Origin of the sequence: Pseudomonas sp. PSE14, assembly GCF_029203285.1 — a bacterium.
Classification (GTDB): Bacteria; Pseudomonadota; Gammaproteobacteria; order Pseudomonadales; family Pseudomonadaceae; genus Pseudomonas.
Genome location: NZ_CP115669.1, coordinates 4588929 through 4645367, shown reverse-complemented (window position 1 = coordinate 4645367; position 56439 = coordinate 4588929). Strand labels below are relative to the sequence as shown.

Sequence of the window (56439 nt, the reverse complement as noted above, 5' to 3'; positions counted from 1 at the left end):
GGACCTCGGCCGCGCCGAGCAGCAGATGCAGCAGGCCAGCGAGAAGGAGGCCGGCGCCCGCCAGTCGCTCGACGCGGCGCAGCCGGACCTGCAACGCCTGGCCGCCAGCGAGCCCGCCGCGCGTTTGCAGCCGCTGCACCAGGCCTGGCGCGCCAATCATGACAGTCTGGCGCAGGACCGCGCCGCGCTGGAGGACAATCGCGCCGAACAGGCTGCCGGCCGCGAGCGGATCGCCGAGGCACTGTGGAGCGCCAGCCAGTTCGCCCGACAGGTCAGCGATGCTCGTGGCGCGGAACTGAACGCTGTGGCTGAGCAGCGTACGGCGCTGGAAGCTCGTCTTGCCCAGCAACCGCAACGGGCCCGGCTGGGAGAATTGCTCGGGGGCTGGCGCGCGCAGTTCGCCCAACGTGCTCGTCTGGTGTCGGCCTGTGCCGATAGCCAGCGTCAGTTCGATCTCGCGGAGCAGGCGTTCCGCGACGCCGGCACCCGTCGAGAGGTGCTGCAAGGCGCCGTCAGTCATGCCGAGCAGAAGCTGGGCGAGGCTCGCCAGAACGAGTCCACCGCCCGGCAGCAACTGGATGCGTTGCTGGCCGGTGCGACCGAGGCGCAACTGCGCGAACGTGCGCAGCAGTCGCAGGCGCTTGGCCGTGGATTCGACCGCCTGGAGCAGATCGCCCAGGCACGGGCCCAGGCCGCCGCGCAGCTCGCCCGCTGGCAACCGGAACTGCTCGCGCTGCGCCAACGCAAGGGCGAGCGCGACGGCGCCATCGTTACCCTGCGCGAGCGCTACAAGGCGATGCAGCAGCAGGTTGCCGACCGGGAAAAGCTCCTGCAGCAGGAGCAGCGCATCCACCAGCTCGAACACTGGCGCGCGCAATTGCAGCCGGGCGAAGCCTGCCCGCTCTGCGGCTCCCAGCAGCACCCGGCGGTGGACGCCTACCAGGCACTGGATGTGTCGGCGACCCAGACCGCGCTGGAAGAGAGCAAGCGGGCGCTGGCTGAACTGGAGAGCCAGGGCATTGCCCTGCGTGGCGAGCTGGCCGAGCTGGAGGCGCAGATACAGCAAGGGCAACGTCAGCTCGACGAAGCCGACGCGGCGCTCCGGCAACAGCACGAAGCCTGGCAACAGCAGTGCGCTACCCAGGGATTGCAGCTGGAGGATGAGCAGGCGCTGGCGAGCGAGCGCCAGCGTCACGAAACGGCGCTGGCTGATCTGCAACAGCAGTTGACGGCGCTGGAAGAGCACAAGGCTCGCCTGCAGGAGAGCGTACAGGCGCGCGTCGATGCCGAGCGGGCGCACAGCGAGGCGGCGCAGCAGCTGGCGCTCTTCGAGGGCGAGCAGCAGTTCGCCCGGCAGCGCCAGGAGGAGCGCACGCAACAGATCGCCGGCCTGCGTGCCGAGTTGCAACAGCAGGAAGACGCCTTGGCTGTCGCGCTGGCGGAGCTGGGTTACGGTCTGCCGGACGACGGCGAGCAGTGGCTAGTCGAACGAAGCGAGGAATGGCAAGACTGGCAACGGGACCAGCAGTTGGCTCAGCAACTGGCCGCCGCCGAGCGTGATGTGGCGCAGGCCGCTACCTCGGCGCGGCAGGTCTCGCAGCAGTGGCAGCAGCGCTGGCAGGATTCGGCGTTCGAATCACGGCCAGAATTGCCGAAGGTGGATGATCCGCAGCAGGCACTGGCCGAATCCGAAGCCCTCCTGAGTGCCAGCCAGCGCCAGGCCGATGCGCTGCAAGGTCGCGAACAGACGCTGCTGGAGCGCCTGGAGCAGGATCAGGTTCGTCTGACCCAGAGCCAGGCGGCTTGGCTGCACGCCCTGGAGCAGAGTCCGTTCGCCGACGAGTCCGCGTATCTCGCGGCGCTGCTGGACGATGTCCAGCGCGCCGAGCTCAGCGCCCTCAAGCAGAAACTGGAAATGGCCATTACCGAGGCCGTTGCCTTGCGCGCGGCGGCGTTGCGGGACGTCGAGCGCCTGAAGGCCGAGCCGCATGGCGATCTGTCGCTGGACGAGCTGAACCAGCAACTGCTCACCCTCAACGCCGAGCTGCGCGAACTGGGTCAGCGCCAGGGCGAAATCCGCGCACAGTTGCAGGGCGACGATGCGCGACGCGCCAGCCAGCAAAGCCTGTTCGAGGAGATTCGCCGGCAGGAGGAAGAGCACGATCTCTGGCAGCGTCTGAACAGCCTGATCGGTTCGGCCGACGGTGCGCGTTACCGGCGCTTCGCCCAGGGCCTGACCCTCGACCACCTGGTGCACCTCGCCAACCGCCAGCTGCAACGTCTGCACGGCCGCTATCAGTTGGCGCGGCGTAGTGACGGCGAGCTGGAGCTGGAGGTGATCGACACCTGGCAGGGCGACACCGCGCGCGACTGCAAGACGCTGTCCGGCGGCGAGAGCTTCCTGGTCAGCCTGGCGCTGGCGTTGGCCCTGTCCGACCTGGTCAGCCACAAGACCAGCATCGACTCGCTGTTCCTCGACGAAGGCTTCGGCACCCTCGACGGCGAGACGCTGGAAGTGGCGCTGGATGCCCTCGACAGCCTCAACGCAACGGGCAAGACCATTGGCGTGATCAGCCACGTCGAAGCGCTCAAGGAACGCATCCCGGTGCAGCTCAAGGTGCACAAGGGCGTCGGCATGGGCTACAGCCAGCTCGACGCGTGTTTCCGCTTCACGCCGGAGAAAGGTTGAGGAGGTGGTTGCACGATTGATCTGCATTCATGGGGAACGCATCGCTGCCGGCGGCTGTCGACTTGCAAACAACGCTGAGCGAGATAGGCTCAAAACCGCGTAAGTCAGCCACGCCCCGAATGGGAAGGCATCCACAGGTATCGTGATCTTTCGTAGAGGTGATTTGTGATGAAGAAATCCGCATCGGCTCCGAAGAAACCTGCGGCGGCAAAACCCGCCGCTACGAAGCCGGCAGCGAAAGCGGCCGCCAAACCTGCAGCCAAGCCGGCCACCAAGGCCGCCGCCAGCAAGCCTGCTGCCAGCAAACCCGCCGCCAAGCCGGCCGCCGCCAAGCCCGCGGTGCGCCGCGCACCGGCCCTGGCCACGCCTTCGGACCTGAGCAAGAACGCCACCCGCGATCTTTCCGCCGCGCTCAACCGTCTGCTCGCCGACGTCTTCGCCCTCTATCTGAAGACCAAGAACTTCCACTGGCACGTCAGCGGTCCGCACTTCCGCGACTACCACCTGCTGCTGGACGACCATGCCACCGAGATCTTCGCGATGACCGACGCCATCGCCGAGCGCACCCGCAAGATCGGTGGCAACACCATCCGCTCCATCGGCCACATCGCCCGCGACAAGCGCATTCTCGACAACGATGCGGAGTTCGTGCAGCCGCTGGACATGCTGGCCGAGCTGCAGGGGGACAACAAGGCGCTGACCTCCTACATGCGTGAAGTGCATGACCTGTGCGACGAGTACCATGACATCGCCACGGCCAGCCTGATCGAGAACTGGATCGACGAAACCGAGCAGCGCACCTGGTTCCTCTTCGAGACCAGCCGCCGCGGTGATGGCACCGGCCACTGATTCTCCGGCGCATGAAAAAAGCCGTTTCTCCCGAGGGAGAAACGGCTTTTTTATTGGCGGCGTGAGCTTACTCGCCCGGCTTCTTCAGCTTCGGGTTGGGGAAGAACTGCACGCTCTGCACCTTCGGGTCGGCGGGCTTCTTCAGGCCGCTGACGTTGACCCGCGTGGTCAGCTCCTTCGGCACCGACTGGCCCTGGGCGTTGAGGGTGTCGGCATAGCCGCAGGCCACGCATTCGCGGTGCGGCACGCCGTCTTCGTCCCACATGACGATCTTGTCCTGCTCGCTGCACGCCGGGCAGACCGCCCCGGCGATGAAGCGCTTCTTCACTTCGGCCATCACGCAGCCTCCTCGGAAAGGCCGGAGTGGCGCAGCAGGGCGTCGATGGACGGCTCGCGGCCACGGAAGGCGACGAACAGCTCCATCGGCTCCTGGGAGCCACCCTTGGCCAGGATCGCGTCGCGGAACGCCGCGCCGGTCGCCGGGTTGAGCACGCCTTCTTCCTCGAAGCGGGAGAAGGCGTCGGCGGACAGTACTTCGGCCCACTTGTAGCTGTAGTAACCAGCCGCGTAACCGCCGGCGAAGATGTGCGCGAAGCTGTTGGCGAAGCGGTTGTAGGCCGGCGGGCGCATCACCGCGACTTCGTTGCGCACGGTTTCCAGCACGTCGAGCACGCTGCGGCCGTCGCCGTGGGTGGCGTGCAGTTCGAAGTCGAACAGGGAGAACTCCAGCTGGCGGACCATCATCAGGCCGGACTGGAAGTTCTTCGCGGCCAGCATCTTCTCCAGCAGGTCCTGGGGCAGCGCGGCACCAGTCTCATAGTGGCCGGAGATCAGCGCCAAGCCCTCGGGCTCCCAGCACCAGTTCTCCATGAACTGGCTCGGCAGCTCCACCGCGTCCCAGGCCACGCCGTTGATGCCCGAGGCACCGGCGTGTTCAACGCGGGTCAGCAGGTGGTGCAGGCCGTGGCCGAACTCGTGGAACAGGGTGGTGACTTCATCGTGGGTCAGCAGCGCCGGCTTGCCATTCACCGCCGGGGTGAAGTTGCACACCAGGTAGGCCACCGGCGATTGCAGCTCGCCGCCGGCGGTGCGGCGACGGTCGCGGGCGCCGTCCATCCAGGCGCCGCCACGCTTGTTGGCGCGGGCGTAGAGGTCGAAGTAGAAGCGGCCGACGTGCTGGCCGTTTTCCTCGATCTCGAACAGGCGCACGTCCGGGTGCCAGCGCTCGAAGTCGTTCAGCTCGCGGATCTGGATGCCATAGAGCTTCTGCACGATGGCGAACAGGCCGGAGAGCACCTTGTCGATCGGGAAGTAGGCGCGCAGGGCTTCCTGGGACACGCTGTAGCGCGCTTCACGCAGTTTCTCGCCGAAGTAGCTGGCGTCCCAGCTTTGCAGGTTCGGGCAGCCCTGTTCGGCGGCGTAGGCCTTGAGCTGCGCAAGATCCTGGGCGGCAAAGGGCTTGCTGCGCACGGCCAGGTCGCGGAGGAAGTGCAGGACCTGCTCGGGCGTCTCGGCCATCTTGGTGGCCAGGGACAGCTCGGCGAAGTTCGCAAAGCCCAGCAGGCGCGACAGCTCCTGGCGCAGGTCGAGGATTTCCTGCATCACCGGGCCGTTGTCGTTCTGCCCGGCATTCGGGCCCTGATCGGAGGCACGGGTGCAGTAGGCGGCGTAGACCTCTTCACGCAGGGCGCGGTCTTCGGCATAGGTCATCACCGCAAAGTAGCTGGGGAACTCCAGGCTGATCAGCCAGCCGTCCAGCTCCTTGGCCTGGGCGGCGGCCTGCATCTGCGCCTTGGCCGAGTCGGTCAGGCCGGCGAGGGCCGCTTCGTCGGTGATGTGCTTGGTCCAGGCCTGGGTGGCATCCAGCAGCTGGTTGGAGAAGCGGCTGCCCAACTCGGACAGGCGCGTCTGGATTTCGGCGTAGCGCTGCTGCTGGTCGGCCGGCAGGTCGATACCCGACAGGCGGAAGTCGCGCAGGGCGTGTTCGAGGATGGTCTTCTGGGCGACGTCGAAGTCCTTGGACTCGGCGCCGGCGGCCAGCGCCTCGTAGGCCTTGAACAGCTCGCGGTTCTGGCCCAGCTCGGTCCAGTAGGCGGACAGCAGCGGCAGGCAGCCTTCGTAGGCCTCGCGCAGTTCGGCACTGTTGCACACCGCGTTGAGGTGGCTGACCGGGCTCCAGGCCTTGCCCAGGCGGTCATGCAGTTCGTCCATGGCCAGCACCAGGCCGGCCCAGGTCGGGGTGCCGTTCTGCTCGGCGAGAATGCGCGCGATGGCCGCGCGGTTGTCGGCGAGGATCTGCTCGATGGCCGGCTTCACGTGCTCCGGACGGATGGACGAGAAGGGCGGCAGGTCGTAGCTCTGCAGAAGGGGATTCGCGCTCACGGTGGCACCTTGGTTGAAGAAACACTCGGCCATCTTAAATACAATCGGGCCCTTACGCAGCTTGAGGAAGCTTATCGTGACGATTAGAACCTATCAGGGCAAAACGCCAGCGCTGGGCGAGCGTGTGTTCGTCGACGCCAGCGCCGTGGTCATCGGCGACGTGGAGATCGGCGCGGACAGCTCGGTGTGGCCGCTGGTCACCATCCGCGGCGACATGCACCGCATCCGCATCGGCGCGCGCACCAGCGTGCAGGATGGCAGCGTGCTGCACATCACCCACGCCGGGCCCTTCAATCCGGACGGCTTCCCGCTGACCATCGGTGACGAAGTGACAGTCGGCCACAAGGTGCTGCTGCACGGCTGCACCATCGGCAGCCGCATCCTGGTGGGCATGGGCTCCATCGTGATGGACGGCGCGGTGATCGAGGACGAGGTGATCCTCGGCGCCGGCAGCCTGGTACCGCCGGGCAAGGTGCTGGAAAGCGGTTACCTCTACGTGGGCAGCCCGGTGAAGAAAGCCCGTCCGCTGACCGACAAGGAGCGCGCCTTCTTCAGCTACAGCGCCGGAAACTATGTGAAGCTCAAGGACCAGCATATCGCCGAGGGCTATGCCGGCTGAGCGCCCGGCCAGCCCATGACATCCACGCCCCGTCAGAGGAGAGCCCGCCATGCTGTTACGCGCCCAGACGTCCACCCTGTTGATCATCGATATCCAGGAACGCCTGTTCCCGGCCATTCATGAAGCCGAGTCGTTGCTCGAACATACAGCCTGGCTGCTGGCGGTCGCGCAGCGCCTGGGCGTACCGGTGCTGGCCACCGAGCAGTATCCGAAGGGCCTGGGGCCGACCCTGCCCGCACTGCGCGATGCGCTGCCGGCCGAGGCGCTGCTGGAGAAGATCGCCTTCTCCGCCGTGACCGATCCCGGCCTGTTGCAGATGCCCGGCGGGGAGCGCCGGCAGTTCGTGGTCTGCGGCACCGAGGCGCATGTCTGCGTGCTGCAGACGGTGCTGGGCCTGCTGGCCGAGGACCGCGAGGTATTCGTGGTGGACGAGGCGATCGGCTCGCGCCGCCCGCGGGACAAAGCGCTGGCGCTGGAGCGCATGCGTCAGGCCGGGGCGATGATCGTCTCGCGGGAGATGGTCGCTTTCGAGTGGCTGGAGCGCGCCGGCACGGAAGTGTTCCGGGAGATCAGCAAGCAGTTCATCCGCTGAGCGTCATTGCCACTGTGCGCGCCATGTCGCGCGCTGCTCGGGTTCGAGGAAGGTCCAGGCGACGAAGCGGCTCTGCTTCTGGCCCTGGGCCATGTCCACGGTGCGGATGCTGATGGCGCCGGCCTTCTTCAGTGCCCGGCGGAAATCGTCGAGATTGCCGGCCTTGGACACCAGCGAACTGAACCACAGCACCTGCTTGCCGACTCCCGCGCTTTCCGCCGCCAGCTTGCGCAGGAAGGCGATCTCACCGCCTTCGCACCACAGCTCGTTGCTCTGCCCGCCAAAGTTCAGCTTCGGTAGCTGGCGCGACGGGTCGAGCTTGCCGAGGTTCTTCCATTTGCGCCGGCTGCCGCTGCTGGCTTCCTCGGGCGATGCGTGGAAGGGTGGGTTGCAGAGGGTCGCGTCGAAGCGTTCATCGGCACCCAGCAGGCCACGGAAGATGTGCTTGGGGTCGTGCTGCTGGCGCAGTTCGATGGCTTCGTTGAGGCCGGGGTTGCCGTTCAGGATGGCGTGGGCCGAGGCGAGGGCGGCGGGCTCGATGTCCGAGCCGAGGAAGCGCCAGCCGTAGTCGCGGTGGCCGATCAGCGGGTAGATGCAGTTGGCGCCGACGCCGATGTCCAGCACGCGCACCTCCGGCCCACGTGGAACCCGGCCGGCGTTCTCCTCGCCGAGCAGGTCGGCCAGGTAGTGCACGTAGTCGGCGCGGCCCGGAATCGGTGGGCAGAGGAAGCCGGCCGGGATGTCCCACTGCGCGATGCCGTACTGCGCCTTGAGCAGCGCGCGGTTGAACACGCGCACGGCCTCGGGATTGGCGAAGTCGATGCTCGGCTTGCCGTAGGGATTGGTGATGACGAAGCGGCCCAGCGCTGGACAGCCCTCGATCAGCGCCGGGAAGTCGTAATGCCCCTTGTGCCGGTTGCGCGGGTGCAGCAGGTTCGGCCGCTTGGCGGCGGGGTCGCGCAGGCCCTGAGCGGGCGTGGCGGGGCGTTTCGGTGGTTTCGGCGATTTCGACATGAGGGCGCGCTGGGCAGGTAAGCGGTGGGGGATTTTCCCACAGATGGGCGCCTCAGCCGAGCAGCGCGTTGCCCAGGTGGTCGAACAGCAGACAGCACAGCAGAAGCGGAATGGGCAGGCCGAGCAGGGTGCCGAGCATGTAGGACGAAAAGCCCACGCCGGACAAGGCGAGGCTGTAGTTCAGCGTGGGGGCGGTGATGAACGCCAGGCGCAGGAGAAACACGCTGCCGGCCGGGCGCTGGTCGAGGTGACTGAATACCGCGCGGGTGAACCGGTTGTTCAGCAGGCGCAGCCCGTCGCCGCCCACCGCGCGTATCACCAGAAAGGTAGAGCCGCAGGAGAACACCGCCGCGCCGTAGGTGATCAGTCCGCCCCACAGCTTGCCCAGCGCCAGCACGGCGGCGGCGAGGAACAGCAGGCCGGGGATGTGCAGCAGGTTGCCCAGGGCGAACAGCCCGACAAACAGCAGGAGGCCGCGCACGCGGTTGTCCTGCAGCTCGCTGCGCAGGTAGTCGAGGCTGAAATCCTCGTGCAGGCCGCTGGCGCGGTAGAGCGCGAACAGCACCAGGGCGAAGGCGAGCAGCAGGATCAGTCGGCGAAAACGCCAGACGACGGGCGGGACGGCAAGCATGTGGGTGGGCTCAGGGGTACTGCAGCACGCCCTTGATCTGCGCCAGGTGCTGGGCGATCCAGCGCGGATCGATGGCGCCCCAGTTGCGGATGCGGTAGTGCCCGGCGTTGTTGCGCTCGCCGTCGTGCTGCTCGAAGGTGCAGTCGATGTCCAGGTCGGCCAGCGCGGCCAGGGTGTCCTGGGCGGTGCGCCGGGGCATGCCGGTGGCCTCCATCAGCGCGGGAACGCTGGTGGCCGTGCCGCTGTCGATCAGCCAGGCGACATAGAGGCGGCGGTAGAAACTGCTTTTCGTCTTGCTTACTTCCATCGAGACGTTTCCTTGTTGGCCTTGTGGGTCCACTACAGCGGCAGCAGCCAGGGTACCAGCAGAACGCTGACGATCATCACCAGAATCGTGAAGGGTACGCCAACCTTGACGAAATCTCCGAAGCGGTAGCGTCCGGGGCCGAGCACCAGGGTGTTTACCGGCGAGGAGATCGGCGTCATGAAGGCGGCCGAGGCGGCCAGCGCGACGATCATCGCGAAGGCCTGGGGCGAAGCGCCGAGGGCTTTGGCGGTGGCGATGGCGACGGGCGCCATGAGCACTGCGGTGGCGGTGTTGGAGATGAACAGGCCGATCAACGCGGTGAGCACGAACAGGCTGGCGAGGATCGCGTAGGGCCCTGCGCCGCCGAGGGCGCCGACCAGGCCGTTGACCGCCAGGGTGATGCCGCCGGTCTTCTGCAGGGCGAGGGCGAAGGGCAGCATGCCGACGATCAGCAGCAGGCTCTGCCAGTGGATGGCGCGGTAGGCGCTGTCCATGTCGATGCAGCGGAAGGCGCCCATCAGCAGGCAGGCGATCAGCGCGGCCATGACGTTGGGCACCAGGCCGCTGACCATCAGGATCACCATTATCGCCAGGCTGAACAGCGCATGGGGCGCCTGGCTGGCGGCGGGGGCGGCCTCGTCCACCTCGGCCGGCAGGCTGAGCACCAGGAAGTCGCGCCCGCGCGCCTGCAACTGGCGGATGTCCTTCCAGGCGCCGATCACCAGCAGGGTGTCGCCGACTTTCAGCTTGGCTTCCAGCAGGCCTTCCACCAGCGCCTCGCGGTTGCGCCGCAGGCCTACCACGTTGAGCCCATACTGGCTGCGGAAGCCCAGCTCCAGCACGCTCTTGCCCTGCAGGGCGGACTCCGGCGGCAGGGTCACTTCGGCCATGCCCACTTCGTGGGCGCGTTCGGTGAAGTAGTCGCCCTGCAGGCTCAGCGGCTCCAGGCCGTATTCGTGGTACAGGCCCAGCAGGTCGCCGCGCTCGCCGTAGATGTCCACCAGCAGCACGTCGCCGGCCTGCAGGACGATGCTGGCGCTGGGGCCGAGAATCTTCAGGCGGAAGTGCACCATGCGTTCGATGGCGACCACGTTGGTGCCGGCGCGGGCGCGCAGCTCCACGTCGCCCAGGCTCGCGCCCACCAGCTGCGAGTCGGCGCGGATGCGCAGGCGGCGTTCGCGGCCGGCCAGCTGGTAATCGCGGATCAGGTCGCCCAGGGTGCGGCGCTTGAGGCTTTGCTTGTCGTCGCCATCGTCGTCGCCCAGCCAGCGCCGTGCCACCAGCATGTAGCCGATGCCCAGGGCGAGAATGACCAGGCCGAAGGGGGTGAAGCTGAAGAAGCCGAACCCGGCCGAGCCTTCGCGCACCAGCTCGCTGTGCACCACCACGTTGGGCGCGGTGGCGACCAGGGTGAGCATGCCGCTGATCAGCCCGGCGAAGCTCAGCGGCATCATCAGCCGGCGCGGCGAAACATGCAGACGCGCAGCGATGCTCAGCACCACGGGAATGAAAATGGCGACCACGCCGGTGGAACTCATCACCGAACCCAGTCCGGCCACGGCCAGCATCAGCAGCACCAGCAGGCGCGTCTCGCTGGCGCCAGCGCGGCGCGTCAGCCATTCGCCGATGCGGTAGGCCACGCCGGTACGCACCAGGCCTTCGCCGATGACAAAGAGTGCGGCGATGAGGATGACGTTGGGATCGGCGAATCCGGCCAGCGACTCCTGCACGCTGAGGATGCCGGAGAGGGGCAGGGCGACCATCACCAGCAGGGCGACCACGTCCATCCGTGGCCGGTTGATGACGAACAGCCCGACAGCGGTGGCGAGCAGGGCGAGGACCCAGATCAGTGGCAGACTCATGCGCTTCCCTAGCGAGTATTCGGCGCCATTGTGCCCGCCGAGGCGGGCGCAATGTCTTGATCCGGTGCAGCTTAGCGAAGCCTGTGGTCCTGCGTGGCGGCGAATCGAAGCGTTACGGCAGGCGTGCGATGGGCGTGATCTGTCTGGGATCGGTGCGCAGCTCGATCAACGCCGGCTTGCCGCTGGCCTGGGCGCGCTGGAAGGCGGCGGCGAAGTCCTCGGTGCGCTCGACGAGTTCGCCGTGGGCGCCAAAGGCCTTGGCGAGGGCGACGAAGTCGGGGTTGCGCAACTCGGTCGCGCTGACGCGGCCCGGATACTCGCGCTCCTGGTGCATGCGGATGGTACCGAGCATGCCGTTGTTGACCACGATGACGATCAGCGCGGCGCCGTACTGCACGGCGGTGGCCAGCTCCTGCGGATACATCATGAAGCAGCCGTCGCCAGCGAAGCACACCACGCTGCGCTGCGGGTCACGCAGTTTGGCGGCAATGGCGGCGGGGAAGCCGTAACCCATGGCGCCGTTGGTGGGCGCGAGCTGGCTGCGCGCGGAGCGATAGCGGTAGAAGCGGTGCACCCAGACGGCGTAGTTGCCGGCGCCGTTGCTGATTGCCGCATCCTCGGGCAGGGTCTCGCTGAGGTAGCTGACGACCTCGGCCAAATCCATGCCTTGCGGACGCTCGGCGTTCTGCGGCGGGGTGGAGTAGGCGAGGTAGTCGGCGCGAGCCGCGGCGGTCCAGTCGGCCCAGGGGCGTTCATTCAGGGGCGCAAGGGTGTCGAGGGCCGCTGCGATGGCTGGCATGCTGGCCTGTATGGGGAGATCGGCCTGGTAGACCCGGCCCAGTTCGCTGGCGTCCGGGTGGATGTGGATCAGCGTCTGAACGGGATTCGGGCTCTGCACCAGGGTGTAGCCGGCGCTGGGCGTTTCGCTCAGGCGCGAGCCGAGCACCAGCAGCAGGTCGGACTCCTGCACCCGGGCGGTGAGTTTGGGCGAAGCGCCGAAACCGAGCTGGCCGACATACTGGGCGTCGCGGTTGTCGTAGAGGTCCTGGCGGCGGAACGAGGCCACCACCGGCAGGTCGTTGGCCTTGGCGAAACGCTGCAGGGCATGGCGTGCGGCGTCGTCCCAGCCCGTGCCGCCGATCACCAGCAGCGGTTTGCGGGCGCGGGCCAGCAGGCCGCGCAGTTCTTCCAGCGCAGCCGGCGGCGGAGCGACCTGTGCAATGCGCGGCGCGGGGACGTCCGCTACCGGTGCTGAGCCGAATAGCACTTCCTCCGGCAGCGCCACCACCACCGGGCCGGGACGTCCGGACTGGGCCACGGCGAAGGCCTGGGCGACCACTTCCGGGATGCGCTGGATGTCGTCGATCTCCGTAGCCCACTTGGCCAGGCCGCCGAACATCTGCCGGTAGTCCACTTCCTGGAAGGCTTCGCGGCCCTTGAAGGCGTTTTCCACCTGGCCGACGAAGAGAATCATCGGCGTCGAATCCTGTTTGGCCGTGTGTACGCCATTGGCCGCATGGGTCGCGCCCGGTCCACGGGTAACGAAGCAGATTCCCGGGCGCCCGGTGAGCTTGCCGTAGGCATCCGCCATGTTCGAGGCGGCGCCTTCGTGGCGGGTGACGACGGTGCGGATCGAGTGGGCGTCGTGCAGGGCATCGAGCACCGGCAGGTAGCTCTCGCCGGGGATGCAGTAGACGGTGTCGACCGCATTGCGCAGCAGGGCTTCGACGAGGATCTGGCCGCCATTGCGGACGGGGAGGTCGGACATGGGCTTCGGGCTCCTTGGGCTGATACCGGGGCCGCTCCTGGAAGAGCGCCGACGAACCCCTGGAGCGGCCCGGCGTTGCGATCTTCGGCGCAAAGCGCGGCGGGCGCCAAGTGACCATTCTTCGTGAGGTTATTCCGTAGGGGAATGACGTAATGCGTCTGCTGGAAGGGCTCTTCATGTAGGAGCGAGCTTGCTCGCGAACAGAGTTCCCCGGTTGCATTGGTGTTGGGTAGTTCGCGAGCAAGCTCGCTCCTACAAGGAGGGCACGCCGCGTACGGGGGATTGCTCCCCCGGAAAAGCACAAGGCCCGCATTTGCGGGCCTTGTGGATGACGCTTACAGGCTGGCGATCTTCTCGCGCTGCTGGATCAGGTTGGTTACGGCCTGTTCCGCTTCGGCCAGTTTGGCGCGTTCCTTCTCGATCACATCCGCCGGGGCCTTGGCGACGAAGCCTTCGTTGGCGAGCTTGCCGCCGACGCGTTTGACTTCGCCTTCCAGACGCTGGATTTCCTTGTCCAGGCGGGCCATTTCGGCGGCCTTGTCGATCAGGCCGGCCATCGGTACCAGCACTTGCAGGTCGCCGACCAGCGCGGTGGCGGACATCGGCGGCTCTTCGCCTTCGCCCAGCACGCGGATGGTCTCGAGCTTGGCCAGCTTCATCAGCAGCGGCTCGTTGTCGGCCAGGCGGCGATGGTCTTCGGGCGATGCGTTGTTCAGCACCAGGTCGATGCGCTTGGCCATGGAGATGTTCATCTCGCCACGGATCTGGCGGATGCCCAGCATCAGGGCCTTGACCCACTCGATGTCGCCTTCGGCGGCGGCGTCGATCTTCGACTCGTCGGCGACCGGCCAGGGTTGCAGCATCAGGGTGTCACCGGATTTCGCTGCTGCGCCCTTGATGCGCTGCCAGATTTCCTCGGTGATGAACGGCATGAACGGGTGCGCCAGGCGCAGTGCGGTTTCCAGCACGCGCGCCAGGGTACGGCGGGTGCCGCGCTGGCGTTCGATGGGCGCGTTCTCGTCCCACAGGACCGGCTTGACCAGTTCCAGGTACCAGGCGCAGTACTCGTCCCAGATGAACTCGTAGAGGGCCTGGGTGGCCAGGTCGAAGCGGAAGGCGTCCAGCTGGCGCGCGACTTCGATCTCGGTGCGCTGCAGGGCGGAGATGATCCAGCGGTCCACCGACGACAGCTCGACCGGCTCGCCATTCACGCCGGTGTCCTTGCCATCGGTGTTCTCGATGACGAAGTTGGCGGCGTTCCACAGCTTGTTGCAGAAGTTGCGGTAACCCTCGACGCGGCCCATGTCGAACTTGATGTCGCGGCCGGTGGAGGCCAGCGAGCAGAAGGTGAAGCGCAGGGCGTCGGTGCCGTAGCTGGCGATACCTTCGGGGAACTCGGCGCGGGTCTGCTTGGCGATCTTCTCGGCGAGCTTGGGCTGCATCATGCCGCTGGTGCGTTTCTCCAGCAGCTCGTCGAGGGTGATGCCATCGACGATGTCCAGCGGGTCGAGGACGTTGCCCTTGGACTTGGACATCTTCTGGCCCTGGCCGTCGCGCACCAGACCATGGACGTAGACGGTCTTGAACGGGATCTGCGCGGTGCCATCGCCATTCTTGATCAGGTGCATGGTCAGCATGATCATGCGCGCAACCCAGAAGAAGATGATGTCGAAGCCGGTCACCAGCACGTCGGTGGGGTGGAAGGTCTTCAGGTATTCGGTCTGTTCCGGCCAGCCGAGGGTGGAGAAGGTCCACAGGCCCGAGCTGAACCAGGTGTCGAGGACGTCTTCGTCCTGGCGCAGGTTGGCGTCGCCCAGATTGTGCTTGGCGCGTACCTCGGCCTCGTTGCGGCCGACGTAGACGTTGCCGGCCTCGTCGTACCAGGCCGGAATGCGGTGGCCCCACCACAGCTGACGGCTGATGCACCAGTCCTGGATATCGCGCATCCAGCTGAAGTACATGTTTTCGTACTGCTTGGGCACGAACTGGATGCGGCCGTCTTCCACGGCGGCGATGGCGGGTTCGGCCAGCGGCTTGGTGGAGACGTACCACTGGTCGGTCAGCCAGGGCTCGATGACGGTGCCGGAGCGGTCGCCCTTGGGCACTTTCAGCGCGTGGTCGTCGATCTTCTCGAGCAGGCCGGCGGCTTCGATGTCGGCGACGATCTGCTTGCGCGCGACGAAGCGGTCCATGCCGGCATAGGCGGCGGGCAGGCTGGCGTCCAGTTCGACATTGACGCTGCCGTCGAGCTTGAACACCTGGGCGGTGCCGAGGATGGCGGCGTTCTTGTCGAAGATGTTGATCAGCGGCAGGTCGTGGCGCTTGCCGACTTCATAGTCGTTGAAGTCGTGGGCCGGGGTGATCTTCACGCAGCCGGTGCCGAACTCGCGGTCGACGTAGTCGTCGGCGATGATCGGGATGCGGCGGCCCACCAGCGGCAGGTCGACGAAGGTGCCGATCAGGGCGGCGTAACGCTCGTCTTCCGGATGAACGGCGACCGCGCTGTCACCGAGCAGGGTTTCCGGACGGGTGGTGGCGACGACCAGGTGGTCCTTGCCGTCGGCGGTCTTGTGACCGTCGGCCAGCGGGTAGCGCAGGTGCCAGAGGTGGCCCTTCTCGTCGTGGTTCTCCACTTCCAGGTCGGAAATGGCGGTGTGGAACTTGGTGTCCCAGTTGACCAGGCGCTTGCCGCGGTAGATCAGGCCGTCCTCGTGCAGGCGCACGAAGGCTTCCTTCACGGCGTTGGACAGGCCGTCGTCCATGGTGAAGCGCTCGCGCGACCAGTCCACGGAGGAGCCCAGGCGGCGAATCTGGCGGGTGATGGTGCCGCCGGACTGGTCCTTCCATTCCCAGACCTTCTCCAGGAACTTCTCGCGGCCCAGGTCATGACGGGCGATGCCTTGGGCAGCCAGCTGGCGCTCCACCACCATCTGGGTGGCGATGCCGGCGTGGTCGGTGCCCGGTTGCCACAGGGTGTTGCGGCCCTGCATGCGGCGGTAGCGGATCAGCGCGTCCATGATGGCGTTGTTGAAGCCGTGACCCATGTGCAGGCTGCCGGTGACGTTCGGCGGCGGGATCATGATGGTGTACGGCTCGCCGGAACCTTGCGGGGCGAAGTAGTTCTCTTTCTCCCACAGGGGGTACCAGTGGGATTCGATGGCGTGGGGCTGGTAGGTCTTGTCCATGAGCGCGGCGGGACCCTGATAAGGCTAGACGGAAAACCGCTGAGTATAACGGGAGGCGGGGCTTTCCGGCCACCGGCGCGGCAAGGGAGGCAATTGTAGGAGCGAGCTTGCTCGCGAACCGTTACCACTGCGAGCTTGCAGAGGAGCGTTCGCGAGCAAGCTCGCTCCTACAAGTAAAGGGGGCGCTGCGGTCAGCTCTTGCGCTGGGCCAGCAGTCGCTGCATCCGCGCTTCCAGACGGCGCTGCAGCTCGGCTTCGATCTGCGGCGCGAAGTCGTCGATCACGTCCTGCAGGATCAACTGGGCGGCGGCGCGCAGCTCCAGGTCCAGGCGATTGAGTTCGCTGGCCTGGGGCGAGACTTTCGGCTCGGCAGGCTCGGCAGGCTCGGCAGGCTCGGCAGCGGGCGGCTCCGGCGTACGTGGCGCCGGAGCGATGACGTCGGACAGCAGTGGGATGTTGTCCGGCTCGAAGGATTCGGTGAGCAGCGGCGGTTCGGCACCTGGCTCGTCCAGCAGTTCCTGGATCGATTTCAGGTCTTCCAGCAGGTGATCGGGGTCGTGCGGGGGCTTACGGCTGTCCATGGTCTTGGCTGATGCGTTCTCAAGGGCGCGGCAGGCGATGGTCCTGCAAAGGATAGCCCTGCTCGCGGTAGCGGCGGAAATTCTCCCGCGCGGCCTGACGAATCGCCGGTTCTTCGATCACCAGTTCGGCGACCCGGTTGAAATGGTCGACGAAGGGGGGAATGGCCAAGGTCAGGTTGATCAGCAGGTCCCGGTGGCTCTCCGGCGGCTCACCCAGGGCGAGCACCACCGGCGAGTCGGCGTCTTCTTCCACCGCGTTGTGTGGGATGAAGGTTTCGCCCCGGAAGTTCCACAAGCGTGCATCCAGCGCTTCGCGCTGGGCCTCGTCGGCACACAGCACGAAGATGCGCATGCCTTGCCGCCAGGCCTTTTCGGCCAGGCGGCAGGCGATGGTCAGGCGTGCGTCGGGATCGGCGCTGGGGATGACGTAGAAGTCCACCCGGGTCATGCGTTCGATCCCATTGGCAGGTTGCACTGTGCCATTACTTAACGCGGTCCAGCAGGTACTGGGTCAGCAGCGGAACCGGGCGGCCAGTGGCGCCCTTGTCCTTGCCGCCGCTGATCCAGGCGGTGCCGGCGATGTCCAGGTGCGCCCAGTGGTACTTCTTCGCAAAGCGCGACAGGAAGCAGCCGGCGGTGATGGTGCCGGCCTTCGGCCCGCCGATGTTGGCGATGTCGGCGAAGGGGCTGTCCAGTTGCTCCTGGTATTCGTCGAACAGCGGCAGCTGCCAGGCGCGGTCGTCGGCGACTTCACCGGCTTTCAGCAACTGCTTGATCAGCGCGTCGTTGTTGCCCATCAGGCCCGAGGTGTTGGAGCCCAGGGCGACGATGCAGGCGCCGGTGAGGGTGGCGATGTCCACCACCGACTGGGGCTTGAAGCGTTCGACGTAGGTCAGCGCGTCGCACAGCACCAGGCGGCCTTCGGCGTCGGTGTTGAGGATTTCGACGGTCTGGCCGCTCATGGTGGTGACGATGTCGCCCGGACGGGTAGCGCCGCCGCTGGGCATGTTCTCGGCGCAGGCCATCACGCCCACCAGGTTGATCGGCAGCTGCAGCTCCAGCACGGCGCGGAAGGTACCGAACACGGAAGCGGCGCCGCACATGTCGAACTTCATCTCGTCCATGCCCAGGCCGGGCTTGAGGCTGATGCCGCCAGTATCGAAGGTGATGCCCTTGCCGACCAGGACGTGGGGAGCTTCGTCCTTCTTGCCACCGTTGTACTGCAGGACGATCAGGCGCGGCGGCTGGTCGCTGCCCTGGGCGACGGCGAGGAAGGAGCCCATGCCCAGCTCGCGCAGTTTCTTCTCGTCCAGCACTTCGACCTTCAGGCCCTTGTGCTCCTTGGCCAGTGCCTTGGCCTGCTCGCCGAGGAAGGTCGGGTGGCAGAGGTTCGGCGGCAGGTTGCCCAGGTCGCGGGTCAGGGCCATGCCGTTGGCGATGGCCTGGGCTTCCTTGGCGCCCTGCTCGACGGCGGCGGCATCGGCCTTGTCGACCAGCAGGGTGATCTTCTTCAGCTTCGGCGCTTCGGCTTTCTGGCTCTTGAATCGGTCGAAGACGTAGGTGCCGTCGGCCAGGGTCTCCACCTGCAGGCGGGCCTTGCCGTGGGCGTTGCGGCCTTTCACAGCGAGATCGCCCAGGGCCAGCACGGCGTCGCCGCCGCCCAGGTTCTTCAGGGTGGCGAGGACCGAGGAAACCAGTTTGCGGTAGGCGCGGTCGGAGAGGTCGCGTTCCTTGCCGGCGCCGACCAGCAGCACGCGCTCGGCCTTAATATTGGGTAAATCCTGCAGGAGTAGCGTTTGCCCGACCTTGCCCGCCAGATCGCCACGCTTGAGCAGGGTGCCGATGGCGCCGCCGGTGACGTCGTCAACGGCCTTTGCGGTGGCGCCAAGCTTGCGGCCTTCGCCGACGGCGATGACCAGGGTGGCGGTTTTCAGGGTTTCCGGGCGTACGCTTTTTACAAGGAATTCCATGGCTTGGTGTCCCCAGGACAAAAGGCTCACGATGGCAAGGTGGTCCGCGAGGCTCAGGCAGACTGCGCAGTGACAGGCCTGGCGAATCGCAGGATAATGCCGGCTATTTTCGCTGGATCGCGCTCGCGCGGGCCGGCAAACGCTTCACGACGGCTAGTTTGAGCGTAGCCGCCCGAGCGTGACAACCCTGGAGTGTCCGGTTTGATTGTCTTCCGTTATCTGTCCCGCGAAGTGCTGATCACCATGAGCGCAGTGAGCGCCGTGCTACTGGTCATCATCATGAGCGGCCGTTTCATCAAGTACCTGGCGCAGGCCGCCCAAGGCATGCTCGATCCGGGCTCGCTGTTCATGATCATGGGTACGCGCCTGCCGGGCTTCCTCCAGCTGATCCTGCCGCTAGGGCTGTTCCTGGGGATCCTGCTGGCTTACGGGCGGCTGTACCTGGACAGCGAGATGACGGTGCTGACCGCTACCGGCATGAGCCAGCAGCGGCTGACGGCCTATACCCTGGCGCCGGCGCTCCTGGTGGCGCTGATCGTGGCCTGGCTGAGCCTGTGGGCGGCACCGCAGGGCATCGCGCAGATGCAGCTGCTGCTGAACAAGCAGGACGCGATGACCGAGTTCGACACCCTGGCGCCGGGACGTTTCCAGTCGATGCGCGACGGCTCGCGGGTGACCTATACCGAGACCCTGGCCAATGAACGCACGCAACTGGGCGGCGTGTTCATTGCCGACAAGAATCCGCCGCGCAATGGCAAGGCGGGCAGCGCCTCGGTGCTGGTGGCGAACAGCGGCGAACAGCAGATCCATGCCGACGGCAGCCGTTACCTGATCCTCAAGGACGGCTATCGCTACGATGGCCTGCCGGGGCAGGCCGATTACCGGGCGATCAAGTACGACACCTATGGCGTCTTGCTGCCCAAGCCGGAAGTCAGCAGCGAGATCGACGACCGCGACGCCATTCCCACCAGCGAGCTGATCGGCAGCGATGAAGTACGCATGAAGTCCGAGCTGCAATGGCGCCTTTCCATTCCGCTGCTGGTCTTCGTGGTCACCATACTGGCGGTGCCGCTCTCGCGGGTGAATCCGCGTCAGGGTCGCTTCCTCAAGCTGCTGCCGGCGGTATTGCTCTACATGGCTTACCTGGCGCTGCTGATCGCCGGTCGGGGCATGCTCGACAAGGGCAAGATCCCGCTCGCCCTGGGCCTGTGGTGGATCCACGGGCTGTTCCTGGCGATCGGGTTGCTGCTTCTGTATTGGGAGCCGCTGAGGCTCAAGCTGGCCGCCGCACGGGCGAATTCTGGGCGGGAGCCGAAGCATGCGTAAGTTGGATCGTTACATCGGCATCACCGTTTTCATCTCCATCCTCGCCGTGCTCGGGGTGATTCTCGGTCTGGCCGAGCTGTTCGCCTTCGTCGACCAGTTGGGGCAGATCACCGAGACCTACACCCTCGTCGATGCGCTCAAGTTCGTGCTCCTCACCGCACCCAGCCGCGCCTACGATATGTTGCCGATGGCTGCGCTGATCGGTTGCCTGGTGGGCCTCGGCAGCCTGGCCAGCAGCAGCGAGCTGACCATCATGCGTGCCGCTGGCGTGTCGCTGCAGCGCATCGTCTGGGCGGTGATGAAGCCGATGCTGGTACTGATGTTCGCCGGTATCCTGCTCGGCGAATACGTGGTGCCCTACACCGAGACCCAGGCCCAGAATGATCGCGCCATGGCCCAGAGCGACGGCGGGGTGCTGAGTTCGCGGAACGGCCTGTGGCACCGTCAGGGCCACGAATTCATCCAGATCAACGTAGTGCGCTCGGACGGGATGCTGCTGGGTGTGACCCGCTACAACTTCGATGATGCGCGCCGTCTGCAGACCGCCAGTTTCGCCAAGCAGGCAACCTTCCAGAATAACCAGTGGGTACTGGAAAACGTGACCACCACGGTTCTGCACATGGATGAGAAACGCAGCGAAGTGGTGAACAAGCCCAGCGAAGTGTGGAACATCCAGCTCACCCCGCAACTGCTGAACACCGTCGTTACGGAGCCTGAGGCCCTGTCGATCAGTGGGCTGTGGAGCTATATCCATTACCTGCAGGAGCAGGGGCTGAGCGCCAACCGCTATTGGCTGGCGTTCTGGACCAAGATCCTGCAGCCGGCGGTCACCGCGGCGCTGGTGCTGATGGCGATTTCCTTCATCTTCGGCCCGCTGCGCAGCGTGACGCTGGGGCAACGTGTCTTCACCGGCGTGCTGGTGGGCTTCAGCTTCCGTATCGCACAGGATCTGCTTGGTCCATCCAGCCAGGTGTTCAACTTCCCGCCGCTGCTGGCGGTGCTGGTGCCCGCGGCGATCTGCGCCTTCCTCGGCATGCTGTTGCTGCGAAGGGCGGGGTGATCTCGCTCCTGCAAAGGACGCTACAAACGAAAAAGCCCGCCAATCGGCGGGCTTTTTCATGGGCGAATGGGGCTTAGCGCCGCCCCTGAGTCGCCTTGCGTACGTCCTTGGGAATCTGGATCACCACGCTTTCCGAGTAGCGATCCTGCCAGGTGCGCTTGTCCTTGTCCCAGAGCATCCACAGGAAGCCCAGCCCCAGGCAGGCCCAGGAGCCGATGGAGATGATGAAGCGCAGCAGCGCCTGGAGCAGGCTGATGCGCGAGCCGTTGGCGTTCTGCACGCGAATGCCCCAGACCTGCATGCCGAGGGTCTGGCCGTTGTGGGTCCAGAACTTGGCGAAGAAGGCGAACACGCTGATGAACAGCAGGCTGGAGAGCAACGGATCGCCGATCAATCCGCCTTGATCGGCCAGTTGCTTGAGCTTCTCGCCGCCATAGATGAGCCGCAGGACGCCCTGCTGATAGACCAGGGTCACGACCATCATCAGCGCTACGCAGAGCAGGAAGTCATAGAACATGGCGGCGAAGCGGCGGATGAGCGTGGCGGGCGGGAAGTTTCCCGCGGGCTGGAGCTGCGGTATGGACATGGCGCCTTCTGGAAAGAATCGTGGATCGGCAGGGCACTGCCCCGGATGAATGGGGCGGGATTATACGGTTTCTGGCCTGGTTCGGCCTTTATCGGGTTGGCCCTGTTCTAAGCTGCACTCATACCGTTTCCCTGGAAACGAACGGTCGTATAGCAAGGAACAAGGATGCCTTTACGCAACTATGCTCGACGCCGGCTGGTGCCGCGATTGGTGTTTGCCCTGTCGATGGCGGTTCTCCCCCTGGCGCTGGGCAGCTCCATTATCTATTGGCAGGCCCTGCAGACTCTATCCGCCGAGGCGCGCACGGCGTCCAATGAGGCACTGCACCTGTTCGATATCATGCTCGGAAATGCCGAGGGGGCTGCCCGGGTGGCGCTCTCGCAGAAGGGGAGACCCTGCAGCGACTCGACCTTGGTGCTGCGCGAGCAGGTGGCGGTGGTGCCTTTCGTGCGCACGGTCAACCTTACGCGGGGCGATGCTATCTATTGCACTTCCCTGTTCGGTGACTTCAAAGCGCCGTTGTACGGCTCCGACTACGTGGATGGGCGTCTGCGCCTGATGGCGGGCAACCCGGTGACGCCCCATGTCGCGGTGTTGATCCTGCGCCGGGTCGAGGGGGAGTACGGCGCGCTGGCCTCCATTGATGGGCGTTATCTGAGCAATACCCTGCAACTGGTCGATCAACGCAGCGACCTGCAGTTGCAAGTCGGTGGGGTGTGGATGGATGAAGACGGCCATGTGCATGCCGGGACGCCCGATCCATTGCCGATCGGCCATATACGCCTTGTTTCCGAGCGCTACCCGTATGCAGTGATAGGGGGATTTCCCGCAGGCGCTGCGTGGCTCCATATTCGCCAGGAGGCGCTACCGCTGGCCGTCTTGTTACTGACGCTGGGGGCTGTCTCCGGGCTGGCCTGCTACTGGTTGTGGGGGCGTTCCGCAACTCCGAGCCTGGAACTCGAGCGGGCGCTGATGGCTGGAGAATTCATCCCCTACCTGCAGCCATTGGTGGATGCGCGCGATGGGCGTTGGGTCGGTGCGGAGGTGTTGATGCGCTGGCGGCACCCGCGCGAGGGAATGGTTGGACCGGACCTGTTCATCCCGATGGCCGAACGTTCCGGCCTGATCGTGCCAATGACGCGCGAGCTGATGCGCCAGGTTGGGGAGGGATTGGCTCCCCATGGCGAGCTGCTGGGAGAGGACTTCCACCTGGGCTTCAACATCAGCGCCGTACATTGCACGGAGACGAGGTTGCTCGATGATTGCCTGAGCCTGCAGGCGAATTTCCTGCCGAACCGGCCGACCCTGGTGCTGGAACTGACCGAGCGGGAACTTATCGCTGCCAATGACGCCACCGATCAGTTGTTCGACCGTCTGGATGCACTGGGCATTCTGTTGGCCCTCGACGATTTCGGCACAGGCAACTCGAGTCTGGCGTACCTGCACCGTTTCAAGGTGGATGCGCTGAAGATCGACAAGAGTTTCGTCGCGATGATCGGCGTGGAAGCACTTTCAGTATGCATCCTCGACAGCATCGTCGAGCTATGCGGCAAGCTGGACCTGATGATCATCGCCGAAGGGGTGGAAACCGAGGAACAGCGGCGCTACCTGGCCGAGCGCGGGGTGGATGTGTTGCAGGGGTACTTGTTCGGTAAGCCGATGTCGCTGGATGCTTTTGTGCAGGCGATGCGTGAGCGTCGGAGCTGACGATGTCCGGGTAAAGGCGAGAACGCTCCATTGGATATTCCGAAGTGCCCTATTTCTGTATGGGGCAGCCATCAGCACTTGAAATAGCTTGAAGCACTTGCTTGAGGTGGGCTACGCGGTGAAGCATCCGAATGCCCCGAGCACGTCTCTTCAGGCGAAGAGCAGTAGGGGCTAGGGCTAGCCATGCATGAAACACGTCTCGGACGTTGTTCCATGCCGCCGATTGGTTCGTACTCGTTGGGGGAGGGGAAATCAGTAGGCATCGACAACCCCCTGGAGCTATCGCTCCAGGGGGCTGAACCGACTCAGTCGATAGCTTTGGACCAGTATTTCTTCTGCCGAGCGTCCAGGTTGACCTTGGGTGGCTGCATGCAATGAGGACCGAAGCAGACTGTGGAGCCGAGGTCGGTGATGACGGAGGTCGGTGAGGGCGGCAGGCCGCCACCGACACCTTCGACGGAACGATCGTTCCCCGTCAAGCCATCGAGGTTGGTCACCGGAGCGCCATTTTCGTAGTTCACGACATAGAAGCGGGCAGTCCCCAGGTTGTTCGCGCAACTGTTTGGATCGGATACGGGTTTCGGCTGGTTGGTCGCGAAGAATACGCTGCCGCCGTCCGTTGCCGCGTTGCCCACGACCTTTTCGTTATCGGCCAGGTTGAAATACCAGCCGCTGGCCGCCAGCAAACTCGCACGTGCATCGGCCTGTACGGTAGCGTCAGACGACTGGATGAGGTTTGCAGTGGCGTCATACAGCTGTGCCAGCGTGATGGTGGACGCTCCGGCACCGCTGTTGCCGACGTTGCGGTCCTTGAGCATGAAGAACTGGTTATCCACCACGGTCTCGAAAGGATGTTCGCGGTCGCCGGATCCCAGCAGGACTGCATCATAAGGTCCGTTGCTATCCTTGCCGACCACCACGTCCGGGCCATAGAGGAACTTGCGCGCGTTCGTCCCGCTGCCGCCAAGGGAAGCAAAGTGATTGACCGTCCAGTTGTTGACATTCTGGTCGCCGATGTCGACGCGCCAGACATTCGCTCCGGTATCCACCGCATAGAGGCGATCGGCCAATCCATCAAGATCACGATCGATGACTGAGATGTCGGCGGGAATGCTGTGGGTCATGTCCGAGACGGTCACGTTTTTGCCAGCGCCCGTGGGTGCCGGCCCGGCCTGCCAGATCACATTCCCCGTCACGGCGTTGATCACTAGGATGCCGCGGCCCATGGTATTCGTCCCGACGACGGGCTCGATATCATCCACCGCCGGGTCATAACCCGCGCCCATGATGAGAACGGGCGTGACGGTGCCGCCAATGTTGACATTGGCCGTCTTGGCTTCCGACCAGGTTTGCCCCAGCTCCTCATAGCCGCTGTCGCAGGTCACAGTGGCTGGAGTCGCCGAACTGTTGACGAAGCAGCCATGCTTCCACAGAAACTTCGGATTCGCCGGATCTGAAACATCCAGGGCATAGATGAAGCGGCCACCCCGGCGCATGGTGGCGTACAGGTAGACTTTGTCGGCTCCCTCCAGGCGCCCATCGCCATTGACGTCCTGGGTCAGAATGCTGATGTTGCCATCCACCGCGTAGGGTTTGTTATTGCCGATATTGGGATCCGAACCGGCCACGGAAGGCACATTGATGGACGGAGAATTGTCACGCAGGCGCTTCAACTGGCCGAAAAACTCCGGCGCCAGAAAACCCCACAGTTCGGTGCCACCACCGGTAACTGTCTTGCCGCCCTTGACGGCGCGCAACACTCCATCGTTCGCTCCGTAGAACGCCACGATGTCGGTATCACTGCTGCCTGTGCGGTTGTAGTTCACGACCGCTGGCCGCGAATGCACTACGTCACCATGCAGCGACGGCCTGACCTCGGCCGCATTGCGCTCCGCAGCAGGGGTATTGTCCGCTCCGCGAACCCAACTGATCAGGGCTGCGCGTTTGGAACCATCGGTATCATTGGTAATACCAAGACTGTCAGCGGTGATCGCAGTATTGGTGGTTGCGAAGGGGGTGTTGCTCAACTGCGTGTTGGTGGCACAGCCAGTAGTACAGGTGTACAGCTTGCGGGTCGCGAGCTGCGTCGAGGTCAGATAGGCGGTGCGCTGTTGCTGCGCGGCGCCCCCTTTCTCGACGATGTCGCCGTCCGGGCTGTCCGATGCCGTATAGTCTTTGTTGAAACTCCAGTAGGTCGATCCGGTGGTCCAGAAGCTGACGGCCTTGCTGTCGATGAAGCCGGTGGTCGGGCTCTGCGCGGGCCGCGAGTTGGAGTCGGCGAGGTAAAGGTCACCTGTGGCTGCGTTCTTGGCGAGTTGGTACAGCTTCAGGTTGCCGACCCAGCGGGGATTGGCATTGGCATCGGGCCTGAATATGCCCATGTAGACCTCATTCAGGTAGGTGCCACGCACGTTCACGCTGACCGGCAGGGCGGTGGAGGCGAATACGCTGTTGACGTCCTGAATCTGCTTGAATGTGTTGTCCAGTATGTTCTTGAGTTCTTCCGCGTTGAATACCGCGTTGTAACCGCCACCGCCCTTCTGGGCCATGCTGCTGAGCAACGCGGAGTTATCCGGCCCTTTCCCGGTGGTCAGGGGGCCGACGTCGACGGTATAGGTCCTGATCTGCTTGCCATTCATGAATCGCGCAAATTCATCGGAATAGTTAGCCTGGAGCCCACTGGGGTTCAGTGGTATCTGGGTGGTGTCGCCGCCCCAGCCTGCGAGCATTTGCCCGGCCTTGGTGTTTTCACCATTGTCCGGAGCGCCATTGCTGATGAAGATGATGTAGTTGGACGCACAAGGGCCCGTAGTGGGTTTGGCATATGTGGGTTTGACGGAAAAGGCTGCCGGATCGGTCTTGATCTTGACGCCGGAGCGGGCATCCAGGCCCTGGAAGTAGCGGTACGCCTCGTCCATGGATTTGGCATATTCAGCACCACTGCCTTTGTCGCCATTTTGGTCCAGGCCAGTGATCAGTGTCTGCAGGGCAGTCTTGTTGGTAGCCGTCATCAGGCGGATCGCTGAGCGCACATAACCACCGCTGACCTGAGCGTTGCCATCTCCGCTTTCGGAAAAGAGCATGAGGCCAACATTGAAGGCGTTTTCGTCCAGCCCCGCCACTACAGCGGCCAAGGCCTGCCGCTCGATATCGAATTTGCTGCCTCCAACCGCCGACGCGGACCAGTTGGCGGTGTTATCCAGGATGATCAGCACGTTCGGGGGCGGACCTTTTACCGTATTGGTCATGAACAGGTCGGTGTCCTGCGCACTGGCTCCTCCGGCTATGACGAGGAGTCCCCAGGCGAGCAGCCGCGAGCGCAAACCAAGACATTTCATTTTGTGTCTCCTGTTCCTACAGAGGAGGGCATGAGCCGGACGGCATGACGATGGAAACGCCTTGACGTAGCACTACTTTGCTGCTGGTGGTCTGGTCGTCGACTGTTGCCGAGAGCTCCCAGTTCGTGTCTTCTGGGGGGAACTTCGTAGTAAGGGAATAGCCTGACCTGACCTGAGTGCCGATACATACGGGGGCGCTCACGTTCACTGTCAGCCCTGTAACCGTCAACGTTTGGGAAGTCGGTACCCTGAATGCGTCGATGGAGCTGATCGCTTGTTCGATGCCATCCTGGGCCGCCGCCTCCGCTGCCTGTTGGGTTTGAGCGTTGAAAATGATGCCCTGGTTGACGGTGCTTGAATTGATGGCCGAGATACCCAGCAGCGTCATCACCACCAGCATCAACAGGGCTACCACCAGCGCCGTACCCGCTTGCCTGTCCGGGCCCTTCATCATATTTATATTTCCTTCCTGCTGCTCAGGTTGGTTGCACGAACCACCGCGTTGAACGCATGGCGCTTGAAGCTCCCGCCCGGCGTGACCGTTACATCGCCGAGGACGTAGCTTTTGGAGTCGGTAAAGCCGGTCGTGGGCTCCGTCGCTCGCACCAGGATATTGACCTCAACGGCCACGACGCTGGCCCACTGGGCCGTTGAACTCGGCAATGCGACATAGCGGTCGGGGGCGCCGTCGCCGGTATCGTCCAGGCCATAGCGCAGTTGCAGGTTCTCTACCCCTTCGGCTATGGGAACGGGCGTCAGGGCGCCGCCGTTCAGTTCGAGCCGCCACAACGACGGAATGCCATCTCCCGAACCTGAGCAATCACTGCAACTGCGGAGGTAATAGATATGCGTCACGTACTTGCGGATATCGGCGGAAGAGCCATCTCTCTTTGTCAGGGGGAAGCTGCCGGAGCCCTGGTTCACCGTCACCTCCGAGGGACGCGACTGGATGTAGTAATCCTCGTCGCTGAGACTGCCTGTGGCTACGACGGTGGATGCCCGGCGAATAACCAGTACATCCCCTCCTGCGTATCCCGACAGGCAACCGGGGATGGATGCGGCGGCAGCGTAACCCTGCACCGGAGCATCGATGGCATCTCCCAGGGCGGTGATGCTCACCGTACAGGGATTGGGCATGCTTGGCGGCACCGTCAGCTCCCCATACTCGCCATAAAATCCCGCATGCAGGATATCGTCGCGCATCACCTGCATGGCGTAGCGCCCATTCTCCAGTTGCTGGCTGCTTCGCGTCATTTCCCTATAGCTTTGGCTCGAACTGATGATGATGTTGGAGACCCCCAGCAGCAGCACCAGGCTGATGGTCAGGGCTACCATCATTTCGATGAGGGAAAAGCCGTATTGTGTTCTGCCCACCCGGGTTCTCTCCTGTTCTCTCGTGCCCATCATTCAGGCAGCCCGCTCACTTGAGCTTGGCAAAGTGGACAGTCCGGGACACCACCCGGCGCTGTGCATCATTGCCATACAGGTTTTGTCCGCACGTATTGGTCGGCGCCGCGCTCTCGGACAGACCTTGCCACGCCACGGACACTACATAGCTCTCATTGGCGCCCGTGATGCAGCCACGCGCACCTATCATCGCCCCAACCGAAGACCCACCTTGGGTCTCAGCCGCACCTTTCAACAATGAGTCCCACGCGGCTAGATCATCACTGGCCTGCGCATTGCAGCCAGACCCGGAGAAGCTGCTGCCAGCCCCAAGCGGGCTGGTCTGCGGATAGCAATTTCGCGCCGGGCGGTTGGCAGTCATCCTGGCTGCAATATCATCCAGCAGGACCAGCGCTTGAGCGCGTTGGTACGACTCCATCTCCGCCTGGTGCGATCGCACCAGCATGCCGGCCATCCCCAAGAGCCCCACCGAGAGGACCAGCAGGGCGATCAGAACCTCCAGAAGGCCCACTCCGGCCTGCGCTTTGCGCAGAATCGACTTATCCACTGCATGCTCCCGAACGCTTGAGGCTGACCAGACCGCTCATGTCGACATTCACGGTTCGCTTCGTGGCTTCGCTCTTGCACACTGCAAGCGAGCCGCCGACATTGCCACTGATGCGGCCATTGGCCAGAAAGGCGAAGCTGGTCGGAGTGCCGTCGAAGCTGACACTGTTCGGCGCATCCCATTCCTTCAGAACCACTTGCGCGCCACCGACAGTCGCGGTTGCTTTCCAGCCTTCGGACCAGGCTCCGTTGACCGCCTGAAGCGTCACGGCACTGTTGCGTTTGATCGCCTCGCTACGCGCGTAATTGAGCGCCACAAGCAGGTCATTGGCAGTTGTCCTGACTTGTTGGTCGGCGATGAAGGCCCTGAAACTGGGGGCTGCCAATGCCGCCAGAATGGCGATGAGTGCTACCGTCACCACCAACTCGACCAATGTAAAGCCGCGGTTCGGAGCTTTGCTCATCGCCAAGTCCCCGTCTTCGCGCCGGTGTTGGAGAGCGTTTGAGTTCCATCCCCGGCTTGCATCGAGCCCGACTTCGGAGTTGCAGTGATCAGATACGACGGGGGGGTTGCACCGTTATTCACCCCGGGGTCGATGTCATAGTTCTTCGCAACGGTGGCTGGCACGGTAAGCCCCAGTTGGGTCAGCGTGCCATAACTTCGGGCATCCATGAGGTACTGCTGTTGGCGGCTGGCAATATCCAGCATGAACTGCTGGGCCTCGGAGCGGTTGGCCCGCACCACATACTGTTTATAAGAGGGGTACGCGATCGCAGCCAGAATGCTGATTACCACGACCACGATCATGAGTTCCAGGAGAGTAAAACCACCCTGCTTCGTTCTGCCCACTGAATCAGCCTCTTGGTTTGACAACTGGAGAAATGCCTGACTCGACTTCATGATTTCAATCCCGGCTGGAAATCCCTCAGTTACGGCCATTGCTCTTCCTCCGACTACTGTTTGTAGCTCCTTGCGACTTCCACCTCTGTCGCTTCGCACGCTTGCCGCCTGGCGACCACAATGCCTGCCTGAGCCTTAGAGCGTGCCCTGCTGAGTGAGCCTGCACAGGATGCGGTATCCCTGTGCGACGCAGGGTGATCTGCTGCCAATTTTGGGAAATTTCTTTACTCATTTCAGGATCAAGCAAGCTTAAAAAAGCTTGCTTTTTCCAGAAGCTTAAGTGTGGTTCGTGAATCAGTCCCTTTTAGCTGCGACGGGCGGACAAAAGCCAAGGACGATAGGCAAGTGCCATTGAGCATTTGAAAGAAACAAGGTGGGATTGCCCAGTCCAGGTGCCATTTTTCGCCCTCTTGTGCCATTTTTTGCAGTGCACTGAGGGGGGGACTTATGCCGAGCCGCTTAGGCTAGGCATCGCCTGGCACTACTTTCAGACTTGGGACTCAATCAAAGCGCCGAGCAAATCGTGGGCAACAAAAAACCGGCTCGAAGGCCGGTTTCTTGGGTGGGGCTTTGATAGGAAGTCCCGAGAATATTGTGTGGTGCCCCGGGAGAGACTCGAACTCTCACTCTGTCGCCAGAAACGGATTTTGAATCCGCCGCGTCTACCGATTCCGCCACCGAGGCAATGGCGGCGGAGTATAGGGAGACGCTCTGCATCGGTCAATCCGCTCGATTGGTCAGAATTTGGCAATTCCAGTAATATATCCGGCCCTTCGAGATAGCTCCCTCCATGCGTGTCGCTGACTTTCATTTCGATCTGCCCGAGGCGCTGATCGCCCGCCATCCGCTCGCAGAGCGCCGCGCCAGCCGTCTGCTGGTGCTGGACGGCCCGAGCGGTGAGCTCAGCCATCGGCAATTCGCTGACATCCTCGGCTTCCTTCAGCCGGGTGACCTGATGGTGTTCAACAACACCCGGGTGATTCCTGCCCGCCTGTTCGGCCAGAAGGCCTCCGGCGGCAAGCTGGAAATCCTCGTGGAGCGCGTATTGGACAGCCATCGTGTGCTGGCTCATGTGCGTTCCAGCAAATCACCCAAGCCGGGTTCGAAGATTCTCATCGATGGCGGTGGCGAGGCGGAAATGCTGCAGCGCCACGATGCACTGTTCGAGCTGGGTTTCAGCGAGGACGTGCTACCGCTGCTGGAACGCGTCGGCCACATGCCGCTGCCGCCCTACATCGACCGCCCGGACGAGGATTCGGACCGCGAGCGCTACCAGACCGTGTACGCCGAGCGTGCCGGTGCCGTGGCTGCACCGACCGCCGGCCTGCACTTCGACGAGGCACTGCTGGAGTCGATCCGCGCCAAGGGCGTGGAAACTGCCTTCGTTACCTTGCACGTAGGCGCTGGCACCTTCCAGCCGGTGCGGGTCGAGCGCATCGAGGATCACCACATGCACCACGAATGGCTGGAAGTCAGCCAGGACGTGGTCGACGCCGTTGCCGCCTGCAAGGCGCGTGGTGGTCGGGTGGTCGCCGTGGGCACCACCAGCGTGCGTTCCCTGGAGAGCGCCGCCCGCGATGGCGTGCTCAAGCCTTTCAGCGGCGACACCGACATCTTTATTTTCCCGGGCCGCCCCTTCCACGTGGTCGACGCCCTGGTCACCAATTTCCATCTGCCCGAATCCACACTGCTGATGCTGGTTTCGGCCTTCGCCGGCTACCCGGAAACCATGGCCGCCTATGCGGCCGCGGTGGAGCAGGGCTATCGCTTCTTCAGCTATGGCGACGCGATGTTCATCACCCGCAATCCGGCACCGCGCGGCCCCGAGGACTGATCCATGAGTTTCATGAAATTCGAACTGCTGGCCACCGAGGGCAAGGCCCGTCGCGGCCGCCTGACCTTCCCCCGTGGTGTGGTGGAAACCCCGGCATTCATGCCGGTGGGCACCTACGGCACCGTGAAGGGCATGCTGCCGCATGACATCGAAGGCATCGGCGCGCAGATCATTCTCGGCAACACCTTCCACCTGTGGCTGCGCCCGGGCACCGAGGTGATCCAGAAACACGGCGACCTGCATGACTTCATGCAGTGGAAGGGGCCGATCCTCACCGACTCCGGCGGCTTCCAGGTGTTCAGCCTGGGTGCGCTGCGCAAGATCAAGGAGGAGGGCGTGTATTTCGCTTCCCCGGTGGACGGCGCCAAGGTCTTCATGGGCCCGGAAGAATCCATGGCCGTGCAACGCGCGCTGGGCTCGGACATCGTGATGATCTTCGACGAGTGCACCCCGTACCCGGCGGAGTTCGATGTTGCCAAGCGTTCCATGGAGCTGTCGCTGCGCTGGGCCAAACGCTCGAAGATCGCCCACGGTGATAGTCCGTCCGCGCTGTTCGGTATCGTCCAGGGTGGCATGCATGAAGAACTGCGCATGCGCTCGCTGGAAGGCTTGCAGGAGATCGGCTTCGACGGCCTGGCCATCGGCGGCCTGTCGGTGGGCGAGCCCAAGGAAGAAATGATCCGTGTACTGGACTTCCTGCCGCCGCACATGCCCGCTGACAAACCTCGTTACCTGATGGGTGTGGGCAAACCCGAGGACCTCGTGGAAGGTGTGCGCCGGGGCGTCGACATGTTCGACTGCGTCATGCCCACCCGCAATGCGCGCAATGGTCACCTTTTCGTTGACACCGGGGTGATCAAGATCCGTAACGCGGTTCACAAACATGACGAATCGCCGCTGGACCCGACCTGCGATTGCTACACCTGCAAGCACTTCTCCCGCGCCTATCTCTACCACCTGGACAAGTGCGGCGAAATGCTCGGCAGCATGCTCAATACCATCCATAACTTGCGGCATTATCAGCGGCTTATGGCTGGTTTGCGCGAGGCAATCCAACAGGGTACATTGGCGAACTTTGTCGACGCCTTCTACGCCAAGCGCGGCCTTCCCACGCCGCCGCTGGCGGACTGACCTTTCATCGAAAAAGCTTTGTGACAGGAGTTTCCAATGAGCTTTCTAATTCCCGCTGCCTTCGCTGACGCTGCAGCCCCCGCCGCCGCTGCCGGCCCGGCTGGCACCGGCTTCGAGTGGGTGTTCCTGGTCGGTTTCCTGGTCATCTTCTATCTGATGATCTGGCGTCCCCAGGCCAAGCGTTCCAAGGAGCACAAGAACCTGATCGCCGGCTTGCAGAAGGGTGATGAAGTCGTCACTTCCGCGGGCATCGCCGGCAAGGTGACCAAGGTTGCTGACGATTTCGTCGTGGTCGAAGTCTCCGACAGCGTCGAGCTGAAGTTCCAGAAGGGCGCGATTGCCGCGACCCTGCCGAAAGGCACGCTGAAGGCCATCTGAGCCAACCAACAGAAACCCAATCGACGGGGCGCATGATGCGCCCCGCGTCATAACGGGCGGTGTCATGCTCAACAAGTATCCCCTGTGGAAGTATCTGCTGATCCTGGCGGTCCTGGCCGTCGGTTTCATCTATTCCGCACCCAACCTCTATCCGGATGACCCGGCCGTGCAGATCAGTGGTGCGAGCACCGCGCTGCAGGTGTCGCAGGCCGACCTGGACAAGGCCAGCAAGGCGCTGACCGACGCGGGTATCGCCGTCAAGGCGGGCTCCCTCGGCAAGAACAGCGGCCTGATCCGCCTGGCCAAGCAGGAAGACCAGCTGCCGGCCAAGGACATCGTCCGCCGCGCCCTGGGTGACGACTACGTGGTCGCCCTGAACCTGGCGCAGACCACCCCGAACTGGCTGCGCTCGATCGCTGCGCACCCGATGAAGCTGGGTCTGGACCTGTCCGGTGGTGTGCACTTCCTGCTGGAAGTGGACATGGACAAGGCGGTCGACGCCCGCATGAAGGTCTACGAAAGCGAAATCAAGAGCGCCCTGCGCAAGGAGCGCGTGCGCTACCGCAGCCTGCCGGCGCAGGACAGTGGCATCCAGCTGGGCTTCACCGAAGAAGCCGACCTGGACAAGGCCAAGTCCATCATCGCCAAGGACTACCGCGATTTCGAAGTTACCCAGAGCGAGCGCACCGGCATGCAGGTGCTGCGTCTGGGCATGACCCCGGCGAAGCTGGCGGAAATCCGCGAGTATTCGATCAAGCAGAACCTCACCACCGTCCGCAACCGCGTGAACGAGCTGGGCGTCTCCGAGCCGCTGGTACAGCGCCAGGGCGCCAATCGCATCGTGGTCGAGCTGCCGGGTGTGCAGGACACCGCCGAAGCCAAGCGTATCCTCGGCAAGACCGCCAACCTGGAATTCCGTCTGGCCGCCGAGCCGGATGCGATCAAGTCCGCCACCGAAACCTTCGAGTTCCGTGAGCCGCGCCGGCCGCCGGCGACCCTGGAGCGTGGCGTGATCATCACCGGTGACCAGGTCACCGACGCCAGCGCCAGCTTCGACGAGAACGGCCGCCCGCAGGTGAACATCCGCCTGGATGGCCACGGCGGCGAGCTGATGAACCGTGCGACCCGCAACAACGTCGGCCGCAGCATGGCGGTGGTGTTCATCGAGCAGAAGCCGATCACCCGCTATGCCAAGCAGGTGGTCGACGGCGTCGAGCAGGAAGTCGCTGTTCCGGCGTTCAAGGAAGAGAAGAAGATCATCAGCCTGGCGACCATCCAGTCGCCGCTGGGCAACCAGTTCCGCATCACCGGTCTGGACGCTCCGGGCGAGTCCTCGGAACTGGCCCTGCTGCTGCGCGCCGGTGGCCTGGCCGCGCCGATGTACTTCGCCGAAGAACGCACCATCGGCCCGAGCCTGGGTGCGGACAACATCGCCAAGGGTATCGATGCCTCCCTCTGGGGTATGGTCTTCGTGTCCCTGTTCATCATCGTGATCTACCGCTTCTTTGGCGTGATCGCCACCGTCGCCCTGGCCTTCAACATGGTCATGCTGGTGGCGCTGATGTCGATCCTCGGCGCGACCCTGACCCTGCCGGGTATCGCGGGTATCGTGTTGACCATGGGTATGGCGGTGGACGCCAACGTGCTGATCTTCTCGCGGATACGTGAGGAGCTGGCGGCCGGCATGTCCGTGCAGCGGGCGATCCATGAGGGCTTCAACCGTGCCTTCACCGCGATCCTCGACGCCAACCTGACCTCGCTGCTGGTCGGCGGCATCCTCTACGCCATGGGCACCGGCCCGGTGAAGGGCTTCGCCGTGACCATGTCCCTCGGCATTATCACCTCGATGTTCACGGCCATTCTGGTCACCCGTGCGATGGTCAACCTGATCTTCGGCGGCCGCGACTTCAAGAAGCTGTGGATCTAAGGGGCCTGAGATGAACATCAAGATCGGTACTATCAACTTCATGGGCGTTCGCAACATTGCGTTCGCCGGCACCCTGATCCTGACCCTGATCGCCCTCGGCAGCTGGTTCGTCAAGGGCATCAACTTCGGCCTCGACTTCACTGGCGGTACGTCGATCAAGCTGGCCTACGAGCAGCCTGCGGACCTTGCCAAGGTGCGTGAGCAACTGGTCGCCGCCGGTTTCGGCGAGGCGGTGGTGCAGAGCTTCGGCGACACCCGGGATGTGCTGGTACGCATGCCCAGCGAAGACCCGGAACTGGGCAAGAAGGTCGCCGCTGCGCTGCAGAAGGCCGATGCTTCCAACCCGGCGAAAGTGAATGGCGTCGAATACGTCGGCCCGCAGGTGGGTGAAGAGCTGCGCGACCAGGGCGGCCTCGGCATGCTCCTGGCGCTGGGCGGCATCCTGCTGTACGTCGGCTTCCGCTTCCAGTGGAAGTTCGCTCTGGGTGCGATCCTGTCGCTGATCCACGACGCCATCATCGTGATGGGCGTGCTGTCGTTCTTCCAGATCACCTTCGACCTGACCGTGCTGGCCGCGGTGCTGGCGGTGGTGGGCTACTCGCTGAACGACACCATCGTGATCTTCGACCGGGTGCGCGAGAACTTCCGCGTACTGCGCAAGGCTAGCCTGATCGAGAACATCAACATCTCGACCAGCCAGACCCTGCTGCGGACCATCGCCACCTCGGTGTCGACTCTGCTGGCGATCTCTGCGCTGCTGTTCTTCGGTGGCGACAACCTGTTCGGCTTCTCCATCGCCCTGTTCGTCGGTGTGTTGGCGGGTACCTACTCGTCGATCTACATCGCCAACGTGGTGCTGATCTGGCTGAACCTGTCCAGCGAGGACCTGATTCCGCCGCCGAGCAAGGAAGCCGACGAGCGCCCGTAGTAGAGCGCTTCCAGGCCCCTCCAGAAAACTCCCGCTACGGCGGGAGTTTTCGTTTGTCGGCTGTGCACTACGAACTTGCTGGAACTTTCTTACAATTCACGCGCTCCAAGGCAAGGTGAAGGGCTGAGCCCGAACAAGACGAGAGACCAGGAGGTTTATGTGAACAAGTCGTTGCTCATCGGTACCGTGCTGGGCGCTGTAGGCGTGACTGCCGGTGGCGCCGTGGCCACTTATAATCTGGTGGATCGCGGGCCTCAATATGCCGAAGTGCTCGCTGTCCAGCCGGTCAAGGAAACCATCAAGACTCCTCGCCAGGTTTGCAAGGACGTCGCAGTGACTCATCAGCGTCCTGTGAAGGACACCCATCAGATCGCCGGTACGGCGATCGGCGCCATCGCTGGCGGCCTGCTGGGTAACCAGATCGGTAGCGGCAATGGCCGGAAGATCGCCACCGTGGCGGGCGCCATCGGCGGTGGTTATGCCGGTAACAAGGTGCAGGAAGGCATGCAGGAGCGTGACACCTACACCACCAATGAAACCCGCTGCAGCACCGTCAACGACACCAGCGAGAAGGTCGTCGGTTACGACGTGAAGTACCTGCTCGACGGCAAGCCCGGCCAGGTCCGCATGGATCGCGATCCGGGGTCGCAGATTCCGGTCGACAAGAGCGGCCAACTGATCCTGGGTCAGCAATAAGCAGTCGCCAGGAGTGAACGAAAAAGGCGCCCATGGGGCGCCTTTTTCTTTGCCTTGCCTTTCGTAGGGGCGAGCTTGCTCGCGATTCGCTCAGAGCCGTAGTGTCAGAATGAAAAAGCTTCGCGAGCAAGCTCGCTCCTACAAGGAAAGCGTTCTCGCAGGCACAAAAAAGCCCGGCATTGCCGGGCTTTTTCTTGCGTGGCTCAGGTTCAGCGCTTGAGCGACGGCGGCAGGTGCGGCTGGATGCTGGTCAGCAGCGCCTTGAAGCACTTGGTGTTGCCGGCGACGATCTGGCCCTTCTCGAGGAATTCGTGGCCGCCGGTGAAGTCGCTCACCAGGCCGCCAGCTTCCTGGATCAGCAGGGCGCCCGCTGCCATGTCCCACTCGGACAGGCCGAACTCCCAGAAGGCGTCGTAACGGCCAGCGGCGACGTAGGCCAGGTCCAGGCTGGCAGCGCCGGCGCGGCGGATGCCGGCGGTCTGGCCGACCAGGCTGCGGAACATGCCCAGGTAGGCGTCCAGGTTGTCCATCTGGCTGTCACGGAACGGGAAGCCGGTGCCCAGCAGGGCGCCTTCCAGGCTCTTGCGGTTGCTGACGCGCAGGCGGCGACCGTTCAGTGCGGCGCCACGGCCACGGCTGGCGGTGAATTCTTCCTGACGGATCGGGTCGAGGACCACGGCGTGCTCGAGGCGGCCGCGGTATTTGCAGGCGATGCTGATGGCGAAGTGCGGAACGCCATGGATGAAGTTGGTGGTGCCGTCCAGCGGATCGATGATCCACAGGTAGTCGGCGCCTTCGCCGCTGCCTTCCAGCATGCCGCCTTCTTCGCCCATGATCCCGTGATTCGGGTAGGCCTTGCGCAGGGCGGTGACAATGGAGAGTTCAGCCGCGCGATCGACTTCGGTGACGTAGTCCTTGGCTTCTTTTTCGTTGACCGAGAGGGTGTCCAGGCGTTCGATGGAGCGGAAGATCAGTTCACCGGCGCTGCGAGCGGCGCGCAGGGCGATATTCAGCATGGGCTGCATGGAGAGGTCACCTGGGTCGTTAAAGAAAGCCGGACATTCTAACAGAAAACCATGGCACTCATAGAGCGACCTGTCGCCTGCGTGGCGCAAGACCCACCGCTGCGGTAGGATTCCCTCCCTTTTTTCGCTTTTATGTGGAGTCGCTGGCGTTGCTCGACAGAATTCGCGTGGTGCTGGTCAACACCAGTCATCCCGGCAATATCGGCGGTACGGCCCGTGCGATGAAGAACATGGGCCTGTCGCGCCTGGTGCTGGTCGATCCGATGGATTTCCCCAGTGGCGAGGCGCGCGCCCGTGCTTCCGGCGCCGATGACATCCTCGATGCGGCCGTGGTCGTGCCGACCCTGGAAGACGCCCTGGTCGGTTGCAGTCTGGTGCTGGGCACCAGTGCGCGCGACCGCCGCATTCCCTGGCCGCTGCTCGATCCCCGTGAGTGCGCCACCACCAGCCTGCAGCACGTGCAGCAGGGTGGCGAGGTCGCGCTGGTCTTCGGTCGCGAATATGCGGGTCTGACCAACGAGGAATTGCAGCGATGTCAATTCCATGTGCATATCCCGGCCAATCCCGAGTTCAGCTCGCTGAACCTGGCGACGGCGGTGCAGGTGCTGGTCTACGAGGTGCGCATGGCCTGGTTGGCGGCCCAAGGCCAGCCGACCAAGCAGGAGAAGGTGGAGTCCACCGCGATGCTCAACAGCATTCCGGTGACGTCGGATGAGCTGGAGCGTTTCTACGCACACCTGGAGTCGACCCTGGTGGATATCCAGTTCCTCGATCCGCAGAAGCCGCGCCATCTCATGTCGCGTCTGCGCCGCTTGTACGGCCGCAGCGGCGTCAGCAAGCTGGAGATGAATATCCTGAGGGGTATTCTGACCGAAACACAGAAGGCTGCCCGTGGGGAGCTTTCCAAGCGGAGTGATGAAGATGTTTGAGCGTGTGCGCGAAGATATCCAGAGCGTATTCCATCGTGACCCGGCGGCGCGCAACGCCTTTGAGGTGCTCACCTGCTATCCGGGCCTGCACGCGGTGTGGCTGCATCGCCTGGCTCATGCCCTGTGGGCGTCCGGCTGGAAGTGGCTGGCACGCATGGTGTCCAACTTCGGGCGCTGGATGACCGGTATCGAGATCCATCCCGGCGCCAAGATCGGTCGGCGTTTCTTCATCGACCACGGCCTGGGTATCGTCATTGGCGAGACTGCCGAGATCGGTGACGACGTGACTATCTACCAGGGCGTGACCCTGGGCGGCACCAGTTGGAACAAGGGCAAGCGTCACCCGACCCTGGCCGATGGCGTGGTGGTGGGGGCGGGCGCCAAGGTGCTCGGTCCGTTCACTGTTGGTGCTGGCGCCAAGGTGGGCTCCAACGCGGTGGTCACGAAAGAGGTACCGCCAGGGGCTACCGTCGTAGGTATTCCTGGTCGGATCATCATGAAGGACGATGCCGACCAGGCCGCCAAGCGCCAGGCCATGGCCGAGAAGCTTGGCTTCGATGCCTACGGCGTCAGCCAGGACATGCCTGACCCGGTGGCGCGTGCCATTGGTCAGTTGCTCGATCACCTGCAGGCCGTTGATGGCCGCCTGGAAGGGATGTGCAAGGCGCTGACGGCTCTAGGCAGCGACTATTGTGCGAAAGATCTGCCGGCGCTGCGTGAAGAGGACTTCGCTGGCGTGAAGGACACCGAGGACAGCAAGTCGGCGCAGTGATGCGCCGACGCTGGCACTCTGCTAAAATACGCCGCCGCTCGCTGGTTAATTCCGACTAAAGTAATAGGGCTTATAGTTGACCTAAATAGTCGGAAAAGAGCATACTCCCCCTAAACCAGCGATTCTTCCGGATTTCCCCATGCGATTGACCACCAAAGGCCGCTATGCCGTCACCGCCATGCTCGATCTGGCGTTGCACGCCCAGCGTGGTCCGGTTTCTCTCGCCGATATTTCCGAGCGCCAGGGCATCTCCCTGTCCTACCTGGAACAGCTGTTTGCCAAGTTGCGCCGTGGCAACCTGGTGGTCAGCGTGCGCGGTCCGGGCGGCGGCTACCAGCTGTCCCGCGACATGACCGGCATCCACGTTGCCCAGGTGATCGATGCGGTCAACGAGTCGGTCGACGCTACCCGCTGTCAGGGTCAAGGCGACTGCCACTCCGGCGATACCTGTCTGACCCACCACCTGTGGTGCGACCTCAGCCAGCAGATTCACGAGTTCCTCAGCGGCATCAGCCTGGCCGACCTGGTCGAGCGCCGCGAAGTTCAAGAGGTCGCCCAGCGCCAGGACGAGCGCCGTTGTTCGGGCAGCAAGACGCCGCGCCTCGACAAGATTGAAGCGTCCGCCATCGATTGAGCGAACGCCCGCCTGTAGGAGTTACCTGATGAAATTGCCGATTTACCTCGACTACTCCGCCACAACCCCGGTGGACCCGCGTGTCGCTCAGAAAATGGCTGACTGCCTCCTGGTAGATGGCAATTTCGGCAACCCGGCGTCGCGCTCCCACGTCTTCGGCTGGAAGGCCGAGGAAGCAGCCGAGAACGCTCGTCGCCAGGTCGCCGAGCTGGTCAATGCCGACCCCCGCGAGATCGTCTGGACTTCCGGTGCCACCGAGTCCGACAACCTGGCGATCAAGGGTGTTGCGCACTTCTATGCCACCAAGGGCAAGCACATCGTCACCTCGAAGATCGAGCACAAGGCGGTCCTGGATACCTGCCGCCAGCTGGAGCGCGAAGGCTTCGAGGTCACCTACCTGGAGCCGACTCCCGAGGGCATCATCACCCCGGCGATGGTCGAGTCCGCCCTGCGTGAGGACACCATCCTGGTGTCGGTCATGCACGTGAACAACGAAGTCGGCAGCGTCAACGACATCGCTGCCATCGGCGAGCTGACCCGCTCCCGCGGCATCCTGCTGCACGTCGACGCCGCCCAATCGGCCGGCAAGATCGACATCGACCTGGAAAAGCTCAAGGTCGACCTGATGTCCTTCTCTGCCCACAAGGTCTATGGCCCCAAAGGCATGGGCGCCCTGTACGTGCGCCGCAAGCCGCGCGTCCGCCTGGAAGCCCAGATGCACGGTGGCGGCCATGAGCGCGGCATGCGTTCGGGCACCCTGGCGACCCACCAGATCGTCGGCATGGGCGAGGCCTTCCGCATCGCCAAGGAAGAAATGCACCAGGAAATGGCTCGTATCGAAGGCCTGCGCAAGCGCTTCTTCGAGCAGGTCCAGGGCCTGGAAGAGCTGTACGTCAACGGCAGCGCCACTTCCTACGCACCGAACATCCTCAACGTCAGCTTCAACTACGTCGAGGGCGAGTCGCTGATGATGTCGCTCAAGGACCTGGCCGTATCGTCCGGTTCCGCCTGCACCTCGGCCTCGCTGGAGCCGTCCTACGTGCTCCGCGCCCTGGGTCGCAACGACGAACTGGCGCACAGCTCCATCCGTTTCAGCTTCGGCCGCTTCACCACTGAAGAAGAGGTCGACTATGCCGCCAATAAGGTGGTGGAAGCCGTTTCCAAGCTGCGTGAACTCTCGCCGCTGTGGGATATGTTCAAAGAGGGTGTCGACCTGTCCAAGGTCGAATGGCAGGCCCACTGACCCGCCCCATAGATGTGAGGATTAGCCATGGCTTACAGTGACAAGGTCATCGACCACTACGAAAACCCGCGCAACGTCGGCAAGCTCAACGCCGAGGACCCGGACGTCGGTACCGGCATGGTCGGCGCGCCGGCCTGCGGCGACGTGATGCGCCTGCAGATCAAGGTCAACGAGCAGGGCGTCATCGAGGACGCGAAGTTCAAGACCTACGGCTGCGGCTCGGCTATCGCTTCCAGCTCCCTCGCCACCGAGTGGATGAAGGGCAAGACCCTGGATGAAGCCGAATCCATCAAGAACACCACCATCGCCGAAGAGCTGGCCCTGCCGCCGGTGAAGATCCACTGCTCGGTGCTCGCCGAGGACGCCATCAAGGCGGCCGTACGCGACTACAAGCAGAAGAAAGGTCTTCTCTGAACTGCGATTCGTTGAGTAAGGAGTTCCCATGGCCATCAGCATGACCGAAGCCGCCGCCAACCACGTTCGCCGCTCCCTCGAAGGGCGCGGCAAGGGCGAGGGCATTCGTCTTGGCGTGCGCACCACCGGGTGTTCCGGTCTGGCCTATGTGCTGGAGTTCGTCGACGAGCTGGCAGCCGAGGACCAGGTGTTCGAGAGTCACGGCGTGAAGGTCATCATCGACCCGAAAAGCCTGGTCTACCTCGACGGCACCGAGTTGGACTTCACCAAGGAAGGCCTCAACGAGGGCTTCAAGTTCAACAACCCGAACGTGCGCGGTGAGTGTGGCTGCGGCGAAAGCTTCAACGTCTGAGGTCGGGCGTGGGTAGTCCCTGTCACTTCGCGCTGTTCGACCTGCAGCCAGGCTTCCGGATCGACCTGGAAGCCCTTGGCAACCGCTACCGCGAGCTGGTGCGCAACGTCCATCCGGATCGTTTCGCCGATGCCTCCGAGCGCGAGCAGCGACTGGCGCTGGAAAAGGCCGCCGAGCTCAACGACGCGTACCAGACGCTTAAGAGCGCTCCGCGCCGTGCCCTTTACCTGTTGGCCTTGCGTGGCAACGCGTTGCCACTGGAAGCCACGGTGCAGGATCCGGAGTTCCTCCTGCAGCAGATGCGTCTGCGCGAGGAGCTGGAAGACCTGCAGGACAGCGCCGATCTCGATGGCGTGGCGTACTTCAAGCGCCAGCTGAAATCGGCCCAGCAGCAGCTGGACGCGGAGTTCGCCGATTGCTGGGATGACCCGGCCCGCCGCGAGTTGGCCGAGCGCCTGGTGCGGCGCATGCAGTTCCTCGACAAGCTGGCGCAGGAAGTGCGGCAGCTCGAAGAGCGACTCGACGATTAATCCGCGCGGCCCGTGCCGCGCCCGATAAGCCTGATTAGAAACCGCATGGCCCTACTGCAGATCGCCGAGCCCGGACAGAGCCCCCAGCCACACCAGCGTCGGCTGGCCGTGGGGATCGACCTGGGCACCACCAATTCCCTGGTCGCCGCCGTGCGTAGCGGCGTTGCCGCTCCGTTGCCCGATGAGCGCGGCGAAGTCATCCTGCCGTCGGCGGTGCGCTACCTCGCCGATCGTATCGAGGTGGGGGAGAGCGTGCGTGCCGGTGCGGCCCTGGACCCGCTGAACTCCATCATCTCGGTCAAGCGTCTGATGGGGCGCGGCCTGGAGGATGTGAAGCAGCTCGGTGGCCAACTGCCGTACCGTTTCGTTCAGGGCGAGTCGCACATGCCCTTCATCGAGACCGTCCAGGGCGCCAAGAGCCCGGTGGAAGTCTCGGCGGAAATCCTTCGTACCCTGCGTCAGCGCGCCGAATCCACCCTGGGTGGCGAGCTGGTCGGTGCGGTGATCACCGTTCCCGCCTATTTCGACGACGCGCAGCGCCAGGCCACCAAGGACGCCGCGCGTCTGGCTGGCCTGCACGTATTGCGTCTGCTCAACGAGCCGACCGCTGCGGCAGTGGCCTACGGCCTGGACAAGAACGCCGAGGGCGTGGTCGCCATCTACGACCTGGGCGGCGGTACCTTCGACATATCCATCCTGCGCCTGACTCGTGGTGTCTTCGAAGTCCTGGCCACCGGCGGCGACAGCGCTCTGGGTGGCGACGATTTCGACCATGTCATCGCCGGCTGGATCATCGAGCAGTCTGGTATCTCGGCCGATCTCGATCCGGGCGCCCAGCGTCGTCTGCTGCAGACGGCTTGCGCGGCGAAGGAGGCGCTGACCGATAGCGCCAGCACTCCGGTAGCCTACGAGGGCTGGAGTGGTGAGCTGAGTCGCTCGCACATGGAGTCGCTGATCGATCCGCTGATCCAGCGCAGCCTCAAGGCCTGCCGGCGCGCCGTGCGCGATTCCGGTGTCGAGCTGGAAGAGGTCAGCGCGGTGGTCATGGTCGGTGGTTCCACCCGCGTGCCGCGTGTGCGTGAACTGGTGGGCGAGCTGTTCGGTCGCGAGCCGCTGACCGATATCGATCCGGACCAGGTGGTCGCCATCGGTGCCGCCATCCAGGCTGATGCCCTGGCTGGCAACAAGCGCGGCGAAGAGCTGCTGCTGCTGGACGTAATTCCTCTGTCGCTCGGCCTGGAAACCATGGGCGGGCTGATGGAGAAGGTGATTCCGCGCAACACCACCATCCCGGTGGCCCGCGCCCAGGAGTTCACCACCTACAAGGATGGCCAGACGGCCATGATGATTCATGTGCTGCAAGGCGAGCGTGAGCTGGTCAAGGACTGCCGGTCCCTGGCGCGCTTCGAGCTGCGTGGCATTCCGCCGATGGTGGCCGGTGCGGCGAAGATCCGCGTCAGCTTCCAGGTCGACGCCGACGGTCTGCTGGGCGTGTCTGCCCGTGAGCTGTCCTCGGGCGTTGAGGCGAGCATCCAGGTCAAGCCGTCCTACGGCCTGACCGATGGCGAGATTGCCCGCATGCTGCAGGATTCCTTCCAGTACGCCGGTGACGACATGGCCGCCCGCGCCCTGCGCGAGCAGCAGGTTGAGGCCCAGCGTCTGCTGGAGGCTGTGCAGTCGGCCCTGGACGCCGACGGCGAGCGCCTGCTGGACGCCGAGGAGCGCGTGGCGATTGATGCCAACATGGAATCCCTGCGCGAACTGGCGGCCGGCAGCGATACCGCCGCCATCGAACAACAGATCAAGCGCCTGTCCCAGGTGACCGACGCCTTTGCCGCGCGCCGTATGGACGCCACCGTCAAGGCCGCACTGGCCGGTCGCCGGCTCAACGAAATCGAGGAATAAGCCAAGATGCCGCAGATCGTATTTCTGCCGAACGCCGAACATTGCCCGGAAGGTGCGGTGATCGAGGCCCAGCCGGGCGAAACCATCATGAAAGCGGCGCTGCGCAACGGCATCGAGATCGAGCATGCCTGCGAGATGTCCTGTGCCTGCACCACCTGCCACGTGATCGTGCGCGAAGGCTTCAACTCCATGGAAGCCTCCGACGAGCTGGAAGACGACATGCTGGACAAGGCCTGGGGCCTGGAGCCGGATTCGCGCCTGTCCTGCCAGGCCGTAGTCGGCGAGGAAGATCTGGTGGTGGAGATTCCGAAGTACACCATCAACCAGGTGTCCGAAGGTCACTGAGCGGAGCGCCAACGATGAGTCTGAAATGGGTTGATGTGCTCGAAATCGCCATCCAACTGGCTGAATCCAAGCCGGATGTCGATCCGCGCTACGTGAATTTCGTCGATCTGCACACCTGGGTGCTGGCATTGCCGGAGTTCAGCGACGATCCTTCCCGCGGCGGTGAAAAGGTCCTGGAGGCCATCCAGGCCGCCTGGATCGAAGAGCTCGACTGAGGGCGCGCGGCACGCTTGCCGCGTACCCATTTGTCATGAACCCGCGTATAATTCGCGGGTTTTATCTTTAGGTGTGCTCTGAAAAAATTCCCGAGGGAATTTCTTCAGCCGCCGGCCCCGCAGCAGTCGGGGACGGTCCCGCGTCGCCGTCCGCCGGGCGGCGCCTGCGGCAAACCCTTGAATCACAGGAGCTCCTGGCCTATGCCAGGGGCTTCTTGGCTTTACCAACCTTGCTTTCCGGAGTTATTTCCATGGCCCTGCAACGTACCTTCTCCATCATCAAGCCCGACGCTGTTGCCAAGAACGTCATCGGCGAAATCCTGACCCGCTTCGAAAAAGCCGGTCTGCGCGTCGTCGCTTCGAAGATGGTTCAGCTGTCCGAGCGCGAAGCTGGCGGTTTCTACGCCGAGCACAAAGAGCGTCCCTTCTTCAAGGACCTGGTTGCCTTCATGACCTCCGGCCCGGTTGTCGTTCAGGTTCTGGAAGGCGAAGACGCCATCCTGCGCAACCGTGAGCTGATGGGCGCCACCGATCCGAAGAAAGCCGACGCTGGCACCATCCGCGCCGACTTCGCCGTTTCCATCGACGAGAACGCCGTACACGGTTCCGACTCGGAAGCTTCCGCAGCTCGCGAAATCGCTTACTTCTTCTCCAGCACCGAGGTGTGCGAGCGCATTCGCTAATCCAGGCGAATGAGCGAGGGTGAATCCATGACTGATACCGCTGTAAAGGCCAACCTGCTGGGCATGACCAAGCCCCAGCTCGAGGAATTCTTCGAGTCCATCGGTGAAAAGCGCTTCCGCGCCGGCCAGGTGATGCAATGGATTCACCACTTTGGCGCCGTCGATTTCGACGCCATGACGAACGTTGGCAAGGCCTTGCGCGAAAAGCTCAAGGCCGTTGCCGAAATTCGTCCCCCGGAGATCGTCAGCCAGGACATTTCCTCTGACGGTACCCGCAAGTGGGTGGTGCGCGTGGCCTCGGGCAGTTGCGTCGAGACCGTGTACATTCCCCAGGGCGGCCGCGGCACCCTGTGTGTGTCGTCCCAGGCCGGTTGCGCGCTGGACTGCAGCTTCTGCTCCACCGGCAAGCAAGGCTTCAACAGCGACCTGACCTCCGCCGAGATCATCGGCCAGGTGTGGATCGCCAACCAATCGTTCGGGACCATCCCGGGCAAGATCGACCGTGCCATCACCAACGTGGTGATGATGGGCATGGGCGAGCCGCTGCTGAACTTCGACAACGTCGTGACCGCCATGAGCATCATGATGGAAGACCTCGGCTACGGCATTTCCAAGCGCAAGGTGACCCTGTCCACCTCCGGCGTGGTGCCGATGATCGACAAGCTCGCCGAGGTGACCGACGTGTCGCTGGCCCTGTCGCTGCACGCGCCGAACGACGAACTGCGCAACAAGCTGGTACCGATCAACAAGAAGTACCCGCTGGATATGCTGCTCGACGCCTGCTATCGCTACATCACGCGCCTGGGCAAGGAACGCGTGCTGACCGTCGAGTACACCCTGCTGGCCAACGTCAACGACCAGCCCGAGCATGCCGAGCAACTGATCGCATTGCTCAAGGATTTCCCTTGCAAGATCAACCTGATTCCGTTTAATCCGTTCCCGCATTCAGGTTACGAGCGGCCGAGCAACAATGCCATCCGCCGTTTCCAGGACATGCTGCACAAAGGTGGTTTCAACGTGACGGTGCGCACCACCCGTGGTGACGACATCGATGCCGCCTGTGGTCAATTGGTGGGCCAGGTGATGGACCGCACCCGCCGCAGCGAACGCTACATCGCCGTCCGCCAGCTGGCGACGGAAAACGAGCAGGCGTCGAACGCCGCCAATCGAAACTGATCAAGGGAGGATTCCAATGACCCTGCGCGCCGCGCTGTTCTTGCTGTTGGCAACCGTGCTGACGGGTTGCGTGACGTCTGGTAAACAGGATCCTCTGAAAACCGAGAAGGGCCGGGATGAGGCGCGTGACGCCTACATCCAGCTGGGGCTCGGCTACCTGCGGGCCGGCAATGCCGAACAGGCCAAGGTCCCGCTGCGCCAGGCACTGGAACTCGATCCGTCCAGTGCCGATGCGCATACCGCACTCGCCGCGGTCTACCAGACCGAGATGGAGCCGCAGCTGGCCGAGACCGAATACCGCAAGGCGCTTTCGTCCCGTTCGGATGATGCGCGCATCCTGAACAACTACGGCGGCTTCCTGTTCGAGCAGAAACGCTACAAGGAAGCCTACGACGTCTATATCAAGGCCGCCGAGGATGGTCTGTATCCCGAGCGTTCGCGCATCTTCGAGAACCTCGGGCTGGTCAGCCTGCAGCTCAAGCAGCGCGAGCAGGCCAAGGAATACTTCGAGAAGGCCATTCGCCTCAATCGCAATCAGCCCAGTGCGCTGATCGAGATGGCCGAACTCAATTACCAGGATCGTCAGTACGTTCCGGCGCGAGCCTACTACCAGGAATACCTCAAGCAGGGCCCGCAGACCGCGCGCAGCCTGCTGCTGGGAATTCGACTGGCGAAGATCTTTGACGACAGGGATACCGCTGCCAGCTACGGGCTGCAACTCAAGCGCCTGTATCCCGCTTCTCCTGAATACCAGGCATACCAGGCGGATAAATGATGAGCACGTCGCAGTCCGATGTCATCGGCACGACCCGCGCCAATCCTGGCGACACGCTGCGCCAGGCGCGCGAGAACAAAGGCTGGAGCGTTGCCCAGGTCGCAAGCCAGCTGAACCTGACCGAGCACTCCTTGCGCCAGCTGGAGCAGGGCTCCTTCGATCAGTTGCCCGGCCACACCTTCGCCCGTGGCTACGTCCGTGCCTACGCCAAGCTGCTGGGCATGGACCAGGGACAGATGGTCCAGGCGTTCGACCAGTACACCGGCACCGATGCCACCGGCAGCAACGTGCACAGCCTCGGCCGCGTGGTCGAGCCGGTGCGCCTGTCGCGTAACCTGCTGCGCCTGTTCAGCCTGGTGCTGCTCGCCCTGCTGATCGGCTTCGGCTACTTCTGGTGGCAGGAGCGCGCAGCGCGCACCGCCGAGAGTGGCAGCCTGAACATGGAGCACGTCGAGGTCGAGAGCGCCGACGGCACCACCGAAATCCATACGCTCGACGAGCCGGAAGACCAGGCGGTTGCCGAAGACCAGGCCAATCCCTCGACCGTGCCTGCCGAGCCGGCCGGCGATAATGTCGCTGCCGAGGCTCCGGCCGAAGGCACGCCCCCGGTTGCGGCCAACCCCACTGCTCCGGCGCTGCCGAGCGCGCCCGTCGCCACCGAGGCCGCTCCGGCCCAGGCTCCGGCAGCCCCCGCTCAACCAGCCGCCGCTCCGCAGCCTGCTGCACCGGTTGCTCCGGTCGCACCGGTCGAAGCCCAGCCGGCCGCTCCGGTGGTCGCCGCCGCGGGTCAGGGTGTGGTCAAGATCCAGTTCACTGAAGACTGCTGGACCCAGGTTACCGATGCCGACGGCAAGGTCCTGTTCGGCTCGCTCAAGCGCAAGGGTGACACCCTGGAGCTGGCGGCCAAGGCTCCGGTGCAACTGCGCCTGGGCTTCGCCCGCGGTGCGCAGGTCAGCTACAACGGCCAGCCGGTCGCAGTGACCCCGGCGCGCGGCGGTACCGCGCGTGTGACCCTGGGTGGACAGTAACGATGCATTGCGAGTCTCCGATCAAACGCCGCCCGTCCCGCAAGATCTGGGTGGGTAACGTGCCGGTGGGTGGGGATGCCCCCATCGCCGTGCAGAGCATGACCAACACCGACACCCTGGATGTGGCCGCCACCGTCGGCCAGATCCGCCGTCTGGAAGAGGCCGGCGCCGACATCGTGCGCGTCTCCGTACCGGACATGGACGCCGCTGAGGCGTTCGGCAAGATCAAGCAGCAGGTCAAGGTTCCGCTGGTTGCCGACATCCACTTCGACTACAAGATCGCCCTGCGCGTCGCCGAACTGGGCGTCGACTGCCTGCGCATCAATCCCGGCAACATCGGTCGCGAAGACCGCGTGAAGGCCGTGGTGGATGCTGCCCGCGATCGCAACATCCCGATCCGTATCGGCGTCAACGCCGGTTCCCTGGAAAAGGACCTGCAGAAGAAGTACGGCGAACCGACCCCGGAAGCCCTGCTGGAATCGGCCATGCGCCACGTGGATCACCTCCAGCGCCTGGACTTCCAGAACTTCAAGGTCAGCGTGAAGGCCTCCGACGTGTTTATGGCCGTCGCCGCCTACCGCCTGCTGGCCAAGGAAATCGAACAACCCCTGCACCTGGGCATCACCGAAGCCGGTGGCCTGCGTTCGGGCACCGTGAAGTCCGCCGTCGGCCTGGGCATGCTGCTCGCCGAAGGCATTGGCGACACCATCCGCATCTCCCTGGCCGCCGATCCGGTGGAAGAGATCAAGGTTGGCTTCGACATCCTCAAGTCGCTGCGCCTGCGCTCCCGTGGCATCAACTTCATCGCCTGCCCGAGCTGCTCGCGGCAGAACTTCGATGTGGTGAAGACCATGAACGAACTCGAAGGCCGCCTGGAGGACCTGCTGGTGCCGCTGGACGTTGCCGTGATCGGCTGCGTGGTCAACGGCCCCGGCGAAGCCAAGGAAGCCCACATCGGCCTCACCGGTGGCACGCCGAGCAACCTGATCTACATCGACGGCAAGCCGGCGCAGAAGCTGCAGAACGAAAACCTGGTGGATGAGCTGGAACGGCTGATCCGCGAAAAAGCGGCCGAGAAGGCCGAAGCCGACGCCGCACTGATCGTGCGTGGCTGACCGCAACAAGGACCCTACGTGAGCAAGTCCCTGCAAGCCATCCGTGGCATGAACGACATCCTGCCGGAACAGACCCCGGCCTGGCGCTATCTGGAAAGTACCTTCGCCGAGCTGCTCGATGGCTACGGCTACAAAGAAATCCGCCTGCCGATCCTGGAGTTCACCGAACTCTTCGCCCGCGGCATCGGTGAAGGCACCGACGTGGTCGACAAGGAGATGTACACCTTCCTCGACCGCAACGGCGAATCCCTCACCATGCGTCCGGAAGGTACCGCAGGTTGCGTGCGTGCCGTGCTCGAACACGGCCTTTCCGGCGGCGGCCAGGTGCAGAAGCTGTGGTACACCGGCCCGATGTTCCGCTACGAGAAGCCGCAGAAGGGCCGCTATCGCCAGTTCCACCAGATTGGCGTGGAAGTCTTCAACCTGCCCGGACCGGACATCGACGCCGAGCTGATCATCCTCACCTGGCGCCTGTGGCAGAAGCTGGGCATGGCCGATGCCGTGACCCTGCAGTTGAACACCCTGGGTTCCAGCGAGGCCCGTGCGCGCTACCGTGATGCGCTGGTCACCTATCTCCAGGATCGCTTCGACCAGCTCGACGAAGACAGCCAGCGCCGCATGACCACCAACCCGCTGCGCATCCTCGACAGCAAGGTGGAGAGCACTCAGGCCCTGCTGGTCGGCGCGCCGACCCTGCACGACTACCTGGACGAAGAGTCGCTCGCCCACTTCGAGGGCCTGAAGGCCCGTCTGGACGCGGTTGGCCTGCGCTACGAGATCAACCAGAAGCTGGTGCGCGGCCTGGACTACTACTGCCGTACCGCGTTCGAGTGGGTTACCGAGAAGCTCGGCTCCCAGGGCACCGTTTGCGGCGGTGGCCGCTACGACGGCCTGGTCAGCCAGTTCGGCGGCAAGCCGACCCCGGGCGTGGGCTTCGCCATGGGCGTGGAGCGCCTGGTGCTGCTGCTGGAAACCCTGGGTCTGGTACCCGAGGAACTCAGCCGTCCGGCCGACCTCTACCTCTGCGCCTTCGGCGAGGCGGCCGAGCTTGCCGGCCTGAGCCTGGCCGAGCGCCTGCGCAACGCCATCCCCGGCATTCGCCTGCTGGTCAACGCCGGCGGTGGCAGCTTCAAGAGCCAGTTCAAGAAGGCTGACAAGAGCGGTGCACAGTTCGCAATGATTCTGGGTGACGACGAACTGGCCAACCGCGTGGTAGGTTTCAAGCCCCTGCGTGGCGAGGGCGAACAACAGAACATCGCCTGGGACGCTCTGCCCGAGCACCTGGCAGCCTGCCTGCAGCAGGCTTGAGAATCGAGCGGATAGGAGTATTGGGGTGAGTACGCGTACCGAAGAAGAACAGATCGCCGACATCAAGGACTGGTGGCAGCGCAACGGCATGCCCCTGCTGACCGGTGCCGCCCTGGCACTGGTGGTGGTATTCGGCTGGCAAGCCTGGAAGAAGTACCAGAACAACCAGGCCCAGGGTGCCTCCGTGGTTTACCAGGCCCTGCTGGAAACCGCCCTGAACCCTACTGGCAAGCCGGACACCGCCAAGGTTGCCGAGCTGGCCAACAAGCTGACCAGCGAATACGCCGGTACCCCGTACTCCCAGTATGGCCGCCTGTTCGTCGCCAAGGTCGCGGTGGACAACGGCAAGCTGGATGACGCCGTTCTGGAACTCAAGGCCATCGTCGACAAGCCGGTGGACGCTACCCTCGGCGAGCTGGCGCGCCAGCGCCTGGCCCGCGTGCTGAGCGCCCAGGGCAAGGCCGAGGAAGGGCTGAAGCTGCTCGAAGGCAACGCCGACAAGGCCTATGTCGCCACCCGCGAAGAACTGCGCGGCGACCTGCTGGTCCAGCTCAAGCGTGAAGACGAGGCGCGCAGCGCCTACGAGAAGGCCAAGGCCGCCCTGCCGGAAGACGCCGCCGTCGGTGCCCTGCAGATGAAACTCGACGACCTGGCCAAGGGAGACGCCTGACATGCTGCGCTGGAAACATGCCGCGCTGCTCGCGCTGACTCTGTTGGCCGTAGGTTGCAGCAGCAACAGCAAGAAAGAACTGCCGCCGGCGGAACTCACCGATTTCAAGGAAGAGGTCCGTCTGGAGAAGCAATGGAGCCGCTCGGTCGGTGACGGCCAGGGCGAGCTGTACAACCTGATCGAACCGGCGGTGGATGGCCAGACCATCTACGCCGCCTCCGCCGAAGGCCGGGTCATGGCGATCCAGCGCGAAAGCGGCGACGTGCTGTGGAAAAAGGATCTCGACCTGCCGGTTTCCGGCGCCGTTGGCGTTGGCAACGGACTGGTCCTGCTGGGCACCATGCGTGGCGACGTGATCGCCCTGGACGCCGGCAGCGGCGAACAGAAGTGGCGCGCCAAGGTCACCAGCGAAGTGCTGGCGGCCCCGGCCACCAACGGTGACGTGGTGGTGGTGCAGACCCAGGACGACAAACTGATCGCCTTCGATGCCGCCACCGGCAACCAGCGCTGGATCTACGAAGGCACCGTACCGGTGCTGACCCTGCGCGGTACCGGTGCTCCGCTGATCGACGGACGCCTGGCGTTGGCTGGCCTGGCCAGCGGCAAGGTCGTTGCTGTGGACGTACAGCGAGGCCTGCCGGTGTGGGAACAGCGCGTTGCCATTCCGCAGGGCCGTTCCGAACTGGACCGCGTAGTCGACATCGACGGCGGCTTGGTGTTGCAGGATGGCGTTCTGTACGTTGTCAGCTACCAGGGCCGTGCCGCTGCACTGGACGAAACCACCGGCCGCGTACTGTGGCAGCGTGAAGCTTCCAGCTATGTCGGCGTCGCCGAAGGTACTGGCAGCGTGTTCGTCAGCCAAGCATCTGGCACTGTGGAAAGCCTGGATTCCCGTGGCTCGTCCTCGCTGTGGAGCAACGACGCCCTGGCTCGCCGCCAGCTGTCCGCTCCGGCCGTGTTCTCGAGCAACGTAGTGGTAGGCGACCTGGAAGGTTACGTGCACCTGCTGAGCCAGGTGGATGGTCGTTTCGTTGGCCGCGAGAAGGTCGACGGTGACGGCGTGCGGGTTCGCCCGCTGGTAGTCGGCAGCTGGATGTACGTGTTCGGCAACAGCGGCAAGCTGGTCGCCTACACGCTCCGCTAAGCTGAGTGTTACTGCCGGCCGCTGCCGTGAAAAACGGCAGCGGCCGTCGTGTTTTCTGAAAATCTGAAATTTCCTGGAGAGCCGCATGGTTCCCGTAATAGCCCTGGTGGGCCGCCCGAACGTCGGCAAGTCCACCCTGTTCAACCGCCTGACCCGCACCCGTGACGCCATCGTCGCCGAGTACGCAGGGCTCACCCGCGACCGCCAGTACGGCGAGGCCAAGTGGCAGGGCAAGAAATTCATCGTCATCGATACCGGCGGTATCTCCGGTGACGAAGAGGGTATCGACGCCAAGATGGCCGAGCAGTCGCTGCAGGCCATCGAAGAGGCCGATGCCGTCCTGTTCATGGTCGATTCCCGCGCCGGCCTCACCGCCGCCGACGAGATGATCGCCGAGCACCTGCGCAAGAAGAACAAGCGCAGCTTCCTGGTGGCCAACAAGGTCGACACCGTCGATCCGGACATCGCCCGCGCCGAGTTCAGCCCGCTGGCCCTGGGGCATGCGATCCCGATCGCCGCCGCCCACGGCCGTGGCATCACCCAGATGCTGCAGGAAGCCCTGGGCGAGATGTTCGCTCCCGAGCCCGAGGCGCCGGAAGACAACGACCTGCCCGGCGAACTGGAAGAAGTCGCCGAGGGCGAGGAAGCCAAGCGCATCCCCGGTCCGAGCGAGAAGGATGGCATCAAGATCGCCATCATTGGCCGTCCCAACGTCGGCAAGTCCACCTTGGTCAACCGCATGCTCGGTGAAGAGCGTGTGATCGTGTACGACCAGGCCGGCACCACCCGCGACAGCATTTACATCCCCTTCGAGCGCAACGAAGAGAAGTACACCCTGATCGACACCGCCGGCGTGCGCCGTCGCGGCAAGATCTTCGAAGCGGTGGAAAAGTTCTCCGTGGTGAAGACCCTGCAGGCGATCCAGGATGCCAACGTGGTCATCTTCGTCATGGATGCCCGCGAGGGTGTGGTCGAGCATGACCTCAACCTGCTCGGCTTCGTGCTGGAAACCGGCCGCGCGCTGGTCATCGCCCTGAACAAGTGGGATGGCATGGAGTCGGCCGAGCGCGAGTACGTGAAGACCGAGCTCGAGCGCCGGCTGATGTTCGCCGACTTCGCCGACATCCACTTCATCTCTGCACTGCACGGCACCGGCGTCGGCCACCTGTACAAGTCGGTGCAGGACTCCTTCCGCTCCGCCGTGACCCGCTGGCCCACCAGCAAGCTCACGCAGATCCTGGAAGACGCCATCCAGGTGCACCAGCCGCCGATGGTCAACGGCCGTCGCATCAAGCTGCGCTATGCCCACCTGGGCGGCGCCAACCCGCCGCTGATCGTGATCCACGGCAACCAGGTGGATGCGGTGCCCAAGGCGTATACCCGTTACCTGGAGAAGACCTATCGCCGCGTCCTCAAGCTGGTCGGCACGCCGATCCGCATCGAGTACAAGGGCGGCGACAACCCGTTCGAGGGCAAGAAGACCCAGCTCACCGAACGCCAGGTCAACAAGAAGCGCCGGCTGATGTCGCACCACAAGAAGGCCGAGAAGAAGAAGAAAGACAAGCGTAAATAACGTCTGTCGGACTTCAGGCGTACGGCTGTAGGCGATAGAGTAGGGGCCTCCCTCTTATCGCCCGCAGCCTGTAGTCACGCCATGCTCACCAGCAAACTGCCGAACGTCGGCACCACCATCTTCACCCGCATGTCCCAGCTCGCCGCCGAATGTGGTGCGCTGAACCTCTCCCAGGGTTTCCCCGACTTCGACAGCCCCGCGCCCTTGCTCGAAGCCGTCGCCCGCCGTGTGCTGGCCGGGCATAACCAGTACAGCCCGATGACCGGCCTGCCGGCCCTGCGCGAGCAGGTCGCGCTGAAAGTCGCCGACTTCTATGGCCGCAAGGTCAGCGCCGATGCCGAGGTGACCATCGTCCCCGGTGCTACCGAAGGGATCTTCTGCGCGGTGCAGGCGCTGATTCGCCCGGGCGACGAGGCCATCGTCCTCGACCCCTGCTACGACAGCTACGAGCCCTCGGTGGAACTGGCCGGCGGCCGCTGCGTGCATGTGCCGCTGAGCCTGCCGGACTTCCGCATCGACTGGCAGCGCATGGCCGACGCCATCACCCCGCGCACCCGCCTGATCTTCCTCAACAGCCCGCACAACCCCAGCGGTGCGCTGATCGACCGCGCCGACCTGGATCGCCTGGCGGCGCTGATTCGCGACCGCGAGATCTATGTCATCAGCGACGAGGTCTACGAGCACCTGATCTACGACGGCGTGCAGCATGCCAGCGTGCTGGCCCATGACGAGCTCTACCCGCGCGCCTTCGTCATCAGCTCCTTCGGCAAGACCTACCACGTCACCGGCTGGAAGACCGGCTACGTGGTAGCGCCACCGGCGCTGTCGGCGGAAATGCGCAAGATCCACCAGTACGTGAACTTCTGCGGCGTGACTCCGCTGCAGTGGGCGCTGGCTGACTTCATGGCCGCGCACCCCGAACACCTGCGTGAACTGCCGGGCTTCTATCAGGCCAAGCGCGACCTGTTCTGCGACTTGCTGGAAGGTTCGCGCTTCCGCTTCCAGCGCGCCGCCGGCACCTACTTCCAGGTGGTGGACTACTCGGCGATCCGCCCGGACCTGGACGACGTCGCCATGTCCGAATGGCTGACCCGCGAGCATGGCGTGGCCGCCATTCCGGTCTCGGTGTTCTATCAGCAGGCCCCGGCGGACATGCGCCTGGTGCGCTTCTGCTTCGCCAAGAAAGAGGAGACGCTGCGCCAGGCGGCGGAAAGACTATGCGCGATCTGAGCCAACTGCCCGACCTCAAGCTGGCCCTGGTGCAGACCACCCTGGTCTGGCATGACGCCAAGGCCAACCGCGAGCGCTTCGAGGCGCTGCTGGAAAGCGCCCGTGGCGCGGACGTGGTGATACTCCCGGAGATGTTCACCACCGGCTTCTCCATGGACTCCGAGGCGCTGGCCGAGGCGGAGGAGGGCGAGACCTACGCCTGGCTGCGTGGGCAAGCCGCGAAGCTCGATGCCGTGGTCTGTGGCAGCGTGATCATCCGCGCTGCCGACGGCAGCCATCGCAACCGCCTGCTCTGGGCGCGCCCGGACGGCGAGGTGCAGCACTACGACAAGCGCCACCTGTTCCGCATGGCCGGTGAGCACAAGCACTACACGCCGGGTGAGCAGCAGGTGCTGCTGGAGTGGAAGGGCTGGCGGATTCGCCCGCTGGTCTGCTACGACCTGCGCTTCCCGGTGTGGAGCCGCGATGCCCGGGACACCGATTTGCTGCTCTACACCGCCAACTGGCCGGCCGCGCGTCGGCAGCACTGGAACCGTCTGCTGCCGGCACGGGCCATCGAGAACCTGTGCTATGTCGCGGCGGTCAACCGCGTCGGTGAAGACGGCAAGGGCCACGCCTATTCCGGCGACAGCCAGGTGCTGGATTTCCAGGGCGACAACCTGCTGGCGGCGGGGAGTGCCGATGGCGTGTTCCAGATCGCCCTGAGCGCAGCGGAGCTGGCGGCTTACCGGGAGCGCTTCCCGGCCTATCTGGATGCGGACCGGTTCGATATCCAGCTCTGATATCAGTTCGTCCGCGATGCTCTTAAGAGTCCGATATTCCAGCGACCCAGGATCGATGCGGCTTTTGTAGGAGCGAGCTTGCTCGCGAACCACCCCGCTCAAGAGCCAGAGCGTTCGCGAGCAAGCTCGCTCCTACAGGTCTATTCGGCCTTCAGTACGCGCTGGCGGTGTTCAGCCGCTGGATCGCTTCATCGCTGAGTTTCAGTTCGATCGCCGCGATCAGGTCCGGCAACTGCTCCAGCTTCGACGCACTGGCGATCGGTGCGGTGATGGTCGGCCGCGCCATCAGCCAGGCCAGGGCGACCTGCGTCGGCGTCGCGTTCAGTTCGTTGGCCACTGCCTCCAGCGCATCGATGATGGCGAAGCCGCGCTCGTTC

At 64.1% G+C, this 56439-nt stretch carries 54 protein-coding genes and 1 tRNA gene (2 of these 55 running past the window's edge); 34 read left to right on the top strand and 21 right to left on the bottom strand.

Annotation, left to right across the window (positions count from 1 at the left end):
- Positions 1 to 2689: the 3' portion of an AAA family ATPase gene (locus O6P39_RS21255; protein ID WP_275608396.1), read on the top strand. The gene continues 761 nt to the left of window position 1, outside the view; only the last 2689 of its 3450 coding nucleotides appear in the window; the start codon falls outside the window, past its left edge; it ends in the stop codon at positions 2687 to 2689.
- Between the two features lie 339 nt (positions 2690 to 3028).
- Positions 3029 to 3538 carry a DNA starvation/stationary phase protection protein gene (locus tag O6P39_RS21250; RefSeq protein WP_275611999.1) on the top strand — a complete coding sequence of 170 codons (510 nt, stop codon included), beginning with the start codon at positions 3029 to 3031 and terminating at the stop codon, positions 3536 to 3538.
- A 67-nt stretch (positions 3539 to 3605) separates the two neighbouring features.
- Here the strand turns inward: O6P39_RS21250 and O6P39_RS21245 are convergent, their stop codons facing one another.
- Both O6P39_RS21245 and prlC read right to left on the bottom strand, forming a co-directional pair.
- Positions 3606 to 3875: a YheV family putative zinc ribbon protein gene (locus O6P39_RS21245; RefSeq protein ID WP_275608395.1), complete on the bottom strand. Its 270-nt coding sequence runs from the start codon at positions 3873 to 3875 to the stop codon at positions 3606 to 3608.
- Positions 3875 to 5920: an oligopeptidase A gene (prlC, locus tag O6P39_RS21240; protein ID WP_275608394.1), complete on the bottom strand. Its 2046-nt coding sequence runs from the start codon at positions 5918 to 5920 to the stop codon at positions 3875 to 3877. Before prlC ends, O6P39_RS21245 begins: the two co-directional genes overlap by 1 nt.
- A 76-nt stretch (positions 5921 to 5996) precedes the next feature.
- On the opposite strand from prlC, the gene O6P39_RS21235 reads away from it, so the two are divergent.
- Together O6P39_RS21235 and O6P39_RS21230 are read left to right on the top strand one after the other, a co-directional pair.
- Positions 5997 to 6539 carry a gamma carbonic anhydrase family protein gene (locus O6P39_RS21235; protein ID WP_275608393.1) on the top strand — a complete coding sequence of 181 codons (543 nt, stop codon included), beginning with the start codon at positions 5997 to 5999 and terminating at the stop codon, positions 6537 to 6539.
- Positions 6540 to 6588: 49 nt separating this feature from the next.
- The gene (locus tag O6P39_RS21230; RefSeq protein ID WP_275608392.1) at positions 6589 to 7131 is read left to right on the top strand and encodes a hydrolase; all 543 of its coding nucleotides are present in this window, start codon (positions 6589 to 6591) and stop codon (positions 7129 to 7131) included.
- Between the two features lie 3 nt (positions 7132 to 7134).
- Here the strand turns inward: O6P39_RS21230 and rlmF are convergent, their stop codons facing one another.
- The 9 genes from rlmF to O6P39_RS21185 all read right to left on the bottom strand — a co-directional run bounded on the left by rlmF (position 7135) and on the right by O6P39_RS21185 (position 18449).
- A complete protein-coding gene (rlmF, locus tag O6P39_RS21225) occupies positions 7135 to 8145 on the bottom strand; it encodes a 23S rRNA (adenine(1618)-N(6))-methyltransferase RlmF (protein ID WP_275608391.1) in 1011 nt (336 codons plus the stop codon).
- Between the two features lie 52 nt (positions 8146 to 8197).
- Entirely contained in the window at positions 8198 to 8776 is a 579-nt protein-coding gene (locus tag O6P39_RS21220) for a VTT domain-containing protein (RefSeq protein ID WP_275608390.1), read from the bottom strand.
- 10 nt (positions 8777 to 8786) lie between these two features.
- Positions 8787 to 9083, bottom strand: coding sequence for a winged helix-turn-helix domain-containing protein (locus O6P39_RS21215; protein WP_275608389.1), 297 nt, complete (start codon positions 9081 to 9083; stop codon positions 8787 to 8789).
- Between the two features lie 32 nt (positions 9084 to 9115).
- Complete coding sequence (locus tag O6P39_RS21210; RefSeq protein ID WP_275608388.1) at positions 9116 to 10945, bottom strand: SLC13 family permease; 1830 nt, start codon at positions 10943 to 10945, stop codon at positions 9116 to 9118.
- A gap of 112 nt (positions 10946 to 11057) precedes the next feature.
- The gene (locus tag O6P39_RS21205; protein ID WP_275608387.1) at positions 11058 to 12713 is read right to left on the bottom strand and encodes a thiamine pyrophosphate-binding protein; all 1656 of its coding nucleotides are present in this window, start codon (positions 12711 to 12713) and stop codon (positions 11058 to 11060) included.
- Between the two features lie 335 nt (positions 12714 to 13048).
- Positions 13049 to 15898 carry a valine--tRNA ligase gene (locus tag O6P39_RS21200; protein ID WP_275608386.1) on the bottom strand — a complete coding sequence of 950 codons (2850 nt, stop codon included), beginning with the start codon at positions 15896 to 15898 and terminating at the stop codon, positions 13049 to 13051.
- Between the two features lie 191 nt (positions 15899 to 16089).
- Entirely contained in the window at positions 16090 to 16479 is a 390-nt protein-coding gene (locus tag O6P39_RS21195) for a DNA polymerase III subunit chi (protein ID WP_275608385.1), read from the bottom strand.
- Positions 16480 to 16498: 19 nt separating this feature from the next.
- Positions 16499 to 16927, bottom strand: coding sequence for a DNA polymerase III subunit chi (locus tag O6P39_RS21190; protein WP_275611998.1), 429 nt, complete (start codon positions 16925 to 16927; stop codon positions 16499 to 16501).
- Between the two features lie 34 nt (positions 16928 to 16961).
- On the bottom strand, positions 16962 to 18449 hold the full coding sequence (locus tag O6P39_RS21185) for a leucyl aminopeptidase (protein ID WP_275608384.1): 1488 nt from the start codon (positions 18447 to 18449) through the stop codon (positions 16962 to 16964).
- Positions 18450 to 18650: 201 nt separating this feature from the next.
- Between O6P39_RS21185 and lptF the strand changes: the two genes are divergently transcribed.
- Positions 18651 to 19775, top strand: a complete 1125-nt coding sequence (lptF, locus tag O6P39_RS21180; protein ID WP_275608383.1) for an LPS export ABC transporter permease LptF — start codon at positions 18651 to 18653, stop codon at positions 19773 to 19775.
- Positions 19768 to 20835 carry an LPS export ABC transporter permease LptG gene (lptG, locus tag O6P39_RS21175; protein ID WP_275608382.1) on the top strand — a complete coding sequence of 356 codons (1068 nt, stop codon included), beginning with the start codon at positions 19768 to 19770 and terminating at the stop codon, positions 20833 to 20835. Before lptF ends, lptG begins: the two co-directional genes overlap by 8 nt.
- Before the next feature lie 73 nt (positions 20836 to 20908).
- Here lptG and O6P39_RS21170 read toward each other — a convergent pair whose 3' ends face one another.
- Positions 20909 to 21421: an RDD family protein gene (locus O6P39_RS21170; RefSeq protein WP_275608381.1), complete on the bottom strand. Its 513-nt coding sequence runs from the start codon at positions 21419 to 21421 to the stop codon at positions 20909 to 20911.
- Positions 21422 to 21586: 165 nt separating this feature from the next.
- Between O6P39_RS21170 and O6P39_RS21165 the strand changes: the two genes are divergently transcribed.
- A complete protein-coding gene (locus O6P39_RS21165; protein WP_275608380.1) occupies positions 21587 to 23128 on the top strand; it encodes an EAL domain-containing protein in 1542 nt (513 codons plus the stop codon).
- Between the two features lie 305 nt (positions 23129 to 23433).
- Here O6P39_RS21165 and O6P39_RS21160 read toward each other — a convergent pair whose 3' ends face one another.
- From O6P39_RS21160 to O6P39_RS21130, 7 genes are all read right to left on the bottom strand, one after another.
- Positions 23434 to 26466, bottom strand: coding sequence for a PilC/PilY family type IV pilus protein (locus tag O6P39_RS21160; RefSeq protein WP_275608379.1), 3033 nt, complete (start codon positions 26464 to 26466; stop codon positions 23434 to 23436).
- 16 nt (positions 26467 to 26482) lie between these two features.
- Positions 26483 to 26920, bottom strand: a complete 438-nt coding sequence (locus O6P39_RS21155; RefSeq protein ID WP_275608378.1) for a PilX N-terminal domain-containing pilus assembly protein — start codon at positions 26918 to 26920, stop codon at positions 26483 to 26485.
- A gap of 2 nt (positions 26921 to 26922) precedes the next feature.
- Entirely contained in the window at positions 26923 to 27840 is a 918-nt protein-coding gene (locus O6P39_RS21150; RefSeq protein WP_275608377.1) for a PilW family protein, read from the bottom strand.
- A 46-nt stretch (positions 27841 to 27886) separates the two neighbouring features.
- Entirely contained in the window at positions 27887 to 28420 is a 534-nt protein-coding gene (pilV, locus tag O6P39_RS21145) for a type IV pilus modification protein PilV (protein WP_275608376.1), read from the bottom strand.
- Entirely contained in the window at positions 28413 to 28883 is a 471-nt protein-coding gene (locus O6P39_RS21140) for a GspH/FimT family pseudopilin (RefSeq protein ID WP_275608375.1), read from the bottom strand. The genes pilV and O6P39_RS21140 overlap by 8 nt, the downstream gene beginning before the upstream one ends.
- On the bottom strand, positions 28880 to 29359 hold the full coding sequence (locus O6P39_RS21135) for a type IV pilin protein (RefSeq protein ID WP_275608374.1): 480 nt from the start codon (positions 29357 to 29359) through the stop codon (positions 28880 to 28882). Before O6P39_RS21135 ends, O6P39_RS21140 begins: the two co-directional genes overlap by 4 nt.
- A 558-nt stretch (positions 29360 to 29917) precedes the next feature.
- A tRNA-Leu gene (locus O6P39_RS21130) sits at positions 29918 to 30004 on the bottom strand.
- A gap of 106 nt (positions 30005 to 30110) precedes the next feature.
- Here O6P39_RS21130 and queA point away from each other — a divergent pair.
- The 6 genes from queA to O6P39_RS21100 all read left to right on the top strand — a co-directional run bounded on the left by queA (position 30111) and on the right by O6P39_RS21100 (position 36214).
- Complete coding sequence (queA, locus tag O6P39_RS21125) at positions 30111 to 31154, top strand: tRNA preQ1(34) S-adenosylmethionine ribosyltransferase-isomerase QueA (RefSeq protein ID WP_275608373.1); 1044 nt, start codon at positions 30111 to 30113, stop codon at positions 31152 to 31154.
- 12 nt (positions 31155 to 31166) lie between these two features.
- Positions 31167 to 32285, top strand: coding sequence for a tRNA guanosine(34) transglycosylase Tgt (gene tgt / locus O6P39_RS21120; protein ID WP_275611997.1), 1119 nt, complete (start codon positions 31167 to 31169; stop codon positions 32283 to 32285).
- Between the two features lie 36 nt (positions 32286 to 32321).
- Positions 32322 to 32663 (top strand): preprotein translocase subunit YajC, encoded by a 342-nt coding sequence (gene yajC, locus O6P39_RS21115; protein ID WP_152225372.1) that lies wholly within the window; start codon positions 32322 to 32324, stop codon positions 32661 to 32663.
- A 64-nt stretch (positions 32664 to 32727) separates the two neighbouring features.
- Complete coding sequence (gene secD / locus O6P39_RS21110; RefSeq protein ID WP_275608372.1) at positions 32728 to 34590, top strand: protein translocase subunit SecD; 1863 nt, start codon at positions 32728 to 32730, stop codon at positions 34588 to 34590.
- Positions 34591 to 34600: 10 nt separating this feature from the next.
- Entirely contained in the window at positions 34601 to 35518 is a 918-nt protein-coding gene (gene secF, locus O6P39_RS21105; RefSeq protein ID WP_275608371.1) for a protein translocase subunit SecF, read from the top strand.
- Between the two features lie 159 nt (positions 35519 to 35677).
- The gene (locus tag O6P39_RS21100; RefSeq protein WP_275608370.1) at positions 35678 to 36214 is read left to right on the top strand and encodes a glycine zipper 2TM domain-containing protein; all 537 of its coding nucleotides are present in this window, start codon (positions 35678 to 35680) and stop codon (positions 36212 to 36214) included.
- A gap of 209 nt (positions 36215 to 36423) precedes the next feature.
- On the opposite strand, the gene suhB is transcribed toward O6P39_RS21100, so the two are convergent.
- The gene (gene suhB, locus O6P39_RS21095; RefSeq protein WP_275608369.1) at positions 36424 to 37239 is read right to left on the bottom strand and encodes an inositol-phosphate phosphatase; all 816 of its coding nucleotides are present in this window, start codon (positions 37237 to 37239) and stop codon (positions 36424 to 36426) included.
- A 149-nt stretch (positions 37240 to 37388) separates the two neighbouring features.
- Here suhB and trmJ point away from each other — a divergent pair, with 149 nt between their 5' ends.
- The 21 genes from trmJ to O6P39_RS20990 all read left to right on the top strand — a co-directional run bounded on the left by trmJ (position 37389) and on the right by O6P39_RS20990 (position 56062).
- Entirely contained in the window at positions 37389 to 38168 is a 780-nt protein-coding gene (trmJ, locus tag O6P39_RS21090; protein WP_275608368.1) for a tRNA (cytosine(32)/uridine(32)-2'-O)-methyltransferase TrmJ, read from the top strand.
- Positions 38161 to 38940 carry a serine O-acetyltransferase gene (cysE, locus tag O6P39_RS21085; protein ID WP_275608367.1) on the top strand — a complete coding sequence of 260 codons (780 nt, stop codon included), beginning with the start codon at positions 38161 to 38163 and terminating at the stop codon, positions 38938 to 38940. The genes trmJ and cysE overlap by 8 nt, the downstream gene beginning before the upstream one ends.
- Before the next feature lie 139 nt (positions 38941 to 39079).
- Positions 39080 to 39574, top strand: coding sequence for a Fe-S cluster assembly transcriptional regulator IscR (gene iscR, locus O6P39_RS21080; RefSeq protein WP_152225360.1), 495 nt, complete (start codon positions 39080 to 39082; stop codon positions 39572 to 39574).
- A gap of 28 nt (positions 39575 to 39602) precedes the next feature.
- A complete protein-coding gene (locus tag O6P39_RS21075) occupies positions 39603 to 40817 on the top strand; it encodes an IscS subfamily cysteine desulfurase (RefSeq protein ID WP_275608366.1) in 1215 nt (404 codons plus the stop codon).
- Positions 40818 to 40844: 27 nt separating this feature from the next.
- On the top strand, positions 40845 to 41231 hold the full coding sequence (gene iscU, locus O6P39_RS21070; protein ID WP_015478505.1) for a Fe-S cluster assembly scaffold IscU: 387 nt from the start codon (positions 40845 to 40847) through the stop codon (positions 41229 to 41231).
- A gap of 28 nt (positions 41232 to 41259) precedes the next feature.
- The gene (iscA, locus tag O6P39_RS21065) at positions 41260 to 41583 is read left to right on the top strand and encodes an iron-sulfur cluster assembly protein IscA (protein WP_207887490.1); all 324 of its coding nucleotides are present in this window, start codon (positions 41260 to 41262) and stop codon (positions 41581 to 41583) included.
- 8 nt (positions 41584 to 41591) lie between these two features.
- Entirely contained in the window at positions 41592 to 42113 is a 522-nt protein-coding gene (gene hscB, locus O6P39_RS21060) for a co-chaperone HscB (RefSeq protein ID WP_275608365.1), read from the top strand.
- Positions 42114 to 42158: 45 nt separating this feature from the next.
- Complete coding sequence (gene hscA, locus O6P39_RS21055) at positions 42159 to 44018, top strand: Fe-S protein assembly chaperone HscA (RefSeq protein ID WP_275608364.1); 1860 nt, start codon at positions 42159 to 42161, stop codon at positions 44016 to 44018.
- Between the two features lie 6 nt (positions 44019 to 44024).
- On the top strand, positions 44025 to 44363 hold the full coding sequence (gene fdx / locus O6P39_RS21050; protein WP_015478501.1) for an ISC system 2Fe-2S type ferredoxin: 339 nt from the start codon (positions 44025 to 44027) through the stop codon (positions 44361 to 44363).
- Positions 44364 to 44377: 14 nt separating this feature from the next.
- Positions 44378 to 44578 carry a Fe-S cluster assembly protein IscX gene (gene iscX, locus O6P39_RS21045; protein ID WP_275608363.1) on the top strand — a complete coding sequence of 67 codons (201 nt, stop codon included), beginning with the start codon at positions 44378 to 44380 and terminating at the stop codon, positions 44576 to 44578.
- A 251-nt stretch (positions 44579 to 44829) separates the two neighbouring features.
- A complete protein-coding gene (gene ndk, locus O6P39_RS21040; protein ID WP_015478499.1) occupies positions 44830 to 45261 on the top strand; it encodes a nucleoside-diphosphate kinase in 432 nt (143 codons plus the stop codon).
- A gap of 27 nt (positions 45262 to 45288) precedes the next feature.
- On the top strand, positions 45289 to 46437 hold the full coding sequence (gene rlmN / locus O6P39_RS21035) for a 23S rRNA (adenine(2503)-C(2))-methyltransferase RlmN (protein WP_275608362.1): 1149 nt from the start codon (positions 45289 to 45291) through the stop codon (positions 46435 to 46437).
- A 16-nt stretch (positions 46438 to 46453) separates the two neighbouring features.
- Positions 46454 to 47212 (top strand): type IV pilus biogenesis/stability protein PilW, encoded by a 759-nt coding sequence (gene pilW / locus O6P39_RS21030; RefSeq protein WP_275608361.1) that lies wholly within the window; start codon positions 46454 to 46456, stop codon positions 47210 to 47212.
- Complete coding sequence (locus tag O6P39_RS21025; protein WP_275608360.1) at positions 47209 to 48240, top strand: RodZ family helix-turn-helix domain-containing protein; 1032 nt, start codon at positions 47209 to 47211, stop codon at positions 48238 to 48240. The genes pilW and O6P39_RS21025 overlap by 4 nt, the downstream gene beginning before the upstream one ends.
- A 2-nt stretch (positions 48241 to 48242) precedes the next feature.
- Complete coding sequence (gene ispG, locus O6P39_RS21020) at positions 48243 to 49355, top strand: flavodoxin-dependent (E)-4-hydroxy-3-methylbut-2-enyl-diphosphate synthase (protein WP_275608359.1); 1113 nt, start codon at positions 48243 to 48245, stop codon at positions 49353 to 49355.
- Between the two features lie 18 nt (positions 49356 to 49373).
- On the top strand, positions 49374 to 50663 hold the full coding sequence (gene hisS / locus O6P39_RS21015; RefSeq protein ID WP_275608358.1) for a histidine--tRNA ligase: 1290 nt from the start codon (positions 49374 to 49376) through the stop codon (positions 50661 to 50663).
- A 25-nt stretch (positions 50664 to 50688) separates the two neighbouring features.
- On the top strand, positions 50689 to 51333 hold the full coding sequence (locus O6P39_RS21010) for a YfgM family protein (RefSeq protein ID WP_275608357.1): 645 nt from the start codon (positions 50689 to 50691) through the stop codon (positions 51331 to 51333).
- A 1-nt stretch (position 51334) separates the two neighbouring features.
- Complete coding sequence (gene bamB, locus O6P39_RS21005) at positions 51335 to 52477, top strand: outer membrane protein assembly factor BamB (protein WP_275608356.1); 1143 nt, start codon at positions 51335 to 51337, stop codon at positions 52475 to 52477.
- A gap of 85 nt (positions 52478 to 52562) precedes the next feature.
- Complete coding sequence (gene der, locus O6P39_RS21000) at positions 52563 to 54050, top strand: ribosome biogenesis GTPase Der (RefSeq protein WP_275608355.1); 1488 nt, start codon at positions 52563 to 52565, stop codon at positions 54048 to 54050.
- Positions 54051 to 54131: 81 nt separating this feature from the next.
- A complete protein-coding gene (locus O6P39_RS20995; RefSeq protein ID WP_275608354.1) occupies positions 54132 to 55280 on the top strand; it encodes a pyridoxal phosphate-dependent aminotransferase in 1149 nt (382 codons plus the stop codon).
- Complete coding sequence (locus O6P39_RS20990) at positions 55268 to 56062, top strand: amidohydrolase (RefSeq protein ID WP_275608353.1); 795 nt, start codon at positions 55268 to 55270, stop codon at positions 56060 to 56062. Before O6P39_RS20995 ends, O6P39_RS20990 begins: the two co-directional genes overlap by 13 nt.
- A gap of 151 nt (positions 56063 to 56213) precedes the next feature.
- On the opposite strand, the gene O6P39_RS20985 is transcribed toward O6P39_RS20990, so the two are convergent.
- Positions 56214 to 56439: the end of an aldo/keto reductase gene (locus O6P39_RS20985; protein WP_275608352.1), read on the bottom strand. 728 nt of this gene lie beyond the right edge of the window; only the last 226 of its 954 coding nucleotides appear in the window; its start codon lies off the right edge, out of view — the gene reads right to left on this strand; it ends in the stop codon at positions 56214 to 56216.

Excerpts from the sequence above, each read along its gene's own strand:
- O6P39_RS21160 (WP_275608379.1), bottom strand. The coding sequence starts at position 26,466 with ATGAAATGTCTTGGTTTGCGCTCGCGGCTGCTCGCCTGGGGACTCCTC.
- O6P39_RS20990 (WP_275608353.1), top strand. The coding sequence starts at position 55,268 with ATGCGCGATCTGAGCCAACTGCCCGACCTCAAGCTGGCCCTGGTGCAG.
- queA (WP_275608373.1), top strand. The coding sequence starts at position 30,111 with ATGCGTGTCGCTGACTTTCATTTCGATCTGCCCGAGGCGCTGATCGCC.
- O6P39_RS21195 (WP_275608385.1), bottom strand. The coding sequence starts at position 16,479 with ATGGACAGCCGTAAGCCCCCGCACGACCCCGATCACCTGCTGGAAGAC.
- pilW (WP_275608361.1), top strand. The coding sequence starts at position 46,454 with ATGACCCTGCGCGCCGCGCTGTTCTTGCTGTTGGCAACCGTGCTGACG.
- O6P39_RS21190 (WP_275611998.1), bottom strand. The coding sequence starts at position 16,927 with ATGACCCGGGTGGACTTCTACGTCATCCCCAGCGCCGATCCCGACGCA.
- O6P39_RS21185 (WP_275608384.1), bottom strand. The coding sequence starts at position 18,449 with ATGGAATTCCTTGTAAAAAGCGTACGCCCGGAAACCCTGAAAACCGCC.
- rlmN (WP_275608362.1), top strand. The coding sequence starts at position 45,289 with ATGACTGATACCGCTGTAAAGGCCAACCTGCTGGGCATGACCAAGCCC.
- O6P39_RS21210 (WP_275608388.1), bottom strand. The coding sequence starts at position 10,945 with ATGAGTCTGCCACTGATCTGGGTCCTCGCCCTGCTCGCCACCGCTGTC.
- O6P39_RS21075 (WP_275608366.1), top strand. The coding sequence starts at position 39,603 with ATGAAATTGCCGATTTACCTCGACTACTCCGCCACAACCCCGGTGGAC.
- hscA (WP_275608364.1), top strand. The coding sequence starts at position 42,159 with ATGGCCCTACTGCAGATCGCCGAGCCCGGACAGAGCCCCCAGCCACAC.
- O6P39_RS21215 (WP_275608389.1), bottom strand. The coding sequence starts at position 9,083 with ATGGAAGTAAGCAAGACGAAAAGCAGTTTCTACCGCCGCCTCTATGTC.
- iscX (WP_275608363.1), top strand. The coding sequence starts at position 44,378 with ATGAGTCTGAAATGGGTTGATGTGCTCGAAATCGCCATCCAACTGGCT.
- O6P39_RS21230 (WP_275608392.1), top strand. The coding sequence starts at position 6,589 with ATGCTGTTACGCGCCCAGACGTCCACCCTGTTGATCATCGATATCCAG.
- iscA (WP_207887490.1), top strand. The coding sequence starts at position 41,260 with ATGGCCATCAGCATGACCGAAGCCGCCGCCAACCACGTTCGCCGCTCC.
- O6P39_RS21200 (WP_275608386.1), bottom strand. The coding sequence starts at position 15,898 with ATGGACAAGACCTACCAGCCCCACGCCATCGAATCCCACTGGTACCCC.
- O6P39_RS21165 (WP_275608380.1), top strand. The coding sequence starts at position 21,587 with ATGCCTTTACGCAACTATGCTCGACGCCGGCTGGTGCCGCGATTGGTG.
- cysE (WP_275608367.1), top strand. The coding sequence starts at position 38,161 with ATGTTTGAGCGTGTGCGCGAAGATATCCAGAGCGTATTCCATCGTGAC.
- rlmF (WP_275608391.1), bottom strand. The coding sequence starts at position 8,145 with ATGTCGAAATCGCCGAAACCACCGAAACGCCCCGCCACGCCCGCTCAG.
- O6P39_RS21170 (WP_275608381.1), bottom strand. The coding sequence starts at position 21,421 with ATGTCCATACCGCAGCTCCAGCCCGCGGGAAACTTCCCGCCCGCCACG.
- fdx (WP_015478501.1), top strand. The coding sequence starts at position 44,025 with ATGCCGCAGATCGTATTTCTGCCGAACGCCGAACATTGCCCGGAAGGT.
- secF (WP_275608371.1), top strand. The coding sequence starts at position 34,601 with ATGAACATCAAGATCGGTACTATCAACTTCATGGGCGTTCGCAACATT.
- yajC (WP_152225372.1), top strand. The coding sequence starts at position 32,322 with ATGAGCTTTCTAATTCCCGCTGCCTTCGCTGACGCTGCAGCCCCCGCC.
- secD (WP_275608372.1), top strand. The coding sequence starts at position 32,728 with ATGCTCAACAAGTATCCCCTGTGGAAGTATCTGCTGATCCTGGCGGTC.
- O6P39_RS21205 (WP_275608387.1), bottom strand. The coding sequence starts at position 12,713 with ATGTCCGACCTCCCCGTCCGCAATGGCGGCCAGATCCTCGTCGAAGCC.
- lptG (WP_275608382.1), top strand. The coding sequence starts at position 19,768 with ATGCGTAAGTTGGATCGTTACATCGGCATCACCGTTTTCATCTCCATC.
- O6P39_RS21135 (WP_275608374.1), bottom strand. The coding sequence starts at position 29,359 with ATGGCCGTAACTGAGGGATTTCCAGCCGGGATTGAAATCATGAAGTCG.
- iscU (WP_015478505.1), top strand. The coding sequence starts at position 40,845 with ATGGCTTACAGTGACAAGGTCATCGACCACTACGAAAACCCGCGCAAC.
- bamB (WP_275608356.1), top strand. The coding sequence starts at position 51,335 with ATGCTGCGCTGGAAACATGCCGCGCTGCTCGCGCTGACTCTGTTGGCC.
- O6P39_RS21220 (WP_275608390.1), bottom strand. The coding sequence starts at position 8,776 with ATGCTTGCCGTCCCGCCCGTCGTCTGGCGTTTTCGCCGACTGATCCTG.
- O6P39_RS21155 (WP_275608378.1), bottom strand. The coding sequence starts at position 26,920 with ATGATGAAGGGCCCGGACAGGCAAGCGGGTACGGCGCTGGTGGTAGCC.
- ispG (WP_275608359.1), top strand. The coding sequence starts at position 48,243 with ATGCATTGCGAGTCTCCGATCAAACGCCGCCCGTCCCGCAAGATCTGG.
- O6P39_RS21245 (WP_275608395.1), bottom strand. The coding sequence starts at position 3,875 with ATGGCCGAAGTGAAGAAGCGCTTCATCGCCGGGGCGGTCTGCCCGGCG.
- O6P39_RS21140 (WP_275608375.1), bottom strand. The coding sequence starts at position 28,883 with ATGAGCAAAGCTCCGAACCGCGGCTTTACATTGGTCGAGTTGGTGGTG.
- suhB (WP_275608369.1), bottom strand. The coding sequence starts at position 37,239 with ATGCAGCCCATGCTGAATATCGCCCTGCGCGCCGCTCGCAGCGCCGGT.
- iscR (WP_152225360.1), top strand. The coding sequence starts at position 39,080 with ATGCGATTGACCACCAAAGGCCGCTATGCCGTCACCGCCATGCTCGAT.
- der (WP_275608355.1), top strand. The coding sequence starts at position 52,563 with ATGGTTCCCGTAATAGCCCTGGTGGGCCGCCCGAACGTCGGCAAGTCC.
- tgt (WP_275611997.1), top strand. The coding sequence starts at position 31,167 with ATGAAATTCGAACTGCTGGCCACCGAGGGCAAGGCCCGTCGCGGCCGC.
- O6P39_RS20995 (WP_275608354.1), top strand. The coding sequence starts at position 54,132 with ATGCTCACCAGCAAACTGCCGAACGTCGGCACCACCATCTTCACCCGC.
- ndk (WP_015478499.1), top strand. The coding sequence starts at position 44,830 with ATGGCCCTGCAACGTACCTTCTCCATCATCAAGCCCGACGCTGTTGCC.
- O6P39_RS21025 (WP_275608360.1), top strand. The coding sequence starts at position 47,209 with ATGATGAGCACGTCGCAGTCCGATGTCATCGGCACGACCCGCGCCAAT.